Genomic DNA, 42,831 nt, shown 5'->3' on the forward strand with positions numbered 1-42,831 from the left:
CCACTCGATCACATGGGAGGAATACAAACCCTCCCGGCGCAGGATGGCGCCCTTCTCACCGTTAGCGGCGCTCTCGTACTCAGCGACAATCGCCAGCTTGTACTCCGGGCTGAACACCCGCCGGGACGGACGTGCCGCCGGGTCGCCCGCCGAGGTCGAAGCTGCGGGCCGGTCATCAGATGGGGTGGACACGTGCACAAGGATCTCCGATCCCGCCCTCGCTCAGGTAACCCGGGACTCACTCCGGGTGTCTCACCTCAGCCTGACAAAGAGGGGTCCGGGCGCGAACCTCCGCGCACGCGAGGCAGCGAACTCCAGGTCAGTTGCCATCAGGACGTCCTCAGCGCATCGCTCGACAAGTAGGTTCAGCCGAAAGGCATCGTCCACCCATCGGCGCGTCAGGGAATGTTGGGTAGCCAGGAAATAGCCGCCCAACTCCTGCGCCGTCGGAACGCTTGAATCCATGCGCGGAAGGCTAGCCGAACCTGCTGCCTGGCCAAGGTTCTGATGCCGTACGAGGGCAACGGCTACGCCCCGACCCTGGCTGCGCTTGCGGAACCGCCGGGCATACTGATGGCCGTGGCCTGAGACCTGCTGGAGGATGCGCGGTATGAAGCTCGATCAGAATCTTGTCGATGCAGCGAGAGCCCTGCTTGTTGCCCGCTACGGCGAGGCAGGCTGGGGTGGCGCCGCCGCGATGTACACGGCTACCGGTAGCGTTCTTACCAGCGTCTTCGTGGAGGCATTGAGCGACTCTGCTGGCCTGTGCATCGAGACCGGAGCGATCGCTGAGGCGCACAAACTGAACGAACCAATCACAGCCTCTGCCTGCGTAGTCAGGGATGATAATTCGCCGACCATCCGTGTCCTCGCGTCCTGTGGAACGTGCATGGAACGCCTGCGCTTCTGGGGCCCAGAGGTCGAGATCGCCGTCCCAGAGGAGAAAGCGCCAGGTGACTGGCGGGCGTACCGGCTCACCGAACTCCAGCCCCGTTGGTGGGGCAGCTCTTACGGAGCGAGATAGGCGAACTCTCTGGGAGGAGCCCTGGTGTCCTCCGGATACGAACACGACAGTATGGCGTTCATGGCCGATCCGAGCATCCGAATGGTTGCGTACGATCCTGAACCGCTTCGATTCAGGAGATCATGGATCGGGCTCGGACGGAGCGAGGCCCGCCACCGATGCCAGTCTGGGAGAGGACTGGGCAATGAGCACCTGGCCCTCCCAAGCCGTCACAGCAGGGCGGAAACGAAGCGCCCACGGGTGCGGACGAGCTCGGCCGCTGCCGCGATGAGGGCGGCGGCCGAGCGTTCGGACACGGCGGGTAGGGCCGCGACGACGCGGACGTCGGCGCCGGCGAGGCCGACCACATCCCGGATGCCGGCGGCCTCGAGTACCTCCGCCCGCTTCGGGCCGATGCCCCTGATGTCGGTGATGGGTACGTCGACCCGGGTGCGCACCACCAACGCCGGGCCGCTCGTCCCCCTTCGGTCCAGGGTGCGGTAGCGAGGCAGGTCCACGGCCTCCGCGGATCCGGCCAGGCGCCCGCCGAGCCGGATCCTGCTCGCACCACACGTCGGGCAGGCCGACACCGTTGCAGGCCGCCCGGCGCCAGTGACCACAGGGACGGGACGACGGGCCGGCCGATGCTCACCACAGGAGCAGCAGTAGCACCCGTCGGGGTCGCCGGCCGGGCTCGCGGGGCACAGCCCGCCCGGCGGTGTCGGCGCCTGTTGCGGCGTGCCGTGGTCGAGCCGGACCGTCACTCCGGACACCGCCAGGTCGCCGGGCGCCTCGGACACGAAGCGCACCGCGACCTCGGCCGGGTCGCTCACGGTCAGGCTGAGCGCGGCAAGCTCGACCGACCCACCCGACGGTACGACGATCCGCAGTTCGCCCTCGACAGCGTTCGCGGGCACCTCGCCCGACCGTGCGCGGTCGTCGAAGTCCAGCGGATCGAGGGCGAGTCGCGCCGGGGCGCCCAGCGGGGCACCGGTCTCGTCGGCGAACGCCAGCTCGACCGCGGCGCCCGGACTCGACACCCGGGCGGTTGCGTGCAGGTCGAAGTGCTGCCCGGCGGCGAGTGTGACCGGCTGCGTGACGACGGCGTCGACGGGACCGCCGTTGGTGACGGTGACGCCCACACCGACCGGTGTCACCGTGGCGGTCGGGGACGGTGACTGCCACGTCGCGACGCTCAGCTCGGCAGATCCGGCCAGGGTGACGTGGTCGACCAGCATCGCGCCTTCTCCGGTGGCGAACCGGACCTCGACCTGGACGGCCCCGGGTGGCGAGGTGACGACCAGATCGTGTCGCGGTACCCGCTGCAGCGTGCTGCGCTCGCCGGTGTCGAAGACCTCGACGTCGATCCTGTCGGTCCGCCCGACGGTGCAGTCGCCGCCGCGCCAGATCAGCTGCCCGGTCGCACCCTCGGCCAGCGCGATGCCGTCGAAGCCGAACCGGTAGCGGGTGGCCCCGGTCGCCGACACGACCTGCGACATCGCGGCCGGCTGCAGCGGCGACTTCGCGCCGTCCTCAGCCGCGGTCCTGCGGGAGAAGCGGTTGACCTGGCCGAGCAGCGCGAACACCTCGCCGGTGCTGGGCAGGCACACCGGGCGGACCTCGCCGGCGGTGAGTTCCCAGTCCGTCGGTTGCGCGGCACCGATGCCGATCAACACGACGTCGAGCGCGCGGGCGCGGGTGACGGCGGCGTACGCACCCGTCGGGGCGATCACGACGTCCGCGTCACCCGCGGCCGTGTCCACCTGCGTGCTGGTCTTCGTGAGCACCCGGCGGCGCGGGTCGAGCGCCAGCACCGGTCCGTCCTGGACGATCAGCGCGACCTCCCCGGCCGGGTCCATCGCCAGGCACTGCGCGTCGACGCCTTTGCCGAGCGACACCGTGGTGATCGGTCGGAGGTCGGTGGCCCTCAGCACCGTCACGGCGCCCGGCGTGAGGACGAGCACCTGGTCGCCGGCCGGGGTGACGGTGAGGTCGCGGGCGCCAGACGGTGCCGACACCGAAGTGGAGCCGCCAGCACCGAGCGCGGACTGGTCGGCGTACGCGTGCAGGCTCGAAGCCTCCTCGATGCCGGTGAGCACGTAGAGCCGCCCGTCCGTGCCGACGGCCTGCGTCGCCCGGACCGCGTTGATGGTGTCGACCGGCTGGGCGGCCCAGTCCAGGTCGGCGCCGCCGGCCGCGGCCGCGAGGGCGCTCCAGGTGACGAACCGGACGACCGCCGCTCCGTCCCCGGCACCGAGCAAGTAGACGCCGGTGCCGTCCGGCGACGCCGTCACCTCGGTCGGGCGCTCCGGCACCGGTATGGGGGTGCCGACCGGTCGGCCGGCCACCAGGTCGACGAGCACCAGCGCGGCGCCGATCGTCGCGCCGGGGATCTCGCCCATGTTGGCGGCGGCGACCAGGGCCCTGCGGCCGGAGGGGTCGACGGCCAGCGAGACGGGTGTGCCGGCGCCGAGGCGGGCGTCGTACTCGACCTGCCGGCACAGTACGTCGAACGCGACCAGTCGCATCCCGTCCTCGCCACGGGCACCGGCGTAGAGCGTCCCTCCGTCCGGCGCGAACGCCACCGCCGAACGGAACTCATACTGCTTCGACGGGACGCTGAGGGAGTTCGTGCCGGCCAGCCCGGTGCCGACGCGGTACCACTCGGCGAAGTCGCCGTTCGCCACGTGCTCCGCGGACGGCGGCGTGCTCGAGCTACTCGCGACGGCGGTGTTCACGGCGTGCGCGACACCGTCGAAGGACAGGTCGACGTCCACCGTGCCCTGTGCGGCGAACTGCTGCAGCGGGACCGCGACCTCGCCGGCGCCGGACCCGACCCGCAGCTCCAGCGGCATCGTGAACGTCCTGGTCGTCTGCCGCAGCCGGAGCAACCCGCCACGGTCGCCTGGCACCGCGCGCCACGACAGGCCGCCGTCGGCGGTCCGCTGCAGCACCGGCTCGCCGCTGCCGGCGACGACGGCCCCCCAGGTGGCGGACCCGTCGCGGGCCTGGAGTACCAGCCAGCGCCGGACGCCGCCGGCGAGTTCGAGCTCCTCCGGCAGCGCGACGTTGAGCCAGGTCGGGCTGCCGGCCTGGTCGCGGCTGAGGACCAGCTCAGCGGGGCGGGACAGCAACGACGTGCGGCCGGGTTTGCCGTCGAGGTCGTCGACCAGGTCGACGGCGAGCCTGACCTGGGCGGTGACGGCGGTCAGCAGCAGGTCGACCGAGCTCGCCACCAACGAGTCCGGGAGTACGAACGCGTGCGCCAGTGGCCCGTCCGCGGTCAGCGGGACCTGCTCGGCGGCGGTCGCCGTGACCGGTCCGTACACCACGGTGCTGGACTCGAACGCGCCCTGCGCCCGGCCCGTCGTCGCACCCGCTACGGCGACCATGCCGGGTGGAACGGCGACGCTCAGCGCCGATCCGGCCGACGCCGGCTCCCCGCCGTACGCGTACGGAACGTGGACCCTGCCCAGTCCGGGCGGCATCGCGTCGACGGCGACGGTGAAGTCGACCTCCAGCGTGAGGTCGAGCCGGGCGATGCTGTCGGAGTGCACCACGAACGGTACGACGAGCACTCCGTCCTCCACCGCGAGCTCTGGCAGCATCGCGTTCAGCACGGCGGAGAAGTCCGGCGTCGTGACCGGGGTGACCAGGTCGCCCAGGTGAGTGAAGAACACCGGGCCGCCCTGGACCGCGACGGTGAGGTTGCTCGGCGGCGAGGCCACCTTCAGCGCGTCGATGTCGGCGCCGGCGTGCGCGACCCGCAGCCCGGTGACGGTCAGGCCGGGCAGGTCCATGGTGTCGCTCACCGCGAGCGCCGTGGTGCCGCCGAGCCCTCCGGCCGCGTCGACCCCGAGGTATCCGCCCCCGAGGTCGACCAGCAACGTGCCACCGACGAGGCTCGACCCGGCGAGCGAGGCGAGCTTGCGGCGGGCGTGCAGGTCGATCTCCACCGCGTTGACGCTGCGACTCTTGCTCGCCCCCCAGTCGCCGGCCGGGGTCGGGAACGCGATCGTCTCCAGGAAACGTCGGCCGGGATCGACGCTGTACGGCGCGACGGTCAGCACCGCGCGGCTGACCAGGGCACCGGACGGCAGCCGGCGCAGCACCAACTGCCGCTCACGTTCGAACGGCAGTTGCCGGCCGCTGTGCTCGGTGCGGACCCGCATCGTCCTCTCCCCTCAGCTCGGACTGTCCCTGCGATCAGACCTTGAGCAGGACCATCACCTTGAGCTCGTGGTCGAACTCGTTCTCGCCGATGTAGCCGCGCGCTGCGGTCTCGGCACCCGGGTCGTGCGGTGCCGTGTCGCCCTCGAACCAGATGCCGGTGCGGTTGTTGTCGAGGTGCTGCACGAACACGTTCGCCGGCCGCGGGAACCGCTGCTCGCCCTGAGGCCCGGTGACCTCGAAGTTGACACTCTTACGCGGCCGGACGTGGAAGACGAGGTCGTTCCAGTCGCCCTTCTCCTTGAGCTGCCGGACGCTTTGCTGGTCCTTGCAGCAGCGTTCGAACCACGGCGAGTGGCAGTACTGGTCGTCGCCGAACTGGTCGTTGGGCTCGCGGAAGAAGGCCTTCCAGAACTCGACCTCGAGGTCGTCGAGGCTGGTGGTGTCGGTGTAGGGCACGTCGTAGCGGGTCAGCATGTCGGCGAACGGGATGCCGACCTCGGGGAAGTCCTTCGGCTGGATGTCGATGGAACGCCGGGTGCCGTTCTCGTCGGTGACCCGCACCCGGCGCTCGTCGGAGTGGCACAGGTAGAACGTCGCGAACGCCGGGCGGGTCTCGTCGTCCTCGCGGCAGACGACTTCGAAGTACTCGAGCTTGTAGACGTCGACGATCGGCGCGCTGCCGAGGTCGTGCTGGAGCTCGCTGACTTCGCCGGACTTGAGGATCCTGAACACCTGCTGGTAGCCGGTGCGGCCGCGGATCTGGTCGAGCACCCGCCTGGTCACCTCGGCGGTCAGGTCGTCGAGGTCCTTGCCGTTCAGGTGGCTCGCGTCGTCCGCGCTGGCAACGTGCGTGACGCCGTCGGCGGCCGCCTGCGACGTGGCCCGGATGTCGTCGTGGATCTTGCGCTGCATGAGGTTCCAGGCCTCGGCGGTGAGCAGGTTGCCGGGGGCCTGTTCCACATACAGGTCGCTGTTCTCGGTCATGGTGTCGTTCCCTCCGCTTGGTCTCGCGTCACGTCGGCGTGCGTCCCGGCGGCCTTCGCGGTGCCGACGCCGACCGGTCCGGGGTGCAGCAGGTCGTCGGCCCTGGTCGGCAGCGGCGGGCCGAACACCGTCTGCCGGGCGGACTCGAACCGTCCACCGGGGTAGCTGATCTCCAGGTCGTAGATGGCCGGGCCGGACGCCCGTCCGGTGAGCTCGATGTCGTTGCCGAACGCGCCTTCCTCGGCCGCGTGCAGCTCCAGGAAGCCCGGCGACAGCCCCGGCTCGGACAGGTACATCCGAGCGGCCACCCCGGGCCGGCCGCCGCTCAACCGGACCGGGTCGCGGAACGGCAGGGCGACCGGCTCCCAGCCGATCGGCACCGCCGGCACCGGCTGGGATATGGCCTCGACCAGCTTCGACTCGGTGTTGATCCGGCGGACCAGGTAGTCAGGGTCACCGATCGGCTCGGTGACCACCTGGCTGATCCGCTCCGGCTCGCCGCTGCCGAACCGTCCCTCGCCGAAGGCCGCGCCGAACCGAGGATCCAGCTCGGCCGGCAGGTTGACGGTCAGCGCGCCGGCGGCATGCTCGTCCCACCGCGCCGTCAGCTCGGCGGTCGCTTCGTGCGGCCCGTCAGCGAACACCGCGTCCGCCCCGTCCACGGCCGGCCCGAACCGGCTGAGGTCGAAGACGGCGTCCTCTCTGCACGGCCCGCCCGCGAAGCGGTCGGCGTCGAGCACCACGCTGTCGAACCGCGCCGCCCGGCACTCGGAGAAGCTCCAGGCGTTGGTGCCCCGGCGTACGACGAGCACGCCCGTCCCGGCCGTCTCGATCCGATCCCTCGGCACCGTCCGCGTCGCGCCGTTCTCCGTCACCGTCACGACAGGTACGCCGTCCGGGCCGAGTTCGATCGTCAGTGACCCGCCGGCGCCGACCGCCTCGCGGACCCGAAGCGACCAACCCGCCGCGGGATGCGCGATCCGTGGGCTCGCGACGCCACCAACGGTGCTGATCTCGATCCGGCCGGGCACGCCGGCGGCACCGTCGTTGGTGAACGTCGTCACGCTCCCGTGGCCGACCGGCGCGGTCACGCTCGCCGGCACCGCCGGGTACTCGACGAGTTCCAGGAACCGCAGCGGCAGTACCTCGACCGAGCTGTCCGGTCCCTCGGTCGGCGACACCAGCCGAATCCGGTGGTCCGGGCCGACCCGCGCTACCCCAGGCAGCGCGTCGTCGATGGCGGCCACGATCTCCTCGAGCAGCGTCGCCGACGGGGTCACACCGCTCACGTCGACGTCGAACGGCGGCCCGCCGTCCACGGACAGCCTCAGCACCGACCGGGTGCCGAGGTCGACGGGCTGGAGCAGGTCGGCGGTGCCGTCCAGGGTCGCGTGCGTCGGTGCGGTGCCGGTGGCGGTGATCCCGGCGACCCCGAAGAACAACGGCGCGGCGTCACCGGCACCGGTGCGTCGTACCTCGACGCTGCTTCCTGGGCCGGTGGTCGCGGACGTGATCCGCACCGAGAGGCCGCCCGGGATGACCGCGGTCGCGGCCGTCGCCGTCGTCGCGGCGTTGACCGCGGCGGCGATCTCGCCGGCGGTGACAGCGGATCGGGTGGCGGCGCTCCTGGTCAGGTCGACCGTCACCGGGACGCCGGCATCCACGACGACGGTGAGCTGGTCGGCGGTGCTGAGGTCGGCGCCTGCGGTCAGGTCGACCGTCCCGGTGAGCTCGGCCGCGGTCGCCGCGCGGCCCTGGTAGGTGCGGGGGGCGGGCACGCCGAGCAGGGCGGCGGTGACATCCGATCCCGCCGTGGGTACTTCGATGTCCAGCCGGGCGCCGGCTCCCGTGGTCGGCGAGGTGAGGATCAGGTGGGTGCCGTCGTGTGCGGCGACCTGGGCACCGAGCGTCTGGTTGACCAACGCCGCGAGCTGGCTGAGGCCGCGGGTGCTGGTCGCCGTACCTTCTCCGATCGGTACGTCCACCAGCGCCGCACCGTCGACTCCCAGGCGTAGGGCGGCGTCGGCTGGCACCGAGGCCCCGGCGGACAGGTCGACGAGCCCGACGAGGCGCACTCCCCCGGCGGCGGCACCCGTGACCGTCTGCGGGGCGACGCCCAGTGCGCGGTCGAGGGCGTCGCGACTGCGCGGTGGCTCCAATGCGATCACCGAGTCCGCACCGGCGGCCGGCGACACCAGCGAGATCGTCCGTCCGTCGGTCAAGGCGATCGGCACACCGAGCGTGGTGTTGACCGCCTCGACGATCTCGGCCGGAGTGGTGGCCCGCGGCCGCGGTCCGGCACAGTCCACCTCGACCGGCTCCGCGGCGCCGAGGCCGATCCGCAGGTAGCGGTTGACAGTGAGGTCGGCCCCTGCGCTCAGGTCGGTGTGGCCGAGGATCCGTGCGGCGGTTGACGGCGCCCCGGTCGCACCGCCCGTCGTGAAGCCGAACACGGTTCCGGCGGCGTCGTCGGTGACCGTGGCGCGGGTGACGAACCGGCGCCGGTCGGTCCGCACCAGCGGGCTGACGACGATACTTCCGCCGGCACCGTCGGTGGGCGACACCAGGATCAGCCGGGCACCGTCCTCGGTCGCGACCGTGGCGCCGAGGCCGGCGTTCACCGCGTCGCTGAGTTCCTGCACGGTGACAGCGGAGGGGGCCGCCGCCGCTGACCGCAGGTCGATCGTGACCGGCGGCGCACCGTCGACGGACAGCGACAGCAGGTGCCGCGCCGACAGGTCCACCGCGCCGGACAGGTCTTCCAGGCCGGTGAAACTCGCGGTGGAACGCTCGACGCCGGTGGCCGTACGCGACCGCAGTCCGAGCACCGGCTCAGCGGCGTCGCCGTCCACCTCCTCCAGCACCAGCCGGCCGATGCCGCCGGGAGTCGACGAGGTCAACGTGAGAAGGCTGCCGTCGTGCGAGGCGACCGCGTCGTCGAGTCCCTCGTTGATGGCGGCGACGACCTCGGTGAGCGTGGTGGCCTCGGGTTGGACACCGGCGATGTCGACGGTGACGGCCGGCTGGGCGTCGAGACGGAGCCGCAGCCTGGAGTTCTCCCGTAGGTCGACACCCGGGCCGAGGTCGCGGTCGCCGGTGACGCGGGCTTGGCGTACGTCGCTGCCGAACGTGTACTGCGGCACCGGTCCGAACAGCCGCCGGGTGGCGTCCTGCGCGGCCGGTGGCAGCAGCGCGACGTACCCGTGCGCACCCGGCGTCGGCGAGGTCAGGGTGAGGAACCGGCCGTCGTCGCTCGCGACCGTGCTGCCGAGCGCGTCGTTGATCGCGTCGGTGATCTCGCCGACGTCCACCGCGCCCGGGTGCGTGGCGTTCGCCGCGCAGTCCACCTCGGCGAGGTGGGTTCCGTCGACGACGATCCGCAGGTAACGCTCGGCGGTGAGGTCGAGGGCGGTGCTGAGGTCCTGGCTGCCGGTGACCGTCGCGGGCGCGGCGTCGGCACCGGCGTAGGTACGCGCACGCAGGCCGAGCACCAGGTCGGCCGCGTCGCCCGGACCGTCCTCGAGCGTGATCTGCGCGTCCGGGCCGGTGCTGGCCGTGGTGAGCCTGATCCTTCCGTCGACGACGCTGGCGAAGTCGGTCAGCCCGAGGCCGGCGTTGATCGCCGCGGCGATCTCCTCCGCACGCATCGCCGAAGGGTCGCCCCCGGTGGTGAGGTCGACAGGCAGCGCGCCGTGGCCGTCCCGCGCGATCCACAACCGGTTGCGCTCGCGCAGGTCGACTCCGGTACGCAGGTCCACGACACCGTCGAGCACCGCGGGCAGCGGGCCGTGCCCGAGCCTTTCCAGCTCCGCCACGCCGAGCACCAGCGACGCCGCGTCGTCGCCCCGCGGCGTCGTCGAGACCAGCACCGGGTCGGCACGGTTCCACCAGGAGTCCAGGTTCACGTCGTCGATGTGCAGGCCGAGCGCCTCGGCCGTGATCCGGAGCAGGCCGCGGACCGTGACCGTGCCGTCCAGGAAGGTCGTGACGTACCGCCGCAGGTGGTCGCGGAACTCCTCCACCGACTCGTCGGGTCGTGGCGCGAGGCCGTAGAGCGCGCCGATCAGCGCGAGGTCGACATTCGCCCGCTCACCGGCGTCGGCGAAGTCCAGCCAGTGCGCCCGCATCACCGCGACGAGGCTGTTCTCCGCGCTCTGCAGTTCGCCGCCGTACGCGTCGGTCAACGCCCGCAGCGTGGACGGGTCGCCCACCGCCAGGAAGGTCGGCGGCAGGTTGGCGAGGATGCGGTCCGCTTTAGGCACTGGCGTTCTCCAGGCGGATGTCGGCGTCGGACATGTCGAGGGCGATCCACCAGTCCTCACCGGCGACGGTCGCCGCGACCGCGAATGTGCCGGCCTCGATCTCGGCGTCGGTGGCGGGGCCGCTGGTCACGGTGGACACCAGCAGGGAGCGGTCGGGCACCCGGGCGCCGGCCGCGAGCGGGTCGGACAGGTCGGCGCGGGCCACCACGACGTCGACGATGGTGGCCGTGGTGACGTCGGCGACGGCGCGTACGGCGGCGAGCATGGCGGCACCGTCGGCCGGGTCACCCGCGGTCAGCCCCTCGACGTACGCGCGGAGGGCGGCCACGATGTCGCGCGCGATCTGGGTCTTCCCCGGCGCGGAGATGCCGGGCGTGATGGTGGCGCTGATCCGCGGCGTGACGAACACGTACCGCGCGAGCAGCGTCGCGAGCACCCCGGCGGCACGAGTGTCGTGAACCGCGGCGAGCAGGCTCGGCAGCCGCTCCGGCTCGGCGTCGACGACGACCGTCACGGTGCCCGGCGCGGACCGGTGGTCCGGAGGGCTGTTCGGGTCGAAGAACTCCACCGGCGTGCCGCGGCCCTCGCGGATCACCCGGTCGAGAGCGGCCAGCGTCGCCTTCCCCAGTGCCCGAAGCGCGGCCTTGGCGCGCGCCCGCACCTCGTCGTCGGTCTCGTCGGCGGCCGCGCGGATCGTCGGATCGAGGTTGCTGACCCGTTCGATCCCGGCCACGGGCTGCGCCAGCTCGGAGATGGCGCCGGCCGGCACCAGCCCGCCGTCGCCGGCGAACCCGACGTCGGCACGCACCGGCACGTCGATCCGCACCTGCCCGCGCTGCAGCGTCCGCGGCTGCGTGCCGGTGAACACGACCGCGCCGGTCGCCGTGGTGAGCCGGACCCCTACCGGGATGGTGATGTTGCCGTCCACCCCGGGGCTGCGGAAGAACGTGACCAGGCCCTCGGCGAACTCAGCGGTCTTGCGGACCACGCCGAGGATCGAGACGACGTAGTCGAGCGACTTACCGGTCGCGGTGTCGACGAACCCGGACAGGTACGCGAGGTTGATCTGCTGGTAGACGGTCGCGATCTCCCGGCCGATCGCCTCCGAGAACGTCCGGGTCACACTGCCGACGTTGATGTCGGTGAGGGGCGAGCGGCTCTGCACGCGGAAGTAGTCGACGAAGAAGGTGCTCCCGTCGTCGGGCCGGGTGCCGTCGTCCAACCAGGTCACGACGTTGGTCGCCGGGCCGAAGACGAAGTCGATCTCCAGCAGGAACGTCCGTGGCTCCCCGCCCGCGGTGCCGGTGATCCCGCGCACCGCCGAGGCCGGCTCGGCCAGTGCGTAGCTGAAGACCTTGACGTCGAACCGGATCGGCTCGTTCACCACACCGCCGACGACGGAGGTGAGGATGTCGTCGACGAGGTCGCCGTAGGGGCGGTTGACGAGTGTGATGGTGTCGGGATTCATGCCGCACCTGCCAGATCGACGCCGAAGACGAGGTTGACGGGGGACGGGTCGTCGATGGTGACGACGGCCGCCCTGATCTCGATCACCGTGGGCTGCGACCGGTCGGTCACGACCACGATCGAGCGGACCTGCGCGATCCGCGGCTCGGCCTGCAGGGCCTGGAGCGCGAACAGCTTCGCGCGGTTCCGGGTGGTCTCGGTGTTGAGTTCGCCCACCAGTTCGTGCAGCCGGCTCCCATACGCCGGATGGCCGAGGTGCGCCAGCTCACCGACCTGGGTGAGGAACCGGAGCAGCAACGCCTGCTGGAGGTTCTCCACGCCGGCGAGCCGCTGCAGGTCGATCCGAGACGTCGCGGGCCGGATCGCGACGAACAGGTCGGATCCGCGTTCCCGCTGTTCGGCGTACGACAGGTTTCCGAGCAGCCGCAGGTCGGCACCGAACAGCGCCTCGAAGTCCGCAGCCATCACTCCCCCTTCCGGTCTGGTTCCTGGCTCGTCGCGGCGGCGCGCGGGTGCGCGTCCCGGCGGAACTCCCCACGGCTCCTCACGGCGGCCAGCTGTCGTCGACGAACGGCGCGGCCGGTGGGCCGAGGATCGTGAGGACGCCGGGCGGCGACGGGATCATGTCGCCCGTACGCACCACGGCCCGGCCGCCCACCCGCACACCGGAGCTGCCGAGCGGCCCGATCACCAGCGGGTACGGCACACCTGTCAGCGAGTTGACCATCAGGCAGATCGATCCGCTGGTCGCGAGCGGCATGCCGCCCGCGGTGACGAACGGCGGCAGCACGGTCAGGATCGTGCCCGTGTCCGGTGCCCCGCTGGCGCCGGGCGACACGGTCACGGTGCAGCCGATCGACACAGGTAGACCTGGCATGGCACCCCCTCATGGCGTGAAGTTCGTCATTCCCTTGACGGTGACCGTGGCGCCCTGCACCTGGGCGGCCGCGGCACCCTCGAGGGAGGCCTGCAAGTTGCCCTTGACAGTGGCCCTGGCGCCGGCCTCGACCGTCGCGTTGGTGCCGGCCCTGATCGTGATGCTGCCGTTCGCTTCCAGCGTCAGGTCCTGCGCGGCCCGGACGCCCACCGAGGCGGCGGAGTCGAGTACGACGTCGCCGTCCTGGTTCATCGTGATCGTGGACCGGCCGGCGGTGACGGTGACCGTTCCGCCGCTGGATCCGGACTGGTCGAGCTTCAGCTCCGTCGCGCCTGCCGTCGCGGTGACCACGCCGTCGACCACTCGAACAGTGATCTTCGGCGGCATCTCGACGATCAGTTCGCGGCGCGGGTCGGCGTCGGCGTGGTTGCGGATCGCGGCCAGCACGGACCTGTCGTCGGCCTCCGCCAGCGGGAGCCGGAAGACGACCTCGTCGGTGGTCGACAGGGGCGGCCGGTCCGCGTCGTTGTAGAGCCGCCCGAGCACGATCGGGTGGTTGACGTCGCCCTGGTCGAAGGCCACCAGCACCAGGTCGCCGACGTTCGGGATCGCGACGGTTCCGATCCGGTCGGTGGTCAGCGGCACCCGTTTGAGGGCGAGGCCGCTGTTGCGCAGGGTCACGTCGACGCCGTAGTTCTCGTCGTCGGCGCCGTCGTGGTGCGGATAGATGGCATCGACCAGGCCGAGCTCGGTGATCCGGACCGAGGCCAGCTCGTAGCGGACGATCGCCCTGATGGTGTCGACGACACTGCTCATGTGAGGCTCCCCGCTGCGGATCCGGTGAGGCCGCGGAAGTCGACGTCGGTGACGAAGCCACCGACCTTGTCCAGTCGGTGCCGGAGCGCGCGCACCTGGTAGTTGCCGTCCAGCTCGTCCACCCCGGCACGGTCCGGGAACTTCTCCAGCCGGACCAGGTCGCCGAGCTTCAGCACGGGCCGGCCCTGGATCCGCACCCGGCCGCGGATGGCGTTCGCGGTCAGCGCGGCGGCGATCGCGGTCGCCGCCTTGGCCGCGGCCTGCCCGGTGCGCAGCGCGCCGGACTCGACCAGCAGGGTCGGTGGGCCGGACCCGGCGCTGCCGCGAAGGGCGGAGAAGTCCTTGGTCAGCCAGGCCCACGACTTGTCGCCGCCGGAACCCCTGCTCTCGCCCCAGGTCTGGACCGTGCCGGCGCTCTGCTGCCCGTGCTGCAGAGTCGCTGCGAGCACGTGTTCGCCGTACTTCAGCACGTGCACCGTGCGGTTGCCGGTCAGCGGCTCGAACACCAGCGCACCGGCACTGGTGGTCCAGGTGTCGAAGCCGCACAGGTAGCCAAGGTCGCGGATGTGGCGGGCGGCGTCGCGGCGACCGTCGACGACGTACGCCGGGAACGTCAACCCGTCCTGGACACGCTCGACGTCGACCTCAGCCTCGTTCGCCAGCGCACGCACGATGTCGCCGGCGGTGGTGTCCTCGAAGGTCCTGTCGACGAAGGTCCGAAGCAACGCGTTGCCGCGGCTCAGCCCGGCGATCCGCTTCGTCTCCAGTCCCGGCTCGACGTCGACCACGGTCCCGGTCAGCACCCGCACCAGGCTGGTGTCGCCGACGTACCCGAGGTCGATCGACACGTCGTCACCCGGTGCCGCCCGCAGCCCGCCGACCTGCCCCTGCACGAGGGTGAAGCCGTCGGCGGGTGTGTCGAGATCGAGCCGCACCGCGAGCTCGACGGCCGTACTCGCCTTCGGCTCCTGGGTGGTGTCGACCACCTGGTCGCCGATCACGATCCGGTACGCCGGTCGCAGCATCAGGCACCTCCCCCCAACCAACCGCGCAGGTGCGCCGCCTCCGTCGCGGACCGGACCTGTTCCTCGAGGTCCGCCCGGTCCGCGAACACCTCCTGCGCGGACAGTGCCTCCGGGGCCTGCGCACCGATCAGGTTGGGAACGAACGTCCCGAGCATCGGGTCGCGTAGTTCGGGAGTCGCCGGGTCGAGTGCGGCCCGGAACATCGCCCGCGCCAGCCGGGCCCGGGACGAGGCCGGCCACTCCGCGGTGACGGTCGCGTCCTCGTAGGCGGCCATGAGGTAGGCCTCCTGCGCGGCGGTCGTGGTGGTCGGGTCCTCGGCGATCCGCATCAGCGCGTCGAACCGGTCGGTCGAGGCGAGGACGGCGTTGCGCACGTTCACCCAGACGTAGCGGGCGAACCGGGCGCCGCCCCGCGCGCGCAGCCGGCTCGCCTCGTCGATGAGCTGGTCGGCGGTCAGCCGCCCGACGTTCAGACCGAGAGCGAGGTGCAGGTCGTCCAGCACCGTGGCGGCGGCCGGCAGCAGCTGAGTGCAGTGTTCGTCGGTGAGCTGATCCGCCAGGTCCGTGGACGAGCCGTCGCAGAACCCGACCAGCTGCGTGCCGGGCGTCGTACTCACGGGCGCCCAGATGCCGTAGTAGTCGAGCACCAGTCCACCGGCCGAACCACGCTCGACGATCTGCACCTCGACACTGGCTCCGGGACCGACCGCCAGCCGACCCTTGAGGATCTCGACCACCTCGACGGTGAGGGTGCCGGTGCGGCGCTGGCCGGCGTCCTCGGGCTGCCAGGCCGACAGGTTCTCGGCCACGAGCCGGACGTGGACGATCAGTCCCGCCTGCAGGACTTCGGAGATCACCGGTGTCGTCGTCATGCGCGTGCGTCCTTCACAGCGAGGGGTACGGCGGCCGGTGGCCGCACTTCTTCCCGGGTTCTGGCCACTGCGACTGCCGGTGATGTCTTCACCTGGTTGGAGATGACGGTCGCGGGGTTGGTCACGATCGCGACGGCTCCGGTGGCGGGGTTGATGCTCCACCGGCCGTCGATCTGCCACACGACTCGTTCCAGTACGGCGTACTGCCGGTCTGCCGGGTGGCCGCTCGCGCCGCTGGCCCTGGACGTGTTGGTCCACAAGTTGAGGTAGCAGGTGAACCTGAGTCTGGTCACGAACCCGGTCAGCCGGGCGGCCCCGACCACGGGGTGCGTTCCGCCGACGAGGCCCGGGGGAACCCCCGGGCTGTCGACCGCTTCGACGATCCAGCGCTGGCCGACGGGCCGGGGGGTCCGGCCGCGGATCCTGCTCGTGGACAGCGCCGCCGTGTCACCACCGGTCCCCGGCGTGGCCCGCCCCGAGTCCAGGATCGGCGGTGCCACGAGGACCGGCGCCGGGTCGCCGGGGACGAACTCGCGGCCGGGTCCGGTGGCCGCCGCACCGTTCGAGGCGAAGACGAACGGCTCGACGTGCACCGCACCCGGTGGTGTCGGGTCGGTGTAGGTCTGGGTGAAGAGCGCAGGTCCGACGACGTTGTTGAACCAGCCGGCGAAGAACTGGTCGATCACCCGCCGGCCGTCCGCGCCCCCTGTGACGACGTCGACCTGCGCGTTCAGGTGAACGGCGGCGGTGCCAGGATTCGCGATGTCGAAGGCACCGGAGGACATGCTGATCCCGCCCCCGACCGTGCCGGCCGCCACGAAGTTGTTGTGCGGGATGGAGCTGTCCAGGAACAGCGTGGCCCGGCCCAGCACCAGGTTCAACACCATGCTCGGTTCGCGGTCGATGTGGTAGTCGAAGGTGTTGTTGCCGTTGCAGTCCACGAACGGCCGGAGGTGGAAGGTGCCGGTGTTGTCCGTGAGCAGCGTCGCCCGCAGGTCGTTGCCGGGCGTGCGGGTGATCGTCGGCTTCTTCGCGGCGTGCAGTGCCACGATCGACGCGGCGTCGTCGCCTCCGCTGGCGGCCGGGACTCCCGCGGCCCGCATGGCGTCCCAGCGCACCGGCGTGCCGGCCGGGGCGACCTGCACCGTGAGCACGACCGGAGCGGCGGGCACGACCGAGTTCTCGACCAGCGGCAACGGAGTGTTGACAGTGGGATCCTCGTCGAAGCCGTTGGCGCCGACCGTGAAGACGTGTCCCGCCGGTAGCGCGTTGCCGAGACGAGCCGTGTTCGGCGGCGTACCAGGGATGGTGGCCCGGAGGTTGCTGAACTGCACCACGGTGAGCGCGACCCGGTCCCCGTCAGGCTCCACGCCGTCGATGCCGAGCTGGAAACCGGAGTCGTGCTGGGCCGCACTGACCCGCACACCCTCGACCCAGAACGTCGTTCCCGCAGCCGGGATGGGCACCGTCGGCTTCGTACTGGCGCCGAGAGAGGCCTGCCCGGCCGCGGCCACCTCGAAGCCGGCGGCGAACAACCGCTCACGCGGATTCGCGTCCTTGGCGTCGAGGGCCTGCAGCACCAGGGCTCCCTTGAAGTCAGACGGTTTCGGCGGCCGGACGGTGAGCATGGCCCGGCCGTGGTGGAAGCCGGCGTCCTGGACGTGCACGAAGCGTCCCGGGTTCACCTTCTGCGCGGCGGCCAGCGGCGCCGGCGCCCTCGTCGTGGACGTCCGGCTCTGGTGAATGTCGAGGAACAACTCGACGGCGGTCATCGGCTTCGTCGCCGAGAGCCCCTTCTTGCCGTCGACGATGAGGCTGAGCTTCAGTACGACGTCGCCGACCTTGTCGCTCGCCTTCGCCCCCTCGGCGAAGACCGTGACGCCGGCCACCAGTTGGTCGCTGGTGAACACTGTCCCGGACGCGACGGCGTTGCCGGCGGTGACGGCGTCGAAGAAGCGGATCGACCCGGCCTTGGAGACCGTGAACGTGCCGGAGCCCTTGAACGCCGTCGAGACCTTCAGCACGACAGGCCGGCGCGCGGGGTTCGTGTACGGCTTGCGGACCACCACCACGGCGTCCTTCGCGGTGACGGTCGGCTGCGGAGGCGGTGGCTGCGGCGGCGCAGGCTGCGGGGGCTGGTCGAGCACGGGGCCGTCCGGCACGACGATCGACGGTTGGACGAACGCGACCGCACGGTCGACCACGACGATGTCGGCATCGCCCTCTCCGGTCAGCCGGAAGCAGACCGCGTTCCCCTTCACGTCCTCGAGGGCCTGGCCGGCGCTGACCACGATGGGTCCGTCGACGGCGATGGTGAACGTGCCCGGGCCCTTCTGCTTGGCGTAGGCGAAGGTGCCGTCGGCCTGGGTCCGGCCGGGCACAGGGGTGCCGGCGTGGGTCGCACCGGCGGTCTTCGGCACCTCCCCGTCGAGGTACTCACCGTCCGCGGCAATCAGGACGTAGGTGCCCTGGAACGGCGTGCCGTCCTCGAAGTGGATCGCACCCTTGACCAGGAACGACCCGGGCTCGGCCGGTTGCCGACACCACGGCCGGTGCGGGTCCGGCGAACCCGTCGGGCATGCCGTACCCCACGGCACCACGAAACCGTCGACCACGGTCGCCGTCCCGTCGTCGAGGCACCAGCCGCCACCGCCCGCACCGTCGGGAACCTGGTCGAGCGTCGCCGGCTTCGGCACCTGGCACGGCATCGTCGACTCGTGTACGAACATCAGCTCGGTCCGCCGGTTCGGCCGCCACGCGTCCTCGGTGTTGAGCACCGGGTCCTGCTCGCTGCAGCCGAGCCAGCGCAACGGACCTGAGTCACAGCCGGCGTCGTTGCGGTTCGCCATCAGCTGACCGGTGTCGAGGGCGATCGGCTCCTGCCCGAGGTACGTCTCGATCAGGACCGGCCAGGTGTCGTCGCCGACGATGCCGTCCTCGGCCAGCCCGTGGTCGCGCTGGAACGTCCTGATCGCGGCATCGGTGAGGGTCGCGTCCTCACCGTTGGTGACGCCGACGTTGCCCTTGTACAGCCCGAGGTCCTGCAGCATGTGCTGGATCTCGCGGGTGCCCCAGGTGTCCCGGACGGTGTTGATGGTGCCGGCCGGGCGGGCCCTGCGGAGCTCGTTCCACTCCGCTGTCGACCGCTGCAGGTCGGAGCCGAAAGTCATCATCGCGTACGTCGCTCGCGCGCGCCGCTCCGAGAGTGCCTGGTTGTACGTCGGGGGGCCGACGAGGTCGGTGTGCCCGACGACCAGCAGCCTCTCATCGGCGTGTGCGGCGGCGTACTCCGCGACCTGTTGGAGCACATGCCGCATGCACGGCTCGACAAACGCCTTGTCGAAGTGGAAGGTGATCGCGAAGACGGTGCCGATCTTCGCGCCGCGCCGCAGCGTGATCGTGACGGAGGCGACCTGGCCGTCGTCGACGTGCACCGCCGCGGACCCGGTGAGCACCTCCCGTTGACCGGTGGGCGTCTGGTGGTCGTCGACGAGCGCCTCGGCGGTGTAGTCACCGGCCGGGAACGGGTCGGCGAACCACACGTTCGGGCTGGTCCGGTTGGTGAGCACCCGGGTGAGGTCCGCTCCGGTCTTCTGTTCGGTGCCGCGCACGGTGACCCGGACCCGGTCCATGTCGAAGGCCGGGTCACCCTCGACGACGACGGTGACCGCGAGCTTGCCGTTCTCCACGTCCGGAGGAGGGGGCGGCGGGATGACCACGTCCTCGGTGTCGACCGGTGCGGCCTCGAGGAACTCACGCAGGTCGAACCGGTACTCGAAGACGCGCGGCCGACCGGCCAGCTCGACCACGTCCATGCGTTCGATCAGCACCTGGTCCACCAGCGTCGCCGAGGTGATGTCGGAGACGAACCCGACCGGCTCACCGGCATGGAACTTCTCCCGCAGCGTGCCGAGGTGCTCAACCGTGTCGACGGCGGTGAGGACGCCGGTCAGCCGCACTCGGGCAGCCCGTCGCCCAAAGTCCTGCAGGAAGTCCCCTTCGAGGCCGGGGACGGGGTGGCGAAGAACCACCTGGTCCTCGTCCACCTCGACCAGCTGGACCTGTTCCAGCTCGAGGTCTCCCAGCATCGGACGCGCCATGTCTATGCCTTGAGCGAGTTGAGGTGCGCGACGATGGCGTCGATCAGGCCGATGAGTTCGGTCTTCACATCGCCGACGGACGGCAGGCCGGTGACCACGGAGGCGACGTCACCGATCGAGTCGATGGCGGATCCCTCGTCCGGCAGGATCTTCTTCGCCGCCTCCAGGAGTGCCGGAAGCTTGCTGGTGAACTCCGACACCTCGGCGAGCCCGGGGATGTTCCCGACGTCGAGCTTGTCGATCTCCGTCCGCAGCTTGCCCAGCAGACCGGTGAGCAGGTCAATGAGTTCGTTCACCTGCGGCACCAGGGCGGCGATCGCGTTGATCGCGGGCTTGATCGTCGCAACGTTGTCGTCGAGGAACTTCTTGAAGTCGTCGAGCACGTCCTTGAGTTGCTCGAACAACGTCTGGTCGGCCATCGTTCGGACTCCCGTCTACTGCGTCTTGTTGGCTTCGGTGAGGCGACCGAGCAGCTCGGTCAGCGGCTGCACGAACCGCTCCAGCCCGGTGGCGAAGGGCAGGGCGAGGTCCAGACCGTCGACGATCCCGTCCAGCAGGTCGCCGGCCTCGCCGAGGATGTCGGCGTCGAGGGCGTCGGTGGACGCGGGCTCGACCGGTTCGATGTACTCGCGCAACGTGACGACGTACGCGTACCTGTCCGGTGTGCCGGCCAGCTGGCGGACCTGCAGGTCGTCGATCAGCACCCTCTCGATGGCACAGTCGGTGGTGATGTCGGAGACGAACGGAACGCTTTTGCCGGTGCGCAGGTCCTTCTTCAGGGTCTCCACCAACTCGAGCGCCTTCGGGTCGGTCGCCACGCCCGCCAACGTGACCGTGGTCGGTGCCCGGCCCAGGTCCTGCAGCAGGCTGCCGTCCTTGCCGGGTGGCTTGTGCTCGGCGAGCGCACGCAGGTCCGCGGTGCCGATCTCCTGCACCTGCGGAAGCTCCGTCCCCGCCACCATCGGCCGCATGCCTCACACTCCGATCCCGTAGCGCCGGGCCGCGTCGCGCAGCACCCGCTCGACGGCGGCCTCCACGCGGTCGTCGTCGACCCGTCCGGAGTGCGCGTCGTTCGGCACGCGTCGCGCGTCGGTAGTCCCCTCCCGACCCTCGCGTGCCCACGCACCGATCCCTCTCGGGTCGGCGTAGCGGGCTTCCTCGGTGGTTCGCGACGTGACGGGGCGCGGGCGCCCCTCCTCCGGTCGGGCGACTCTGCCTCCGCTCACCGGCGCCGCGCCCTCGTCCACCGATTCCGCACCCTCGCCGACCGGCGCCGCGCCCGCGCGCACCGGCGCCGCGCCCCCGCCCGCCGGCGCCGCGCCCCCGCCCGCCGGCGCCGCGTCGCCCCGCCGATTCGGGTGGGCCACCCGTCCGCGTTCGTCGAACTCCCGCGACGTAGGTCGCCCTCGCTCACCGGCACCATCTGCTGCGCCGAGGCGGCGCCGTCCCTTTCGGCCGGGTGGCCGGACGACCGGTGACGGTGCGGCGGCGACAGCCCCCCGGTGCTGGTCCGCGGCTCCGACGACGTCGGGCTCGGCCGCGATCCGGCCGCGCGCCACCGGAGCCGAACCAGCGAGCAGATCGGTAGGTGCGGGCGGGCCTGGACGAGGCGGGCGGCGAAGGGACGCGTCGACGTCGAAGCCGAGCCGGCGGGACAGCGCCGACGTCGACCACGCCCTCCCCGGCATCGGTGACATCGGTGGCATCGCTGGCAGGCCCGGTGTCGCTGACAGGCCTGGTGTCGTACCGCATCCCACAGGCGGTACGACCGCGCGGCTCCCGCGGCCGACAGGTCGCTTCGGTGGCAGCTCCCCCGCCAGAGCACGAAGCTGTGCGGTCCCGACCCGGCAGGTCGGGTCCTCCCGTACCGCGCGTGCCGCCGGCCGCTCCGGTGACCGATCAGCGGCTGGTCGCCGGACTCGATGCCCCGGAGGGCAGGCCCGATCGGAGTCGACCGAGGCGCCCCGCGACGCCGGGGACTGTGGAGCCCGAGGATCCCCTGCCGGGTTCGACGTACGGGTCCGATGATCCGAGGTGGAAGGAGACGCCTCGCCCAAGTCGTCGACGCCGCCCTGGGAGACCTCGGGTCGAGGACCGGACAGGGCAGGACCGAGGACTGGATGGGCGAGGAGGGACGGCACCACGCAGGCGGCGGCGCACACCCGGGTGAGGGCGGCGTCGACCTCGCTCACGGGCCCAAGGGACCGCGCCAGGTCGCGACGGCCCGCGGCGGGGGCGGCGCCGAGGTCGGGGATCACCGAGATGCTCATGCGACTTCAGCTCCGCGCCCGGACATCTCGACGTACATCAGAATCTGACCGATCGTCATCGCGCTGACGTCCTCGGCCGTCCAGCCGAACTCATCGGCCAGGACGAAGCACGCCTTCGCCAACGGGGTCTGGACCAGCTCGGCGAGCCGGTCGCGTGGGGTGTCGATGCCGCTCACCCGGTTCACCTCGTCGACCAGAAAGCGCGCGAGCCCGGCAGGTAGCCGGCCGGCCTGTTCGACAGTGAGCGCGGGCGCCACCAGAGCCTGCTGGATCATCAACCCGGCGGCGAGCTCGCGGTCCTCGCGAGCGGCGTGCGCGATTCGTTGTACGTCCCGGACGGTGAGCGGGCGGATCGTCACCGAGCCGGACAGCCCGCCGAGACCCGCCGGCAGCGCCACCTCGTGTTCGAGCGCGCTGCCGGCGAGCAGTTCCTCCGCAGTGAGCGACATGGCCTGCACCTCACGCGAAACTGACGTTCATCGGCGGGGCTTCGCCGCCACCGCCGGTGCCGGAGCCCTCGCGGTCGACGACTCGGATGGTGAGCGCCTTGAAACACAGGTTCTCCATCACGAACTCGTCCTCGGGCAAGGTGAAGTGCCAGTTCTGGAACCTCACTCCGCCGATCTCCAACGACAGCGAGTTCGCCGGCCTGGCCGGATCCTTCAACTGCAGCGTGATGCTGAACGCCGGCTGGACGTAGGGCTCGGCCAGGGCACTCGGCGAGACGCCGCGGCCGAGCAGCAGGAACAGCAAGGCGCCGTTGACATAGGCCCGGCCAACACTGCCGGAGATGGCGATGTCGCCCGGCGACAACGACACCGGGTGCCGGCGGCCGACCTCGTAGAACTCCTTCAGTGCGGTGTCAACCCGCACCTGCACGTCGGTCAGGCGCCCGACGGTCTGGATCGCGAACGTGTCCACGACGGCTTTGGCGTCAGCGCCCTCGGGCGTGTCCTCACTCGCCAGCGTGAGCGTGCCGTGGGCACCGGTGAATACCTCTGTGAGTGCCATGGGATCCCTTACTCGAGGAACATCGTGACCTTGATGAAGTCGATGCTGAACGTCGGCTGGATAGTCAGGTCGACGAGCGCCTGGCCGCGGATCTCGTCGTCGCGGGACGCGTGGACGTCGAGCGTGTAGCTGACGAGCATCTCGTCCTCGACCATCGTGGTGAGGAAGCTGTTGATGCTGGCCCGCAGCGCTCCACGCACGCGTTCGTTGTTGAGCAGTCCGATGTAGGGCGTGGCCGCGCTGCGGACGCCGATCTTGGCGTAGTCGACGATCCGGCGGGTGGTGATCTGCGTCCACGCGGTGACCGTGGAGGTGGTGATGCCGCGGACGATCCGGAAGCCCTGCCGCTTCTCCAGGGTGAGGATCCGGCTCAGCACCAGTTGCTTCAGCTCCGCGTTGGTGAAGTCGTACTCGAGACCGTCCACCGCCAGCACCTTGTTGGTCAGGCTGATGTGTGGCGGCTGCGACGACAACAGCCCGGCGATCGCGGCCGCCGCGTACGCGCCGGGGAGTACGACGTCGGCCGGTGGGCTCTGGGACCGGTCTGATGCACGGACACCGGGGGCGACGAACACCAGCCGGTCGCTGTTGAGCGAGTGCCCGGAAGCAGCGGACAGGAAGGCCGTCCGGTCACCAGCCAACGCGGTGCCGACCACGGCGATCCGTTCGCGCTTGATCTCGTCGCCGGACGCCGCCGCGCAGTGCGCCGCGAGGCTGTCGCCGAAGCTCTGGTCCTGGCCCGCGGCGACGATCAGGTGGGCGTCGACACCGAGAAGTGCTTCGAGCCCGCTGTCGTAATCGGCGCCCGCGGCGCCGTTCTCGCCACCGACCAGCGGCGTCGCGACGATCACATTCGGCAGCTCGCCCGAATTCCCCAGGTCGGTCGCGGTCACCAGCTGCGACGGCGCGAGCGGATTGGTGAGATCGGCGATCAGGTCGTCGCCGGACACCACGTTGTACTCCTCGACGGCCGAGACGCCGAGCTTCACGGTGACCTTCTTGGCGGCCGACTTCTCCACTGTGTAGGTCGCCAGCACGGTGTCGCTCGCGCCCGGCGCGGTGCCGAACGTGAGCTCGCCGGTGGTGGTGTTCACCCCCACCTGGGTCGGGCTCGGCGTGGCGTCGTACACGATCCCCGGCACCCGGTCAGCTCCACCGGCGCCCGGTCGTACGACGATCCGGTTCACCGCGCTCTGCACGACCGGTGCGTGGGCAAGCGTCAGCGGCGTCCCGGCGACGGTCTCCTCGCGGACCACGGCGTTCGCCGTCGCGGTCGACACCGAGACCGTGAGGTCGTTGCCCCACGTCCCCGGCGTCTTCGCGGCGATCCGCACGCAGTCACCGCTCGGCGACGCGAGGTCCAGGGTGGCCGCGGCGGCGTTGGGGTCGGCGATCCGCACCGCCCAGACCGTGCTGGCACCGAACCGGTAGGCCTGCTCCAGCGCACGGGTCAGCGTGAGCACGCCGGGTGCGCCCGCCACCCAACGGTCGTATGCGCCGAACCTCGCGACCGCGTCCGCGTAGCTGCCGAGAAGCTGCGGAACGCCGATCGGGCCCTTCGCGGCGGTACCCACGACTCCGACGTTCCCGACGGTGATGGCGCCAGGTGTGATCAGCGCCTCGGGTCGTACCTCGATGAGTACGCCGGGCAGTACTGCTTCGGTCATCTCTTCCTTCTCTCAGTCACGGTGCGTTGACCCGCAGGTAGGCGACGGCGGTCTGGTCGAGCCCGGTCGACGGTCCCGGCGAAGCCGTGTAGGTGACGGTCAGCCGGTCATCGGGACCGGCCAGCACGATCGGCCGGTCGAGGCACCGGTCGTATCCGGTGTAGGAGTCGGTGGTGCCGTCGGTGTTCCAGTCACCGAGGTCGAGGGTGTCGCCGGACAAGCCGATCCCGGCGAAGAAGTCGGCGAAGGTGACCGTCACGTCCGCGTCGGTGGCCGCCGGGGAGGACCCGCCGGTGGCGTCGAGGAAGCCGGGGAGGTCGGGCAGGTGCGTCACCGGTCCCGCCGCCGCGCTGCTCCGGGTGACGACCACGGTGCCGCCCGGAACCGGTCCGGGGGTGAACACGAGGGCCGAGAGGCGTCCTACCGTGGCCGGTCCGCGGATCCGAAGCGCCGGCGCCCCCTCGTCGTCCCAGCGGACCATCCCGTCGGTCAGGGTCTGCGTCTCGCGGTCCGGGCTACCCGCCTGCTCGGGGTCGAGCGTGACCGGGATCGCGACGATCAGGCTGTCGGCGTCGTCGGTGTCGACGTAGGAGTACTCGTAGAGAACGTCGTAGCTCGTCGTCTTCCGCCAACCGGCCACACTCTCGACCCGCTCGGCCAGCGTGGTCTCGACGGCGGCGAAGCGCAGGAACCCGGCCTGCCGAAGCACGTCCCGGTCGTCGAGCAGGTCGGCCTGCAGCACCGTGACGGCGGTGTCGACGGCCGGCGCCGTCACTCCCCAGAGCTGGAACCGCACCCGTGCGTCGATCCGACCGCCCCGCAGCGTACGCATGCCCAGCACGTGCGTCGGCTCGGTACCGCGTTGGTTGCCGAGGCCGACCAGCTTCTCCCGGATCCGTTCCAGGGTGACGTTCGAGTCCGGCAGGGAAGGCGCGGCCAGCGGGAGCCGGGCACCGAGCTCGCCCAACATGTCGTTCACCACGTCGGTCAACGCAGGCCCGGCCATGGCAGCCCCCTCGATACGCGCGGTGCGCTCACCGAGGCACCAATCGATGAACCGAGCCACGTCGCTCGGGCGCCGCCAGACCTGTCGCTCCCCTGTCGCCGTGTCGACGACCGAGCCCCGCCACCTGGAACCTCCGGCATCCCCCGCGTCGCCGTCGCGCAGGACCCGCACGACGAACGAGCGCGCGGAGACCGGGCCCGCCTCCGACGTGTCCCAATCTGGCGCCATACCACCGGGTCCTCCGCTGTCCTGCCGTTCACGATGGTCAAGGGATACAGCGCTGGTGTCGCGCGGATGTCTTCGTGGCGTCTCGCCTACGTCCGCGACGCCGGGCACGATGCGAGGGGCCGCGAGCAGGCGACACACGTCGAGACACATCCGGGTGCGGACGCCTTGTGGCGTGAAGGGATGAGGCTTTCGAGGTTCTGCGACGGCCGCCTGACATGCGCGTCCGGCGGTGATTCCTCCGGCGGCTCCGCGTCACGGAGAAGACGTCAGCCTGCCGGGCCCGGAGGAGTGGACGTGCGCGCTGATCGCGTCCACGCTGGCGCGGAGGGCGGCAAGCTCGGCGCGGACGCTTTCGAGCAGCTGCGCCGGGCAGGAGTACCCGACCGCCGCCGGCACGGCTTCGGACAGGTCCTCCTGCTGCGCAAGGCGGATGGACGACGGCGTCGGCGTCGGCGAGGCGGGGGTGGACGGTTCGCCGGAACGGATCGCGGCAGCAAGTGCGTCGGTCCGTCCGGACGGCCTGATCCCCAGCTCGTGCTCGAGTACCCATCGGCACCGCTCGTACTGACGAAGCGCCCGCGTGCGGTCGTCGGACTCGTAGTAGAGGCGCATAAGCCGCTGGTGACTGCGTTCGTGTGCCGGCTCGATCTCGAGGAGCCGCTGCGCCCACCGGATCGCCTCGGCGACTCGGCCACCTTGCTCGTGCGCGGTGGTCAGCACGTCCAGGACCGTGAGATGCAGGTCCTCCAGGCGCGTCCGCTCGACCAGGCACCAGTCCTCGTCGTGGCCGTCCAGCAGCGGGCCGCGGTACACGTCGCTCGCGGCAGCCAGCTGCTCGAGCGCGGCCTCGGTGAGTGTCCTTGGGTCGCCGGACTGGGCCGTACGCGCCCCCGCGGTGAACTGCTCGACATCGAGCCAGAGCGGCCGTTCCGGGTTGATCCGGACGGTCGCGGCGTCGGTGAGTACGAGGCGCGGCCCATCGGGTGCGTCCCCGTCAGTGGCCTGGTGGATCTGCCACAACGCCTGGCGCATGGCTTTCCGGGATCCGCACGGATCAGCCTCCGGCCACAGGGCGTCGGCCGCCACCTCACGCCGAACACCTCGCTGCGGCGAGAGCAGCAGCAACGCCAGCAGCTCCTGAGCCTTGCGTAGCATCGGCTCGGACACCGGCCGTTCACCGTGCAGGAGCTGGAACGGTCCGAACAGCCGCACCCTCAGCTCACGCATAGCAGTGCCCCTCTCCCGGAAAGCCCGCAGACCGACGTACGCGTGTGCACGTCAGGACCGAAGGCGGTCCCAGACGGGTGAGCATCGTGCGCTGCGATTCCGGTGCAATGGATTGCTATGGATCGCGCTATGGATACAGAGCGGCAGGTCGCTCTTCAGATACACCAGGTGCCATGCTCTTCGTCGCCGGAATATCAGCTCCGTCTACGCCGGACCTTCACAGGTGAGCGGCGAAGGTAGGCGACAGGTGTGCTGGCGCCCGCAGATTGGATACCACTCGGTGGTCTCGTGGCGTATGGAGAACGCCCGTGTGGGCGCACCCGTGGTCGCGACGGCGAGAAGGTCGAGGCGTCCCGACAGCCGACCTCGATCGGCATGGAAAGAACCCCGAAAGTGAGCAGGGCGCGTCCGGCCATTTTCACCCCTGTTTCGAAGGCAGCCCGAAGGGCTGCTTTGAGATTTACAGGCGAGAAGCCCAACGTCAATAGAGCCTTTGAACAGGACTATTGGGTGAAAAACGGGCCTTACCTCCGCGGCGACGGCTTCGAGGAACCCTTCGGCCGCGAACTTGGCGGTCACGTAGCTTCCCAACCCGGGAAGCTCAAGGGCTGGCCAGTCCCGTTAGGAACGCGATGCCGACCAGCTGCGCGCGGTCACGCGCAACTCCCCTCCGTCGGGGTGCCTGCTCAGCTGACGGTCCGCTCTCCCCCGCGGCCACCAAAGCGGCAGCGAGTTTGAGAGCCTGATCTGTCAGTTCGTCCTCCAGCTCGGGGACGCTGGCCCTTCTCGGGTAACCATCCCCTGGCCGGCGAGGAACGACATGGAAGTGCAGATGAGGAACGGACTGGCCAGGTGGGCCGTTGTTCTGCATAACCGTCGTGCCGCTCGCGTCAAACGCCCGTTGGACAGCGACGGACGTCAGACGAACCATCCGGAGCATTGCACCGCAATCCGCTTCGGGCAGCGAGTGCAGGTCCTGAACATGGCGGTGAGGCACGACCAGCGCATAGCCAGGTCCCGTCGGCTGATATCGACCGATGAACACAGCGAACCGTTCATCATCGAAAGCCCGCGGCGCGCCGCCGGTCCTCCCCCGCAGCTCATCACAGAAGTGGCAGCCAGGCTCGTCTGTCTCTGACATGGTTCATTCCTACACGAATACCGCCATGTGCGTGCCGCCAGGCCAGCGAGATGTAGTCGACAATCAGGGTGGTGGCGGCACCTGCCCCGACTCGAGCAGACCGGCCAGGCGATCCCAGATCCACCGGAAGAACCAACATCTGCTGCGCGAGTGTCAAAGGTGTATTCAGTTCCTCGGATTTCACCGAAGTCGATCACCCCGTGTACGCCCCACCGGCTTCGAAGCTGTGACTGGCATCGAAATCCCCGTGAGCTACGGACCCGAATGCGTCGGGTGGCCCGAGCTCGACGGCCGCCGTCGCCGGCGTACTCGCACTCAGCGGATGGCCGCTCACTTCCGTCGTCACCATCACCGAACGGCCCCACGCATCGTCGAAGGGTTCGTAATACGCAACAGCCGGTACGCGCACACCGGCTGCGTGGAGCACCCGGTGCAACTCGACCTCAGGAGCAAAGCTGTCGCCTGGTCCCTCCGCGATGCGGACGTAGAACGTCTCCGTCCCACGGTCGACGCGATAGACCTGAGTCGAGGATCCGGTACGAGTTCGCTGGAAGGTAAACCGGATCCGCGTGCCGAAGACCCGAACAAGCAGGTCTTCCAGGGCGCGGAAGTCGACATCTGGCTTTCGCATGTCTGCGCCTACCTGGCCGGTCCGATATCGCAGAAGCCGAACTCTACGAACGCCTCCTCGGCTTGGGTGATCTCGAAGCCATGGAGCTCGAGTTCGGCCACGCTACCCCATTCCAAGGCTCCCCGGAATGTAATTTTTCGTAGCTATGAATCGCTTTCCGTGACCCCTTATGAAGGTTCAGTAAACGATCCACGGTCTCATTGAATAGACCGCCGCTCAAGTTGGCTGATCAACTCAACATTTCGGGGTAGGCAGTGGAGACTTTCCCGGGTCAGGACACGGAAAAGTCTCCACTGCTTCGCCGGATAAGCCTGCGGCGCCAGCCAGCCGGTCCGGCTCGGAGGTCCAGGATCGCGGTAGGCGCCGGCCCACCTCGACATCGGCAGTGAGGCTTCCCAAAGCCCTTACCCACAAAGGGACTCAGGCGGGATCACGATCTACAGCTGTACTACTAGGGACCGGCATCCGCCGAGGTCGCTACAGATGACGGACACCGCATCCTCGCGACGTACCCCAGCTGCGATTACGACTTGTCCGCGAACACATCCGCTCCTGCCTGCACCTTGGCCACATATTCACGCCAGGGACTTACGCCGGCGTGCAGCCGAGAGCGCGCTTGTCGACGAGCATGCGGTGTGCTGGGGCTACGTGGCTGTCAGGGTCGAGCTGGGGTGAGTTCGTTCCAGACTCGCCTCAGCGCCTCGGCAAGCGTCGCGGCCGGTTGCGCTCCGGTGATGAGGTAGCGTCCGCCGATCAGGAACGCGGGTACGCCGGTGATCCCGACCGCCTGGGCCCGCCGCCGGTCCGATGCCACGGCGTCGGCGAAGGCGTCGCCGGCCAGGACTGTCCGCGCCGCCGCCGGGTCCAGGCCAGCATCGGTGGCCAGCGCGACGAGCGTGTCGTGGTCGGAGAGCACCGCGCCCTCTCCCGTGTAGGCGACGGACATCTGTTCCTGCAGCGCCTCACCCCGCCCGTCCTGAGCGGCGAAGTGCAGGAGGCGGTGCGCATCGTAGGTGTTCACCAGGCGCGCTCGGTCAAGCCTGTACACCAAGCCCTCCGCAGCCGCCAGCGCTGTCACCTGTGCATGCAAGCGACTGGCCTCCTCCACGGTGGCTAGGCCGAGGTCACGTTGCGTCCGTTCTGGCAGCGTCTCCGCGCTCTCGCGCGGGGCGTGAGGGTCGAGTTGGAAGCTGTGGAACTGGACGGTGACGGCGTCGCGATGCTCGAACGCGGCGAGCGCCGTGTCCAGCCGGCGCTTCCCGATGAAGCACCAGGGGCATACGACGTCGCTCCACACATCGATGGTGACCTCAGGCATGGGCTAACCATAGGTAAGCTCATTTCCATTTACAAGTACGTACCCATTGGTATGCTCCTAACGTGGCCACCAGCAAAGCCTCTCCCACAACATCTAGCGCCGTCAGCGGACTGCTCGCGGGTGACTGCCCCGGACGTACGCTGCTCAGCCATGTCGCCAGCCGCTGGGCCGTGCTCGTACTCACCGCTCTCCGCGACGGGCCCTTGCGCTTTCACCTGCTCCGCGATGGCGTCGGGGGCATCAGCGAGAAGATGCTGTCCCAGACCCTGCGCGTTCTGTGCCGTGACGGCCTCGTCCTCCGCGAGGTCGAGCCGACGACGCCGCCCAAGGTCTCGTACGGCCTGACACCTCTGGGGAAAGAGCTCGTACGCAAGCTTCAGGGCCTCCTCGACTGGATCACCTTGCGAACAGACGAGATCGTGGCCGCCTGGGAGCGGCACGACCGAACCCCTTAAGCCCCTGCGACACTCGGCGATGCTCCAAACGAACGAGCTGTGCGGCCTACGCCCATGCCGTTCTCACAGCAGACGTTCGTACCGTGTTTCGACCAGATGAGCGCGCGCATCTTTGAGCTCCCCTTGCTCTGCAAGCTGTACGGCGTGACGGATCACGAAGGCAAGCAGGTAAAGAGGCAGGAGGAAGTCTCGGTCAGTCCAGCTATGCAAGTCCGCCGCCGCCTCGTCGTACCGAGATTCGAGCCGCCGGCCGGCACGCGAGTCCAGAACGCCGGCATCAACGAGCCGGCCGAGGCCTTCCTCACGCGCTGACCGAACGAAGGGGCACCAGGTGTCGGCCCGCCCCCTGAATCCGCGAGCATCAGATCCCAGCAGACCGAACCCAGACACCCGAATCTCATGCAAGGCACGGAGTTGCTCACCGGCCCGCTGCCACACCAACGAGTTGTCCCTGCCCCGTCGTTCGTCGGACCACAATGAGACGCCTGGCAGGAACTCGACCGCCACGACCTCCGGATCGGCCCGCGTGGCGAGCACAGCCGGCACCCGGACGCCCTGCGCCGATGCCGCCTGATAGGCCCACGCCTCGGCCAGCACCGAACGGCCAGGCGCTGGGAACTTCAGGACCACCGTCCGATCGTCCAAATCGATCAAGAATGCGGTGCTACTACCCGTCGGGCGCACACTGACCGGGGTTGCCTCAAGCAACTCCTCAGCTACAGCCACGATGTCCATCAGCCCACCCTCTCCACCCAGAGCAAGCAACGGCAAGCTCATGCCAGACGTCTGTCGGCGCTGGCGTGGCACGGCGCGGCGCCCGCGCCCTGGGACGTTCGACGGGAAAGTCGGGTGCGCCTAGCGTCAGGTCCAGGTACGGTCCGGTGGTGGTCCACGTATACCCTCCGCTGAACCTTGAGGTGCGGACGCCGCGCCTGACCTTGGCCGGGGCAACGGATGAGCTGCTGGAGCGGCTGGTCCCGGTTGTCCGCGCCGGCGTTGCCGATGCCAAGCCGTGGCCGTTCGACGACCCGATGTCGCTGTACGAGGACAACCCCGACCGCGAGTGGCGGTGGCTGCGGGGCATCTGGGCGGGGCGTGCCCGCGTGAACCCAGGCTTCTGGCGGCTGTACTTCGTCGTCCTGCTGGACGGCGAGCCGATCGGCATGCAGGACCTGATCGGAGTGGAGTTCACCAAGTTCGGGACGGTCTCCACCTTCTCGTGGCTGGCGCCCGGCCGGCGTGGGAGCGGGATCGGGAAGGAGATGCGCGCGGCGGTACTGCACCTGGCATTCGCCGGGCTGGGCGCACGGGAGGCCGAGAGCGATGCCTTCACCGACAACCACGCGTCCAACCAGGTGTCCCGAGTGCTGGGCTACGAGCCGAACGGCACCACCTGGGACACCCGCCGCGGCGAGGCCGCGCCGATACAGCGTTGGCGGCTGACCCGAGACGCCTGGGTCCGAGCCCGACGCGATGACATCGAACTGGTCGGCGTTCAGGAGTGTCTCCCCGCGCTGGGGCTCGTCTGACGGCTGGCCGTGTAACGCGTACGGTCGCCTGATCGGAGTGCCGGTCATGCTGACTGATCAACTCGACCGCGAACGCTCCTGATCTCGCCCGCACCGCTCACTAGCGCGGTTGACAAGGCTGTTCGAAAGATGTTGACGCGGCCGGGTCGAAGGGGCAGGCGCCCGTCTCGAGGTGCGTGAGGTACTCGTTGCGGAAGTACTTCAGGGAGGACTTGATCGGCGAGACGCCGCCGTCAGCAAGTGCACAGAACGAACGGCCCGCGATGTTGTCGCTGAGGTCCAGCAGCAGGTCGAGATCATCCTCGCTGCCGCTGCCATGCTCGAGGCGGCGTAGTACCTGTGCCAGCCACGGGAAGCCTTCCCGACATGGCGTGCACTTGCCGCACGACTCGTGTCTGTAGAACTCGGTCCATCGGCGAACGGCCCGCAGGACGCACACCGTTTCGTCGAAGCATTGCAGCGCCCTGGTGCCGAGCATGCTTCCCTCGGCGGCCACGCTCTCGTGGTCGAGAGGGACGTCAAGATGATCCTTGGTGAACATCGGCGTTGACGAGCCACCCGGTGTCCAAAACTTCAGATCATGGCCGGCGCGGATCCCTCCCGCCATATTCAGGAGTTCTCGAAGGGTGGTGCCCATCGGCGCTTCGTACTGTCCGGGCCGGGTGACATGGCCGGACAGAGAGAAGATCGCCATACCTTTACTCTTCTCGGTGCCCATCAAGTTGAACCAGTTGGCGCCGTTGAGCACGATCGGAGGCACGCTGGCGACTGTCTCCACGTTGTTGATGACAGTCGGTGAGGCGTAGAGCCCTTCCACTGCAGGGAACGGGGGACGCATGCGGGGCTGTCCGCGTCGCCCCTCCAGGGACTCCAGCAGAGCGGACTCCTCGCCGCAGATGTAGGCGCCAGCGCCTGCATGCACCACGACGTCAAGGCTGTGGCCGGAGCCGAAAATGTCCTCGCCGAGATAGCCGGCTGCGTAGGCATCGGCAACGGCTTGCTGCATTCGCCGAATGACATGCAGCACCTCACCGCGAATGTAGATGAACGCTCGTGTCGCGCGGATGGCGTAGGCGGTGAGGATGACCCCCTCGAGCACTGTGTGAGGGCTGGCCAACAGCAGCGGTATGTCCTTGCAGGTGCCCGGCTCGGACTCGTCGGCGTTTACCACCAGGTAGCGCGGCTTGTCCCCGAGTGGGGCCAGCAGGCCCCACTTGATTCCGGTCGGGAAACCACTGCCGCCGCGCCCGCGCAGACCAGCTTCCTTCACGATCTCCACGATCTCGTCGGGGTCGATGGTCAATGCCTTCCGCAAGGCCCGGTACCCACCTTGACCGAGGTAGGACTTCAACGTCCATGCATGCTCGTCGGCCCAGTTCGCGGTCAGGACCGGTGTGAGCAGATCACCCATGGTCAGTAGCCTCCCTGAGGCAGCATGCCTACATGTGAAGCTAATCACAAGCCCGGTCCTGTCTGCTGGCACTCGCGATGTCCACCTGCGGCCAGTCATCCAGGAGGGCAGCGTTCCGGCCGCAAGTCAGCGGTGGAGGCTTAGCTGGGAAGCTCCAGGCAGCGGCGGGCAAGCTCCATCCGCCACGCGGCATCCTCTTTCGGGGTAGGCGATTGGTCGAGGCCCGCGGTCCACAAGCAATGATTGGCGTTCCAAGCCGCCATTAGAACGGGAAGATAGGTCTCCCAGGAAGCTGGCAATGGGCGGGCGGTTCGGTAGCCGTTCAGCTACGGGGCACGTAAGGCGGGTTAATTCGGACTGTCGGCGATGGCGCCTGGGTACCCGGCGAGATTCCCCAACAAGGGGCAGAGGTCGTACAAGAAGAGACCCCGACCTGTCGGCGACAGGATCTCGTCCGACATGCGCCTATCAGCGCGAATTGTTGCGTCTCACGGTGGATGCGCCGTGCCCGCCGAACCAAGAACGATAGTGCGAGCGATGCGACATCATCGAACTGTGGGAAGGTAACTCTATGCAGCAAAAGGCGATCATCTTTCATGGAACTGGCGCCAACCCTGAGGTCTGTTGGCTGCCATGGCTGCGCCAGCAGCTGACCAAGCGCGGGTACGCCGTCGACGTACCGCACTACCCCGGCCTCAACGTCGAGCCCATCGATACGTTTCTGCCGAAGGTGCTGGCTAACCACAGCTTCGACGAGCACACGGTATTGATAGGCCATTCGGGTGGCGCCGCACTGCTCCTCGCGGTACTCGAACACATCGACGCGACCGCGCGCTCGGCCTACCTCGTCGCCGGTTACTCCACTCAGCCCAACACGAGTGACGAACCCGTCCTGCAGTCCAGCTACGACTGGGCGGCGATCAAGGCCCACGTCCGCGACCTGTACTTCATCAACTCCCACCACGATCCGTACGGCTGCGATGACAGACAGGGCCGCGCCATGTTCGAACGGCTGGGCGGCACGCAGATCATCCGCGACGACGGGCACTTCGGCGACCACGACCAGCCGTACGAGACCTTCGACCTGCTCGACAAGCTCATCGACTAGCTGACCTGAGCACTCCGGCGCACTACATCAACACGGTGGACGGACGATAAGACCTTTCCCTGCTTTGACAGTCTCGTAGATAGCAGTGACCGTCCCATCCACGTCCAGGTCACTGTTTTCGACCAAAGCAGACCAGGCGCCGTGGAAGCTGCGCATCCAATTCGACTCGACCGCCACCCAGTCAAAGCCCTCTCGGACGAACTCCGCCGCGATCCGGGCTGCTATCCGCCTCGCAATGTTCCCGTACCGTTCGTCGTACAGCGCCCAGGTGGGATCGATCATCATGTACGTCGTATCGGTCTCCAGGACCGCCACCTCGCCGACACGGGAGCCGAGGACAGCCGCATCCGACCCAGCGCCGACGACTTCCCGGCGCCGCACGGACCGACCACCATCACGACCTTTGGCATCCAACCTCCTGATGAGTCTGGGCTTTCGAACCGGCTGGTACTACAGCCATAGATCGTCATCTTGGCCAGTCCCCTTGTGGGTAAGGACTCTGGGGCGTGGCGTGTTGGTGCGTGATGTTCGGCGCCCAGCGTAGAGGTTGGCGGGTGGGAGAGGGAATTGGACGCGCTCATGTGTCGGGTTGGTAGCTGGTTCACGCGACCGGACACGCGGAGGTCTGCGGCGAGATCGGCGCGTTCGTGGGCCGAGAGCCTCACTGCCGATGTCGAGGTGGGCCGGCACCTACCGCGATCCTGGACCTCCGAGCCGGACCGGCTGGCTGGCGCCGCAGGCCTATCCTGCGAAGCAGTGGAGACTTTTCCGTGCCCTGACCCGGAAAAGTCTCCACTCCCTCCCGGTTGTTGAGTTGGGTATCAGCCAACCTAAGCGGCGGTCTATTCAATAGACCTGCGGACCGTTTAGTGAACCTTCACAGATGGTCACGGAAAGCAATTCACAGCCACCCACAATTACATTCCTGGGAGCCTTCGAATGGGGTACTTTTGGCCGGGTTCTTGTCGGTGGTCGCCGATAGTACGGCTCTTACTGGACGGTTATGCACGAACCCTGAAGGTAACGAGTTCTGCGTGCACGGATGAGGGATCGACACCGGGCAAGCGAATGACTAGGACCGGGCTATGCGTGCTCGGCCCGAAGCTTGCAAGGCGCGCGGGGCAGATCGCCGGAGTCTGCGGCGTCCTCGCAATGATCGAGCAACTCCGGCTCCTCCGCGCCTCGGTGGAGATCGGCCTCCCGTAACGTCGTGTCAAGCCAGGGTTTCGGCTATCTGCTCAAGGAACGGGATGACCCAAGCTGCTTCGCCGGGCTCGCGGCCGCGACAGGCACCAATCGCTGTGCGAGCCTGGACCCAGCGAGTGGCCCGTTCGCGTTCGATCTCGGCGGCGTCGGCGAAGATAGCCAAACGGCGGCGCAGCTCCCTATCGAGGTCATGGGCTCTGCGCAGGCTGTCGACACCACCGACGAGCGCCGTGAGCGCGTCGAAGGCGAGGTCTCCGACAAGCCCCTTGGGGTCGACCACCAGCCAGGGCTCCCGCTGGGCGCGCACGACGTTTCCGAAGTGCAGGTCACCATGGACCATGGTGTCGGGTTGCTTTCGACCAAGGTCCTGGATGGTCGCGAGCGCCGCACCCAGCGCACGCTGTGACAGCGAGCGGCCCAGCCTCTTGGCATCCTCGCGAAGCGTTTGCTCCCACTCCTCCGCCTGATCGGACAGCCGCGGCAGGCCCGGAGGGGCCGGAACCGCCAGCCGCCGGGCAAGGCGCCCTGTCACGACCGTTGCCTGGTCGACATCACCAAGATCGTCCAAGGTCTGCCATTCGGCCTGCTCCAAGAGCATGGCGAACTTGCCGTCGTCTCGCTCGTACAGCAGCACGGCACCCCGACCACCCCACGTGGCGAAGGCATGAGCTTCGTACATGTTGCCTGGATGGGTGAAAGAGATCTTCAAGACAGCTGCCGAGCCGTCGTGACGCCGAACGCCCAAGACAATCCCGACCTGGCCGAATCTGACCGGCGCGGTAGGCGTGCAACTCCACCGCTGCAGATACTCATCCACCAACCCAGGCAGCGACTCCAGCCATGCCCGACCGGAATCGCCCTCACGATCGACAATGGTGCGCGCGAAGCCCTCCGGGATCTCGACCATCACGGGAGGATAGACCCCGTTCCTGATGGGACCGCTCGAAACACAGATCGGTTGCCCGTTCACCCATGGGTCCGATACTCCTCGCACCGCCCGCGACACAATGGCAGCGTGGAGCGTTTCGCCTGCACCAGAAGAGCGCGGAACGGGCAAGGGTGATCGGCGTACGGCGGTTCGCGGGTAGGCACGGACGGGAGCGTGGTCGTCAGGCCAGGCAAGGCCCGTAGGTACGATGCTCCCGGCAGGTCGGCCGGTAGCTGGCCGCGTCGACAGCCCAGGAGGCCGGCTACACATGACTGTCATCGAGATTCCGGGATCTAAGTCGATAACCGCGCGGGCGCTTTTTCTCGCTGCGAGCGCTGCCGGATCGTCGGTGCTACAGGCGCCGTTGGTGTCAGATGACACCGAAGCCTTCGCCGAAGGCCTGGTGAGACTCGGCTACGTCGTGGACAGGCAGCCTGGCCGGTGGGTTATCGAAGGGCGGACGTCTGGGCCCGCGGTGGCGGAAGCCGATGTGTACTGCCGTGACGCGGGCACAGCATCGCGTTTCTTGCCAGGATTGGCTGCCGTGGGTCACGGCTCGTACCACTTTGACGCATCCCCGCAGATGCGCCGACGTCCGGTCGGGCCGCTGACCTCAGCGTTGCGCGCATTAGGAGTGGAAGTACGTCACGACGACGCTGAAGGGCACCTCCCGATCACCGTGCTGGGGCGGGGAATCGAGGGCGGACACCTCACCTTGGACGCCGGCCTGTCGTCGCAGTTCCTTACCGCCGTCTTGTTGGTCGGACCGCTGACGGACAAGGGACTCACCATCGCCGTCACTGACGTGGTGTCAACGCCGTATGTCGAGATGACACTCGCGATGATGCGAGCCTTCGGCAACGACGTACAACGTGACGGCGACACCTTCCACGTTCCGCCGCAGCCCTACCAGGCCATCGACTTCACCATCGAACCGGACACGTCGACCGCCAGCTACTTCCTGGCAGCGGCGGCCGTCGCCGGCAGGGCCATCACCATCCCTGGACTGGGACGCGGCTCCCTCCAAGGCGACGTCGGCTTCGTCGACGTACTGCGACAGATGGGCGCCCACGTCGAAATCAGCGATGACGCGGTAACAGTGACGGGCCCTGAGCGCCTCAACGGCATCACGGTCAATATGCGTGATATCTCCGACACCATGCCAACCCTGGCAGCGATCGCCCCCTTCGCCGACAGCCCAGTCCGTATTGAGGACGTCTATAACACCCGAGTCAAGGAATGTGATCGTCTCGACGCCTGCGCGACCAACCTCCGCGCTCTGGGAATCAGAGCCGAGGCCGGACGCGACTGGATCCAAATCTGGCCGGGCAATCCAACCGCCGCCAACATCGCCTGCCACGGCGACCACCGCATCGCGATGAGCTTCAGCATCACCGCCCTGCGAACTCCCGGGCTGTCCCTGGACGACCCAAGCTGCGTGAAGAAGACCTTTCCCGGATTCCACCACGCGCTGAGTTCCCTCAAGCGTGCGTGGACGATTGCTTGAGCCTATGCCGGCGGAACCGTCTTCGCCTGGGACGCCCACACTGAGATCAGCGCATCGGTCACCGTTGAAGTCGCCGGTCACCCGGCCAGTCCGAAGTGGCCGTTCGGCCGAAGACGGCCTCTCGGCCGCTCCGCGATGAGCTGCTCGACGGGCACGTCGTCGCCGGCGTCGCCGACAGGTAAGTGAGATAGGTCACATTACTGGACGAGTGAACTACGGATCATCGTAGTTCTGCGACGCCGACGTCGACCTGAGCCGTAGCCGTTCTCGGCCTTGTGGAGGTCACTCGAACCGGCACCGCCCGGAACGAATCCGGACCAAGCAACGCCATCATGTCGCATCTCGCAGCCGCGTCGTGACGAATCGTGTCGATCCGGCGTACCCGACTATTGGCGCGCTCTACGACCGGACATCGTAGAAGTTACGAAACGTTGCCCTACCGGGTGGAATCCCTCTCTGTTAGACCTAGCACCCAATCGCATCCATGGAGGGTGCGATAACGCCCCGCTTCGCCGAACTCCGCCCGGCGGTTGGCGTTCCCAGCGAGCCACGAGAGCGGAGACGGAGGACCCACACGCGCCCCCGGCCCGGTCACGGCCCCCGAGGGCTGGGGTGAGGCCGCCCCAGGGCGGCCGGGCAATACCTCTCGCCCGAACCCGACAGCTAACTCCGTAGGCGACGAGAGGGAACGGATCACGTGCGTTACCAAGCAAGGCATCGCGGCATGACACGGGGCCGCAAAGCATTACGAACGGCTACCCGAGCGGCAGCGTTCACCGGAGTCGCCGTGGCGGTGCCCCTCGCCGGGTCGGCCGGCATTGCCCACGCCGCCGTCGAGTCGGGCGCAGACATACACACGGCAGTGCGATCTGCCGGACTCGCACCCGTCACAAAGACCACCCCCGCCGCAGACAACATCTACGTCGTGAAACGCGGCGACACACTGTCCGGGATCGCCGCCGCTCACCACGTCAACGGCGGATGGCAGGCGCTGTGGAAGCTCAACCGCAAGGTCGTCGGAGCCAACCCCGATCTGATCATTCCCAACCAACGGCTCCGCCTCACCGCATCCGCGACGAAGGAGGCGAAGTCCACAGCGACGAAGAAGGCGAAGCCCACAGTAAAGACCGCCCCGCAGGCAAGTCAGAGCGGTTCCGACCCCAAGGTGGTCAAGACCGTGAGCGGGCTCGCCAGCTACTTCGGCGACTCGTCTGAGTACCAGCCGATGGCCTGTGGCGGCAACAGCCGCAACATCACCAAGGGCGTCGCGCTGTGGAAGATCCCGTGCGGTACCAAGATCCGCATCACCAGCAAGGAGACCGGCAAGAGCGTGATCGCACCCGTCGCCGACCGGGGACCCGCGTCGTGGACTGGCGTAGCCATCGACCTGCTGCCCGACACCTGGGACGCACTCGGCGTCTCCCGGGGACAAGGCAAGCAGAAAGTCACCTACGAAATTCTGGGCAACTGATCTGAGCTGAGACCCTGTTCTTGAACCCGCCGCTGCGGGTTCAAGAACAGGGTTCCTTCATGTCGTCGGTGAGTGACCATTCGAGCGCATGCAGGTGCCGGCATCCGCACCGACGGCTACAACCGGCGGTCGAGGCCCTGGAAGCGGTACTGCATCACGTGATAGACGCTGTTGTTGCTGGTGTTCCACTGACTGACCGTGAGGTGCAGGTCGTCCAGCGTTGACCCGGGTATCACGTAGCTGCCGTACAGCTGTGCGACGTGATTAGCGTCCTGGGCGGCCCAACTCGTCCCGTGGAGGAGAGTGATTCGTTCGGTCTGCCGCAGGTCCTGGGTGGGATGGTCGAGCACCATCGCGTCGATCCGGTAGTGGTCCCGGTCAAACCAGGTGAAGACCCACCGCTTGCCAAGCTGACGCAGGGACATCTCGCCGATGATGTCGTCGATCACGGTGTCCGGCCCGGCGCCCCATCGCCAGGTGTCGCCGTCCCGACCCCAGGGCTCCCACGCGTCGGGGTTGGTGAGGTCTTGAGGTCGTACGCGATGGAGAATCATCGGGCTCTCGCGCAGGAACTCCGCGGTGTAGACGTACACCCAGCCGTCGTCGCCGAGTTCCCAGGTACACAGGTTCCACATCTTGTTGTAGGCATCGCCGGGGAACCGGGCGCCCGAGTCGTGCCAGGTCGCCCCGTTGTCGGTCGAGGTCCAGATGCCGCTCCAGATCACGTTGCCGAAGCCCTGGTTGACCACGGCGTGGAGGTAGATCGTGTCGCCGAGCGTGATCACGTCCGAGGGAATGATCGTGGAGATCTCATCGCCGTGCTCGTAGGGGATGAGTTGCGCGGCCGGGACACCACCGACCGCCCCGGAGAAGGTCACTCCGGTCCCGGGTACGCGGGTGTTCGACCACAGGGCGGTTGGGGAGCGCCAGTTGTCTCCCCAGCGCTCGCCGCTGAAGCTGTCACCGAAGACGTACAACGACCGGCCGTCGGGGCAGCGGGTCACGCAGCCGAGGTCGACCCAGTCCAGTCCGAACTTCCCGGTGATGTCGGGGCCGGTGAGGTTCTTGATCTTGGTGATCTTGATTCCGTCCTCATGGACCGGCGGATACTCCAGCGGGGCGGCCGCGGCTGGTGTCCAGGCACTCGCGACCATCCCGGTGCCGATCGCACCGGCGGTGCCTCCGAGTAGAAGTCGCCGCGAAATGCTCGAGTGAGGGCGACCAGAAGATGGCATCGGGTGGGACATGTGTTTGCTCACTTTCTCTAGGCAGAAAGCGATTTCCCGCATCCTTCGACCGGACTCTACCGGGTTCGACGTGGTTGACGTCAGGAGCGGATCCGCTGGCAGACAAGGACAGCTACCTCACTGAGTCGACGAAGGACCAACGCGAGGCGGAGTTGATCCGCGTCTACGACATCGAAGAGAGTGGTCACCCGCCCTTGAAGTCGTCGGCGGTGATTCCGTCGGTGTGTCCTTCTGGCCATTGGACGAGCTCGATCAGGTAGCCGTCGGGGTCGCGCACCATGGTGACCAGCGGCTCATCGGGACCGGCGGTCGGCCGCGCCGGATCGGCCTGGATGCCGTGGGAGGCCAGGGTGGCGATGGTGGCGTGCAGGTCGTCCGTCTTGATGGCAAGGTGGTTGAGGCCGCCGGTCCCGGTGACCGGCCGAGCGGGGTCGTGCACGAGTTCGACGGTAACGAACGGGTCGTCCGCAAGCTGGAGCATGGTCAGGGTGCCGAACGGGGTGTCGGGAACGGTTCCGACGACGGTGTAGCCGAGTGCCTGGTAGAACGCGCGGGAGCGATCCAGGTCGGAGACGCGGAGTCCGACGAGCAAGGTGCGCACGGTCATCTCCCTGATGGTCTGACGTCCTGCGGGTTCGTTGTGTCCATGATCAGTGTTCGACGTCGTAGAGCAGGTGCGTAACACGGTTGCCCTGGGCCCCGCGGGTCGGGTTGCCGAGCCGTGACGTTGTCGCGGGGTTCCATGGCGCCGAAGAACGGCCTACCGCTGGCCATCGTCGTAAGCGATGTAACCGTGGGCTGACACCGCCGCGCAACCCATGATTGCCTTGCCCATGATTGTTTCGTTTCGTCGCTGTCAGATCGTCACTGAAAGGGACGCAACCAGCCACGCGGGAACAGGCGCGGGCCAACAGGCCCACCGGCGGGTTCACTGGCGGGCCGCCTGTATGTCGAGCTCGATGCGTACCCGCTTGCTGATGAGCAGCCCTCCCGCCTCAAGTGGCGGGTTGAACGTGATGCCGAAGTCGTAGCGGTTGAGGGTAGTGGTCGCGGAGAAGCCGATGCGGGGCTGCGACGTGTCGCCCATCACGTCGGGTCCGGCGCCGTCGAACGCCACGTCGAGGACGACCGGCCGGGTGATGTCGCAGATCGTGAGGTCGCCATGGACCTGCAGCGAGTCACCGCAGTCCTCGAGGGTTGTGCTCGAGAAGGTGAGCGTGGGGTGGTCCTCGACTCCGAAGAAGTCGGAGCTTCGCAGGTGCGCGTCCCGCTGAGCCTGGGCGGTGTCGACGCTCGCGGACTGGATGGTCACCTGGACCGACGAGACCGTCGGCTCCTCGGCGACGGCGATCGTGCCCTCGAAGTCGGTGAACCGCCCCCGCACCTTCGAGAAGCCGAGATGCTGCACCTGGAACGCGACGCTGCTGTGCGCAGGGTCGATCGCGTACGTGCCCGGGAGGGGAAGATCCCTGCCATCGACGGTACGGATGAAGGTGGTCGTCGTCATCAGATGTCGTTTCTCCTCGTGTGCTGCCGTCTGCCAGGCCTACCTGCGCTGACGTCAGAGTCGGCCCTCAGCAACGAAGTCTTGGCGAGAGTAGCCGGCTGCGGCTTCAGAACAGCTTCAGTAGCAGGTGGCTCGTCAACTTAACCCGGCCCTGAAGGACCGGGCTTGGAGGTAGCGCCCAACTGGCTGCTGGGTTGGCTCCTGCGTCCAGACACTCCTTATGGGGTGGCAGGGACGCGTGACTCACGCCCCGCAGTCCACACAGCCTCGCCCTTGCGGGCGATGTTGTGGGAAGCGTTCCGGTCGGCGTGGGCAACGACCCCGCAGTTCCGGCAGATGAAAAGCCCCTGGTCGACACGGTTGCGCTTGTCGACGTGGCCGCAC

General features: G+C 68.7%; 36 protein-coding genes, 2 pseudogenes and 1 riboswitch. Of the genes and pseudogenes, 6 read left to right on the forward strand and 32 right to left on the reverse strand.

Annotation, left to right across the window (positions count from 1 at the left end):
• Together B141_RS43735 and B141_RS0130775 are read right to left on the reverse strand one after the other, a co-directional pair.
• Window positions 1-192: pseudogene (locus B141_RS43735) on the reverse strand (hypothetical protein); the annotation flags it as partial.
• A 60-nt stretch (window positions 193-252) separates the two neighbouring features.
• Window positions 253-465 carry a hypothetical protein gene (locus B141_RS0130775; protein ID WP_020579044.1) on the reverse strand — a complete coding sequence of 71 codons (213 nt, stop codon included), beginning with the start codon at window positions 463-465 and terminating at the stop codon, window positions 253-255.
• Window positions 466-610: 145 nt separating this feature from the next.
• Between B141_RS0130775 and B141_RS0130785 the strand changes: the two genes are divergently transcribed.
• A complete protein-coding gene (locus tag B141_RS0130785; RefSeq protein ID WP_020579045.1) occupies window positions 611-1,024 on the forward strand; it encodes a cytidine deaminase in 414 nt (137 codons plus the stop codon).
• 209 nt (window positions 1,025-1,233) lie between these two features.
• On the opposite strand, the gene B141_RS0130790 is transcribed toward B141_RS0130785, so the two are convergent.
• The 21 genes from B141_RS0130790 to B141_RS0130895 form a co-directional block, all read right to left on the reverse strand.
• Window positions 1,234-5,175: a helix-hairpin-helix domain-containing protein gene (locus tag B141_RS0130790; protein ID WP_020579046.1), complete on the reverse strand. Its 3,942-nt coding sequence runs from the start codon at window positions 5,173-5,175 to the stop codon at window positions 1,234-1,236.
• 34 nt (window positions 5,176-5,209) lie between these two features.
• Entirely contained in the window at window positions 5,210-6,160 is a 951-nt protein-coding gene (locus B141_RS0130795; protein WP_020579047.1) for a hypothetical protein, read from the reverse strand.
• Window positions 6,157-10,422, reverse strand: a complete 4,266-nt coding sequence (locus B141_RS0130800) for a hypothetical protein (RefSeq protein WP_020579048.1) — start codon at window positions 10,420-10,422, stop codon at window positions 6,157-6,159. The genes B141_RS0130795 and B141_RS0130800 overlap by 4 nt, the downstream gene beginning before the upstream one ends.
• Entirely contained in the window at window positions 10,415-11,890 is a 1,476-nt protein-coding gene (locus B141_RS0130805; RefSeq protein WP_020579049.1) for a baseplate J/gp47 family protein, read from the reverse strand. Before B141_RS0130805 ends, B141_RS0130800 begins: the two co-directional genes overlap by 8 nt.
• Window positions 11,887-12,354 (reverse strand): GPW/gp25 family protein, encoded by a 468-nt coding sequence (locus tag B141_RS0130810; protein ID WP_020579050.1) that lies wholly within the window; start codon window positions 12,352-12,354, stop codon window positions 11,887-11,889. The genes B141_RS0130805 and B141_RS0130810 overlap by 4 nt, the downstream gene beginning before the upstream one ends.
• Before the next feature lie 79 nt (window positions 12,355-12,433).
• Window positions 12,434-12,766 carry a hypothetical protein gene (locus tag B141_RS0130815; protein WP_026257704.1) on the reverse strand — a complete coding sequence of 111 codons (333 nt, stop codon included), beginning with the start codon at window positions 12,764-12,766 and terminating at the stop codon, window positions 12,434-12,436.
• A gap of 9 nt (window positions 12,767-12,775) precedes the next feature.
• Complete coding sequence (locus tag B141_RS0130820; RefSeq protein ID WP_020579052.1) at window positions 12,776-13,582, reverse strand: phage baseplate assembly protein V; 807 nt, start codon at window positions 13,580-13,582, stop codon at window positions 12,776-12,778.
• Window positions 13,579-14,607 carry a hypothetical protein gene (locus B141_RS0130825; protein WP_020579053.1) on the reverse strand — a complete coding sequence of 343 codons (1,029 nt, stop codon included), beginning with the start codon at window positions 14,605-14,607 and terminating at the stop codon, window positions 13,579-13,581. Before B141_RS0130825 ends, B141_RS0130820 begins: the two co-directional genes overlap by 4 nt.
• Window positions 14,607-15,479, reverse strand: a complete 873-nt coding sequence (locus B141_RS0130830; protein WP_020579054.1) for a hypothetical protein — start codon at window positions 15,477-15,479, stop codon at window positions 14,607-14,609. Before B141_RS0130830 ends, B141_RS0130825 begins: the two co-directional genes overlap by 1 nt.
• Window positions 15,476-19,579, reverse strand: a complete 4,104-nt coding sequence (locus B141_RS0130835) for a peptidoglycan-binding protein (RefSeq protein ID WP_020579055.1) — start codon at window positions 19,577-19,579, stop codon at window positions 15,476-15,478. Before B141_RS0130835 ends, B141_RS0130830 begins: the two co-directional genes overlap by 4 nt.
• Before the next feature lie 2 nt (window positions 19,580-19,581).
• Window positions 19,582-19,998, reverse strand: a complete 417-nt coding sequence (locus B141_RS0130840; protein ID WP_020579056.1) for a hypothetical protein — start codon at window positions 19,996-19,998, stop codon at window positions 19,582-19,584.
• 15 nt (window positions 19,999-20,013) lie between these two features.
• Complete coding sequence (locus tag B141_RS0130845) at window positions 20,014-20,550, reverse strand: hypothetical protein (protein WP_020579057.1); 537 nt, start codon at window positions 20,548-20,550, stop codon at window positions 20,014-20,016.
• A gap of 3 nt (window positions 20,551-20,553) precedes the next feature.
• Window positions 20,554-21,849 carry a hypothetical protein gene (locus tag B141_RS49870; protein ID WP_026257705.1) on the reverse strand — a complete coding sequence of 432 codons (1,296 nt, stop codon included), beginning with the start codon at window positions 21,847-21,849 and terminating at the stop codon, window positions 20,554-20,556.
• Entirely contained in the window at window positions 21,846-22,298 is a 453-nt protein-coding gene (locus B141_RS0130855; protein ID WP_020579058.1) for a hypothetical protein, read from the reverse strand. Before B141_RS0130855 ends, B141_RS49870 begins: the two co-directional genes overlap by 4 nt.
• A gap of 10 nt (window positions 22,299-22,308) precedes the next feature.
• On the reverse strand, window positions 22,309-22,860 hold the full coding sequence (locus B141_RS0130860; RefSeq protein ID WP_020579059.1) for a hypothetical protein: 552 nt from the start codon (window positions 22,858-22,860) through the stop codon (window positions 22,309-22,311).
• An 8-nt stretch (window positions 22,861-22,868) separates the two neighbouring features.
• Window positions 22,869-24,527, reverse strand: coding sequence for a phage tail sheath subtilisin-like domain-containing protein (locus tag B141_RS0130865; protein ID WP_020579060.1), 1,659 nt, complete (start codon window positions 24,525-24,527; stop codon window positions 22,869-22,871).
• 16 nt (window positions 24,528-24,543) lie between these two features.
• On the reverse strand, window positions 24,544-25,761 hold the full coding sequence (locus B141_RS0130870) for a hypothetical protein (RefSeq protein ID WP_020579061.1): 1,218 nt from the start codon (window positions 25,759-25,761) through the stop codon (window positions 24,544-24,546).
• A 252-nt stretch (window positions 25,762-26,013) separates the two neighbouring features.
• Window positions 26,014-26,988 carry an AfsR/SARP family transcriptional regulator gene (locus B141_RS0130875; protein WP_020579062.1) on the reverse strand — a complete coding sequence of 325 codons (975 nt, stop codon included), beginning with the start codon at window positions 26,986-26,988 and terminating at the stop codon, window positions 26,014-26,016.
• Between the two features lie 601 nt (window positions 26,989-27,589).
• Window positions 27,590-28,129, reverse strand: coding sequence for an HIT family protein (locus B141_RS53025; protein WP_084678630.1), 540 nt, complete (start codon window positions 28,127-28,129; stop codon window positions 27,590-27,592).
• A 193-nt stretch (window positions 28,130-28,322) separates the two neighbouring features.
• Entirely contained in the window at window positions 28,323-28,760 is a 438-nt protein-coding gene (locus B141_RS0130885; RefSeq protein WP_020579064.1) for a phosphotransferase, read from the reverse strand.
• A 655-nt stretch (window positions 28,761-29,415) separates the two neighbouring features.
• Window positions 29,416-30,078, reverse strand: coding sequence for a DsbA family oxidoreductase (locus B141_RS0130895; protein WP_020579066.1), 663 nt, complete (start codon window positions 30,076-30,078; stop codon window positions 29,416-29,418).
• A 62-nt stretch (window positions 30,079-30,140) separates the two neighbouring features.
• Here B141_RS0130895 and B141_RS0130900 point away from each other — a divergent pair, with 62 nt between their 5' ends.
• Window positions 30,141-30,533, forward strand: coding sequence for a winged helix-turn-helix transcriptional regulator (locus tag B141_RS0130900; protein ID WP_084678631.1), 393 nt, complete (start codon window positions 30,141-30,143; stop codon window positions 30,531-30,533).
• Window positions 30,534-30,596: 63 nt separating this feature from the next.
• Here B141_RS0130900 and B141_RS0130905 read toward each other — a convergent pair whose 3' ends face one another.
• Window positions 30,597-31,268: a phosphotransferase gene (locus B141_RS0130905; RefSeq protein ID WP_020579068.1), complete on the reverse strand. Its 672-nt coding sequence runs from the start codon at window positions 31,266-31,268 to the stop codon at window positions 30,597-30,599.
• Between the two features lie 149 nt (window positions 31,269-31,417).
• Here B141_RS0130905 and B141_RS0130910 point away from each other — a divergent pair, with 149 nt between their 5' ends.
• Window positions 31,418-32,062, forward strand: coding sequence for a GNAT family N-acetyltransferase (locus tag B141_RS0130910; protein WP_026257706.1), 645 nt, complete (start codon window positions 31,418-31,420; stop codon window positions 32,060-32,062).
• A 100-nt stretch (window positions 32,063-32,162) separates the two neighbouring features.
• Here the strand turns inward: B141_RS0130910 and nuoF are convergent, their stop codons facing one another.
• On the reverse strand, window positions 32,163-33,473 hold the full coding sequence (gene nuoF / locus B141_RS0130915; protein WP_020579070.1) for an NADH-quinone oxidoreductase subunit NuoF: 1,311 nt from the start codon (window positions 33,471-33,473) through the stop codon (window positions 32,163-32,165).
• 571 nt (window positions 33,474-34,044) lie between these two features.
• Between nuoF and B141_RS0130920 the strand changes: the two genes are divergently transcribed.
• Complete coding sequence (locus B141_RS0130920) at window positions 34,045-34,581, forward strand: RBBP9/YdeN family alpha/beta hydrolase (RefSeq protein ID WP_020579071.1); 537 nt, start codon at window positions 34,045-34,047, stop codon at window positions 34,579-34,581.
• Between the two features lie 27 nt (window positions 34,582-34,608).
• Here B141_RS0130920 and B141_RS0130925 read toward each other — a convergent pair whose 3' ends face one another.
• Together B141_RS0130925 and B141_RS43740 are read right to left on the reverse strand one after the other, a co-directional pair.
• Window positions 34,609-34,962, reverse strand: coding sequence for a hypothetical protein (locus B141_RS0130925; protein ID WP_020579072.1), 354 nt, complete (start codon window positions 34,960-34,962; stop codon window positions 34,609-34,611).
• Between the two features lie 832 nt (window positions 34,963-35,794).
• Window positions 35,795-36,694, reverse strand: a complete 900-nt coding sequence (locus B141_RS43740) for an aminoglycoside phosphotransferase family protein (RefSeq protein WP_040422823.1) — start codon at window positions 36,692-36,694, stop codon at window positions 35,795-35,797.
• 289 nt (window positions 36,695-36,983) lie between these two features.
• Between B141_RS43740 and aroA the strand changes: the two genes are divergently transcribed.
• The gene (gene aroA / locus B141_RS0130940; RefSeq protein WP_026257707.1) at window positions 36,984-38,222 is read left to right on the forward strand and encodes a 3-phosphoshikimate 1-carboxyvinyltransferase; all 1,239 of its coding nucleotides are present in this window, start codon (window positions 36,984-36,986) and stop codon (window positions 38,220-38,222) included.
• 15 nt (window positions 38,223-38,237) lie between these two features.
• Here the strand turns inward: aroA and B141_RS53030 are convergent.
• Window positions 38,238-38,303: pseudogene (locus B141_RS53030) on the reverse strand (hypothetical protein); the annotation flags it as partial.
• A gap of 425 nt (window positions 38,304-38,728) precedes the next feature.
• Window positions 38,729-38,916: riboswitch (cyclic di-AMP (ydaO/yuaA leader) on the forward strand.
• A gap of 30 nt (window positions 38,917-38,946) precedes the next feature.
• Here B141_RS53030 and B141_RS46410 point away from each other — a divergent pair.
• Window positions 38,947-39,693 (forward strand): LysM peptidoglycan-binding domain-containing protein, encoded by a 747-nt coding sequence (locus tag B141_RS46410; protein WP_084678633.1) that lies wholly within the window; start codon window positions 38,947-38,949, stop codon window positions 39,691-39,693.
• A gap of 116 nt (window positions 39,694-39,809) precedes the next feature.
• On the opposite strand, the gene B141_RS0130955 is transcribed toward B141_RS46410, so the two are convergent.
• The 4 genes from B141_RS0130955 to B141_RS48115 form a co-directional block, all read right to left on the reverse strand.
• Window positions 39,810-40,847: a DUF4185 domain-containing protein gene (locus B141_RS0130955; RefSeq protein WP_020579077.1), complete on the reverse strand. Its 1,038-nt coding sequence runs from the start codon at window positions 40,845-40,847 to the stop codon at window positions 39,810-39,812.
• A 277-nt stretch (window positions 40,848-41,124) separates the two neighbouring features.
• Window positions 41,125-41,547, reverse strand: coding sequence for a VOC family protein (locus B141_RS0130960; protein WP_020579078.1), 423 nt, complete (start codon window positions 41,545-41,547; stop codon window positions 41,125-41,127).
• Window positions 41,548-41,868: 321 nt separating this feature from the next.
• Window positions 41,869-42,447 carry a YceI family protein gene (locus B141_RS0130965; protein ID WP_020579079.1) on the reverse strand — a complete coding sequence of 193 codons (579 nt, stop codon included), beginning with the start codon at window positions 42,445-42,447 and terminating at the stop codon, window positions 41,869-41,871.
• 218 nt (window positions 42,448-42,665) lie between these two features.
• Window positions 42,666-42,831: zinc ribbon domain-containing protein (locus B141_RS48115; RefSeq protein ID WP_157181424.1), on the reverse strand; the 166-nt coding region annotated here is incomplete at its 5' end.

The sequence above is a fragment of the Actinopolymorpha alba DSM 45243 genome, from assembly GCF_000373925.1.
Lineage (GTDB): Bacteria > Actinomycetota > Actinomycetes > Propionibacteriales > Actinopolymorphaceae > Actinopolymorpha > Actinopolymorpha alba.

Excerpts from the sequence above, each read along its gene's own strand:
- B141_RS0130775 (WP_020579044.1), bottom strand. The coding sequence starts at position 465 with ATGGATTCAAGCGTTCCGACGGCGCAGGAGTTGGGCGGCTATTTCCTG.
- B141_RS0130785 (WP_020579045.1), top strand. The coding sequence starts at position 611 with ATGAAGCTCGATCAGAATCTTGTCGATGCAGCGAGAGCCCTGCTTGTT.
- B141_RS0130790 (WP_020579046.1), bottom strand. The coding sequence starts at position 5,175 with ATGCGGGTCCGCACCGAGCACAGCGGCCGGCAACTGCCGTTCGAACGT.
- B141_RS0130795 (WP_020579047.1), bottom strand. The coding sequence starts at position 6,160 with ATGACCGAGAACAGCGACCTGTATGTGGAACAGGCCCCCGGCAACCTG.
- B141_RS0130805 (WP_020579049.1), bottom strand. The coding sequence starts at position 11,890 with ATGAATCCCGACACCATCACACTCGTCAACCGCCCCTACGGCGACCTC.
- B141_RS0130810 (WP_020579050.1), bottom strand. The coding sequence starts at position 12,354 with ATGGCTGCGGACTTCGAGGCGCTGTTCGGTGCCGACCTGCGGCTGCTC.
- B141_RS0130815 (WP_026257704.1), bottom strand. The coding sequence starts at position 12,766 with ATGCCAGGTCTACCTGTGTCGATCGGCTGCACCGTGACCGTGTCGCCC.
- B141_RS0130820 (WP_020579052.1), bottom strand. The coding sequence starts at position 13,582 with ATGAGCAGTGTCGTCGACACCATCAGGGCGATCGTCCGCTACGAGCTG.
- B141_RS0130825 (WP_020579053.1), bottom strand. The coding sequence starts at position 14,607 with ATGCTGCGACCGGCGTACCGGATCGTGATCGGCGACCAGGTGGTCGAC.
- B141_RS0130830 (WP_020579054.1), bottom strand. The coding sequence starts at position 15,479 with ATGACGACGACACCGGTGATCTCCGAAGTCCTGCAGGCGGGACTGATC.
- B141_RS0130835 (WP_020579055.1), bottom strand. The coding sequence starts at position 19,579 with ATGGCGCGTCCGATGCTGGGAGACCTCGAGCTGGAACAGGTCCAGCTG.
- B141_RS0130840 (WP_020579056.1), bottom strand. The coding sequence starts at position 19,998 with ATGGCCGACCAGACGTTGTTCGAGCAACTCAAGGACGTGCTCGACGAC.
- B141_RS0130845 (WP_020579057.1), bottom strand. The coding sequence starts at position 20,550 with ATGCGGCCGATGGTGGCGGGGACGGAGCTTCCGCAGGTGCAGGAGATC.
- B141_RS49870 (WP_026257705.1), bottom strand. The coding sequence starts at position 21,849 with ATGAGCATCTCGGTGATCCCCGACCTCGGCGCCGCCCCCGCCGCGGGC.
- B141_RS0130855 (WP_020579058.1), bottom strand. The coding sequence starts at position 22,298 with ATGTCGCTCACTGCGGAGGAACTGCTCGCCGGCAGCGCGCTCGAACAC.
- B141_RS0130860 (WP_020579059.1), bottom strand. The coding sequence starts at position 22,860 with ATGGCACTCACAGAGGTATTCACCGGTGCCCACGGCACGCTCACGCTG.
- B141_RS0130865 (WP_020579060.1), bottom strand. The coding sequence starts at position 24,527 with ATGACCGAAGCAGTACTGCCCGGCGTACTCATCGAGGTACGACCCGAG.
- B141_RS0130870 (WP_020579061.1), bottom strand. The coding sequence starts at position 25,761 with ATGGCGCCAGATTGGGACACGTCGGAGGCGGGCCCGGTCTCCGCGCGC.
- B141_RS0130875 (WP_020579062.1), bottom strand. The coding sequence starts at position 26,988 with ATGCGTGAGCTGAGGGTGCGGCTGTTCGGACCGTTCCAGCTCCTGCAC.
- B141_RS53025 (WP_084678630.1), bottom strand. The coding sequence starts at position 28,129 with ATGTCAGAGACAGACGAGCCTGGCTGCCACTTCTGTGATGAGCTGCGG.
- B141_RS0130885 (WP_020579064.1), bottom strand. The coding sequence starts at position 28,760 with ATGCGAAAGCCAGATGTCGACTTCCGCGCCCTGGAAGACCTGCTTGTT.
- B141_RS0130895 (WP_020579066.1), bottom strand. The coding sequence starts at position 30,078 with ATGCCTGAGGTCACCATCGATGTGTGGAGCGACGTCGTATGCCCCTGG.
- B141_RS0130905 (WP_020579068.1), bottom strand. The coding sequence starts at position 31,268 with ATGGACATCGTGGCTGTAGCTGAGGAGTTGCTTGAGGCAACCCCGGTC.
- nuoF (WP_020579070.1), bottom strand. The coding sequence starts at position 33,473 with ATGGGTGATCTGCTCACACCGGTCCTGACCGCGAACTGGGCCGACGAG.
- B141_RS0130920 (WP_020579071.1), top strand. The coding sequence starts at position 34,045 with ATGCAGCAAAAGGCGATCATCTTTCATGGAACTGGCGCCAACCCTGAG.
- B141_RS43740 (WP_040422823.1), bottom strand. The coding sequence starts at position 36,694 with ATGGTCGAGATCCCGGAGGGCTTCGCGCGCACCATTGTCGATCGTGAG.
- aroA (WP_026257707.1), top strand. The coding sequence starts at position 36,984 with ATGACTGTCATCGAGATTCCGGGATCTAAGTCGATAACCGCGCGGGCG.
- B141_RS46410 (WP_084678633.1), top strand. The coding sequence starts at position 38,947 with ATGACACGGGGCCGCAAAGCATTACGAACGGCTACCCGAGCGGCAGCG.
- B141_RS0130955 (WP_020579077.1), bottom strand. The coding sequence starts at position 40,847 with ATGGTCGCGAGTGCCTGGACACCAGCCGCGGCCGCCCCGCTGGAGTAT.
- B141_RS0130960 (WP_020579078.1), bottom strand. The coding sequence starts at position 41,547 with ATGACCGTGCGCACCTTGCTCGTCGGACTCCGCGTCTCCGACCTGGAT.
- B141_RS0130965 (WP_020579079.1), bottom strand. The coding sequence starts at position 42,447 with ATGACGACGACCACCTTCATCCGTACCGTCGATGGCAGGGATCTTCCC.